We start from the raw sequence: 55,199 nt of genomic DNA, 5'->3' as shown, positions 1-55,199 counted from the left end.
CGGCCCCGACACCCCCATCATCACCACCGACGCCCGCCACCGCGCCGACGCCAAGAGCGGACTCATCACCCTCGTCGAACACGCCCTCATGGCACGACTGCGCTGACACCGTCCGCAGGCCGGTGAGGCAGTACCGCGAAAGGGCCCCGCACTCCGAGGAGTACGGGGCCCTTCGCGTGGGCCAGGGCGCCGTGACGGCGCGAGGCGGGCGCGCGCGAGGCGGGCGGGTCAGCCCTGCCAGCTGTGCGGTGCGCGGAAACCGGGGGTGCGCTCCAGGCGCCGCCAGCCGGCCACCGAGCGGCCGCCGCGCGCGGGCGCGGCCGTGCCGGTGGCGCCGGCGCGTGCGAGCAGTACCGCGGTGATGGCGGCCAGTTCCTCGGGGGCGGCCTCGCCCCGCTCGACGCGGAGCAGGGATGCGTGGGCGGTGTCGGTCACGGGTGTGGTCATCGGTGCGTGTCTCCGTGGGTCGGTCGCGGGCGTCACTGCGGGGGGTTGCCGTGCTTGCGCGACGGCAGGTCCGCGTGCTTCGTGCGCAGCATGGCGAGGCCGTTCACCAGTACCTCGCGGGTCTCCGCGGGGTCGATGACGTCGTCGACGAGGCCGCGCTCGGCCGCGTAGTAGGGGTGCATCAGCTCGGCCTTGTACTCCTTGACCATGCGGGCGCGCATGGCCTCGGGGTCCTCGGCGCCGGTGATCTGGCGGCGGAAGATGACGTTGGCCGCACCCTCGGCGCCCATGACGGCGATCTCGTTGGTGGGCCAGGCGTACGTCAGGTCGGCGCCGATGGACTGCGAGTCCATGACGATGTACGCGCCGCCGTAGGCCTTGCGCAGGATCACCGAGATGCGCGGCACGGTCGCGTTGCAGTACGCGTACAGCAGCTTGGCGCCGTGCCGGATGATGCCGCCGTGCTCCTGGTCGACGCCCGGCAGGAAGCCCGGCACGTCGAGGAGGGTGATGATCGGGATGTTGAAGGCGTCACACATCTGGACGAACCGAGCGGCCTTCTCGGATGCCTCGATGTCCAGCACGCCGGCGAGGGACTGCGGCTGGTTGGCGATGATGCCGACGACCTGCCCGTCCATCCTGGCCAGCACGCAGAGGATGTTGGTCGCCCAGCGCTCGTGGACCTCGAGCGACTCGCCGTCGTCGACGATCTCCTCGATGACCTTGCGCATGTCGTAGGGGCGGTTGCCGTCGACGGGCACCAGGTCGAGCAGCGCGTCGGAGCGCCGGCCGGCCGGGTCGCCGGACTCGGCGGCGGGCGGGTTCTCCCGGTTGTTCTGCGGCAGCAGCGACAGGAGGTAGCGCACCTCCGCGATGCAGGTCTCCTCGTCGTCGTACGCGAAGTGGCACACGCCCGAGGTCTCCGCGTGGACGTCGGCGCCGCCGAGGCCGTTCTGGGTGATGGACTCGCCGGTGACGGCCTTCACCACGTCGGGGCCGGTGATGAACATCTGCGAGGTGTCGCGGACCATGAAGACGAAGTCCGTGAGGGCCGGGCTGTAGGCGGCGCCGCCGGCGCACGGGCCGAGCATCACGCTGATCTGCGGGATGACGCCCGAGGCGCGGGTGTTGCGCTGGAAGATACCGCCGTATCCGGCGAGCGCGGAGACGCCCTCCTGGATGCGGGCCCCTGCGCCGTCGTTGAGGGACACCAGCGGGGCCCCCGCGGTGATGGCCATGTCCATGATCTTGTGGATCTTGGTGGCGTGGGCCTCGCCGAGCGCGCCGCCGAAGATGCGGAAGTCGTGCGCGTAGACGAAGACCGTGCGGCCCTCGACCGTGCCCCAGCCGGTGACGACACCGTCCGTGTACGGCTTCTTCTCCTCCAGGCCGAACCCCGTCGCGCGGTGCCTGCGCAACTGCTCGACCTCACGGAACGAGCCCTCGTCGAGCAGCAGGGCGATGCGCTCGTGAGCGGTCAGCTTGCCCTTGGCGTGCTGCGCCTCTGTCGCGCGGTCGCTCGGGCCGCGGCGGGCCCGCTCCCGCAGAGCGTGCAGTTCCGCGACGCGCCCCCGGGCGTCAGCGGGTTCGCCAGGGATCTCCTCCACTACGGTCATGTACCAACCCTACGAACAGCGCCGCGTCGCGCACGCAGTGGACTCCCACAGTCTCCTCCGCCGTTTCCTGGTGGAGCCGGACAGAACTGCACCACCTACGTCGTGACCGAACAGTGGCGGGCGGCTCGTGGTTGTAGGAACCTTATAGTCGCTTCACGAATTCACTCGTTCGGCCGACATGGTTGAAATCCGAACCATCCCGAGCTAGAGTGACCGCCATAGTGCTTGAACGTTGAACAAGCCAAGGAGCAGTCATGGCAATCTTCGGCCGCAAGTCCGGCACCCCCGACGCCGCCGAGCAGGGCGCCCGGCAAGAGATCGACCCCGCCCTCGCCGCCCTCAGCGGCACGTACGTCGTCGACGGCGCGCACTCCGAGATCGGCTTCAGCGTCCGCCACGCCATGGTCACCAACGTGCGCGGGCACTTCGGCGACTTCGAGGGCAGCCTCGTCATCGACGGGGCCGACCCGGCGAACTCGACCGCGCACGTCGAGGTCGCGATGGCCTCCGTCGACACCTCGGCCGCCGACCGCGACGGCCACCTGCGCAGCGCGGACTTCTTCGACGTCGAGTCGTTCCCCAGGATGACGTTCGAATCGACGCGCGCCGAGGAGACCGGCGGCGACGGATACCGCCTCACGGGTGACCTCACCATCAAGGGCGTCACCAAGCCGCTCACCATCGACCTGGAGTTCAACGGCTCCGCCACCGACCCGTTCGGCAACCAGCGCATCGGCTTCGAGGGCACGGCCGAGCTGCTCCGCTCCGACTGGGGCCTGACCTACAACGCGGCGCTGGAGACCGGTGGCGTGCTCGTGGGCGACAAGATCAAGCTCGTCTTCGACATCTCGGCGATCCTGCAGACCGAGGCCGCCTGATCCGCCGGCCGCACGGACGGACCGGAACCGCCCGCCGCCGAGCACCCGCTCACGGCGGGCGGACGCGTGTCATGGGGCGGAGCGGCGCACCACGAGATCGGTTTGCAGGACGGCAGGCTCGTTCGGCGCGGGCCGCCCGCCGAGATGGGCGAGCAGCATGCGCGCGGCGGTCTGCCCGATCAGCCCCGCCGGCTGCCTGACCGTCGTCAGCGGCGGCTCCGTGTGGCGCGCCATGGGCAGGTCGTCGAAGCCGATCACGGCAACGTCGTCGGGCACGCTTCGCCCGGCCTCGCGCAGGGCCCGCAGCGCGCCCGCGGCGCTGAGGTCGTTGTGCGCGAACACGGAGTCGAAGTCCGCGCCGACGGCGAGGTGGCGCTCCACCGCGGCGCGCCCCGAGCGCTCGGAGAAGTCGCCGACGGCGAGGCGGTGGTCGGGCAGGACCTCCGCGAAGCCGCGCAGCCTGTCCCTTACACAGGGGAAGCGCTCGGGCCCCGTGATGACGAGGGGCCGGGTGCGGCCGCGCGCCAGCAGGTGGCGCGCGGCCGAGGCGGCGCCTTCCCTGTTGGTGGTCACCACCGAGGGGAACGCGGGGTGCCTGCCGCGGTCGTCGATCAGGACGACCGGCAGCCCGCCCCGGTGCATCGCCGCGATGGTCGCGAGGGTGTTCTCGGGCTCGACGACGAGCAGCCCGTCGAAGGCGCGGGCCGAGACCTGGGCGGTGAACCGCTCCACCGACTCCGCGCCACGGTTGCAGGTGTAGAGGAGCAGGCCGTAGCCGGCCGCCTCGACGGTGTCCACGACACCCTGCAGCACCTCGGCGATCCACTCCCAGGTCAGGGAGGGCACCAGCATCCCGACCGTGCGGCTGGCGCCACGTGCGAGGCCCACGGCGCCCGAGCTCGGCACGTAGCCGAGCGCGTCGATGACCGCGCGGACCCGGGCGGCCGTATCACCACCGACTTCACTTCCGGTATTGATGACCCGTGAAACGGTCGTCTTGCTCACGCCGGCCTCGCGCGCGACGTCCGCGATCGTCACACGCATCCGACCTCCCGTTTCGCGCGTCGCCGAGGAACACGGCCGGTAACGCAACCGGTTCCGGAACCGGTACCGGCGCCGCTTCGTGAGTCAACCGCCGACCGGACGTGCCGTCAATACTTCACGCTCACTTTGGTCCGCACCTTTGTTACACAGCAGTACGGGCGCAGGTCAGCCCCGATATGCATTCAGTTCCTGAACGCGCGACCCCTTGACGCCGTGGCGCGGGGGCAGTTCACTCACGCCGCACCCCGAATCGCTCCCCCACCTCAGTGTCGAGAAGGGCAGCCCCACCATGCAGAGATCCTCTGGCGCCGGCCGCAGGCTGGCGAGACTCGTGCTCGCCGGCGCGCTGGCCACCGCGGGCCTCACCGGCATAGCGGCCGGTTCGGCCCAGGCCGCCGGCGAGCAGGTCAACATCACTCTCACCACGACGGACGACTCCGGCGGGCGCCATGTCACCCGCGGGCTGCAGCAGCAGGCCCCCGTCACCTTCCAGTCGGGCACGGGAGGCAGCGGCACCGGCATCACGGTCGACGAGAACACCAAGTACCAGAAATTCACCGGCGCGGGCGCCTCGTTCACCGACACCGCCGCCTGGCTGCTGAACAGCAGTGGCGCGCTGTCACAGGCCACCCGCACGGACGTGATGAACAAGCTGTTCTCCCCCACGAGCGGCATCGGCATCAGCTTCCTGCGCAATCCCATGGGCGCTTCCGACCTGGCACGCAACAGCTACACCTACGACGACGGCGCGGCCGACCCCACCCTGTCGCGCTTCTCGCTCGCGCACGACCAGGCCGACGTGATCCCCCTGACGAAGCAGGCCAAGCAGCTCGACCCCGCCCTGACGGTGATGGCCTCGCCGTGGACCGCGCCACCGTGGATGAAGGACAACGACAGCTACATCCAGGGCTGGCTCCAGTCGCAGTACTACGCCGCGTACGCCCAGTACTTCGTCAAGTACATCCAGGGCTACCAGGCGGCCGGCATCCCCATCGACTACGTCTCGGAGCAGAACGAACCGACGGTCGGCGGCGACTATCCGGGCATGAACTGGAACGGCTCCGGCCTCGCGTACTTCGCCAAGAACGACCTGCTGCCGGCGCTGCAGAACGCCGGGCTCAAGACGAAGGTCCTGGCGCTCGACTGGAACCCGGACTCGTACCAGTCGTACGCCGCCCCGAGCGTCGACGACCCGGCGATCCGCAACCACCCGAACTTCGGCGGCATCGCGTACCACGGCTACACCGGCCACCTCGACGTGCAGACGACGGTGCACGACCAGTACCCGGACGTGCCCGCGTTCGACACCGAGCACTCGGGCGGCGAGTGGATCGGCAACCAGCAGAACGAGGACATGAACAACCTCGTCGACTACTTCCGCAACTGGGGGCAGTCCTGGGTGAAGTGGTCGCTCGCCGTGGACCAGGACCACGGCCCGCACAACGGCGGCTGCTCCAACTGCACCGGCCTCGTGACCGTGCACGACGACGGCAGCGGGAAGGTCGACTACACCGTCGAGTACTACACGATGGGCCAGGTCACGAAGTTCGTGAGGCCGGGCGCCACGCGCATCGCCTCGACCGCGTCGAGCACCCTGCCCAACGTGGCGTTCCAGAACCCCGACGGCTCCAAGGCACTCGTCGCGTACAACGGCTCGGGCTCGGCGCAGCAGATCCGCGTCAACTGGGGCGGCGAGAGCTTCGGTTACTCCGTGCCCGCGAACACGTCGGCGACGTTCACCTGGTCGGGCACCCAGGCGGGTGGGCCCACGGCGAGGGCGGGCTCCTTCCACGGCCTTGACGGCAAGTGCCTGGACGTGACCGGCGCGAACACCGCCAACGGCACCGCCGTCGACCTCTACGGCTGCAACGGCACGGACGCGCAGCGGTGGACCGTCGGCTCCGACGGCACCGTCAAGGCGCTCGGCAAGTGCCTCGACGTGAGCGGCGGCTCGACGGCCGACGGGGCCAAGGTGCAGCTCTACGACTGCAACGGCACGGGCGCGCAGCAGTGGCGGGTCGAGGCCGCGGGCGACATCGTCAACACGGCGGCGAACAAGTGCCTCGACGTCAAGGACAGATCCTCGGCCGACGGCACGCCGACCCAGCTGTGGTCGTGCACGGGAGCGTCCAACCAGAAGTGGACGCTCGAGTGACGGCCTGATCCGCGATCACGGTCCCGGCGGGCGCGGTCCGGCCCCGGCTCCTCGTGGCCGGGACCTGGCCGCGCCGGGGCCCTCAACCGTCCGCCGGTTCGACCCCCGCCCGCAGCAGCCCGTACGTGTACGCGTCCGCCAGCGCGTACCAGGACGCGGCGATCACGTTCTCGCCGACGCCGACCGTCGACCACTCGGCGCCCCCGTCCGACGTGGTGATCAGCACGCGGGTGGTGGACTCGGTGCCGTGCCTGCCCTCCAGGATGCGGACCTTGTAGTCCGTCAGCCGCAACGAGGTCAGCTGCGGGTAGATCCGCTCAAGACCCGCGCGCAGCGCCAGGTCGAGCGCGTTGACCGGGCCGTTGCCCTCGCCGGTCGCGACGATCCGCTCCCCCTTCGCGCACAGCTTCACGGTCGCCTCGTTGGCGTGGCTGCCGTCGGGTCGGTCCTCGACGATGGCCCGCCAGGACTCCGTGCGGAAGTAGCTCGGCGCGCTGCCCTCGACCTCGGCGCGCAGCATCAGCTCGAACGAGGCGTCGGCCGCTTCGTAGCTGTAGCCCTGCAGCTCGCGCTCCTTGACCCGGGCGACGACACGGCCCACCAGGTCGCGGTCCGCGCTCAGGTCGAAGCCGAGCTCCTTGCCCTTGAGCTCGACGGAAGCGCGGCCCGCCATGTCGGAGACGAGCATCCGCATGGTGTTGCCGACGACAGCGGGGTCGATGTGCTGGTACAGGTCGGGGTCGACCTTGATCGCCGAGGCGTGCAGGCCGCCCTTGTGCGCGAAGGCGGACACCCCGACGTAGGGCTGGTGCGTGGACGGCGCGAGGTTGACGACCTCGGCGACGGCGTGCGAGATGCGGGTCATCTCCGCCAGGGCCCCGGCCGGCAGGACGCGCCGGTCGTACTTGAGCTCGAGGGCCGCGACCACGGGGAAGAGGTTGCAGTTCCCGACGCGCTCGCCGTACCCGTTGGCCGTGCACTGCACGTGCGTGGCGCCCCCGTCGACCGCCGCGAGCGTGTTGGCGACGGCGCAGCCGGAGTCGTCCTGCGCGTGCATGCCGAGCCGCGCCCCCGTCTCCCGCTTCACCGCGGAGACCACGTCGAGGACCTGGGCCGGCAGCATCCCGCCGTTGGTGTCGCACAGCACGACGACGTCCGCGCCGGCGTCCGCGGCCGTGCGCACCACCGTCAGCGCGTACTTCGGGTTCGCGCGGTAGCCGTCGAAGAAGTGCTCGCAGTCCACGAACACCCGGCGGCCCTGCTCGCGCAGGTAGGACACCGTGTCCCTGATCATCTCCAGGTTCTCGTCGAGCGTCGTGCGCAGCGCCAGCTCGACGTGGCGGTCGTGCGACTTCGCCACCACGGTCACCACCGGCGCACCCGACTCCACCAACCCCTTGACCTGCGGGTCCTGCGCGGCCTTCGCGCCCGCCCGCCGCGTCGAGCCGAACGCGACGAGCTGTGCGTGGCGGAAGTCGATCTCTCGGCTCGCCCGGGCGAAGAACTCGGTGTCTCGCGGGTTCGCGCCCGGCCAGCCGCCCTCGATGAAGCCCACGCCGAACTCGTCCAGGTACCGGGCGATCGACAGCTTGTCGGCCACCGTCAGATTGATGCCCTCGCGCTGCGCGCCGTCGCGCAGCGTCGTGTCGAAGACATGGAAGGCGTCGTCGGGCTCGGTCGAGGTCGGGTTCGTGGTCACGTTCTCGCTCCTGTCGGGTGGAAACAAAAAGACCCCTCGCGGATGCGAGAGGTCTGCGCGCGGGTCGTGGCACGGGGGGCGCCGCGTACGTCAGGGGTACGGGACGGTCACCGTGGACCGGCGCGCCTGCTGCCGATAATCGTGGCGAACGAGGGCACGGAAGGATTCTGGCACGGCTTCCCGCAGGGGGAAACGGTGTCTCACGATGCGGGCGAGGGAGCCGCGGTCCTTCGGCTCCCTCGCCCGCATGGCGGGGGTCAGGCGACGGGGTGCAGCCAGCCGTGGACGTCCTTGGCGGCGCCCGTCTGGATGTCGAGCAGCGCCTTGCGCAGCCGCATCGTCACGTCGCCGGGTGCCGGGACGGTCCAGTCGCCTCCCTTGGAGCGGACCTGGCCGACGGGCGTGATCACGGCGGCCGTGCCGCAGCCGAAGACCTCGGTCAGCGTCCCGTCGGCGGCCGCGCGGCGCCAGTCCTCGACACTGATGCGCTCCTCGGCCACCTCGTAGCCGAGGTCGGCGGCGATCGTCAGGAGGGAGTCGCGGACGATCCCGGCGAGCAGCGACCCGGAGAAGGCCGGCGTGACCATCCTGTCGCCGTAGACGAAGAACAGGTTGTTGGTGCCCATCTCCTCGACCCACTTGCGCTCGATGCCGTCGAGCCAGACGACCTGGTCGCAGCCGCGCTCCGTGGCCTCGGCCTGCGCGAGCAGGGAGGACGCGTAGTTGCCGCCGGCCTTGGCCTCGCCGGTGCCGCCGGGGGCCGCACGGACGTACTCCTCGGAGATCCACACCGAGACGGGCTTCACGCCGCCCTTGAAGTAGGCGCCGGCCGGCGAGGCGATGACCATGAAGAGGAACTCGTTGGCGGGGTGCACGCCCACGCCGACCTCGGTGGCGAACATGAACGGCCGCAGGTAGAGGCTCTCCTCACCGGCCCCCGGCACCCAGTCGATGTCCTGCTTGACGAGCGCGTCGCAGGCCCCGATGAACAGTTCCTCGGGCAGCTCGGGCATGGCCATGCGGCGGGCGGAGCGCTGGAAGCGGCGGGCGTTGGCCTCGGGCCTGAACGTGGCGACGGAGCCGTCGGCGCTCCGGTAGGCCTTGAGGCCCTCGAAGATGGTCTGCGCGTAGTGCAGCGTCATGTTGGCCGGGTCGAGGGACAGCGGCGCGTACGGCACGAGCTGGGCGTCGTGCCAGCCCCTGCCCTCCGTCCAGCGGATCGTCACCATGTGGTCGGTGAAGTACCGCCCGAAGCCCGGGTTGGCCAGGATGCGCTCGCGGTCCGCCGCGGGAACCAGGTTCGACGAGGGCTTGAGCTCGATCGTGGGCGTGGTCATGAATGTTCGTCCTTCACCGGTTGTGTGTGGCGGGCCGCGTCACGCCCCTGACTGCGTCTACTAGGACGTCCGAGTATCCCCGTCCCGTGGTCCGCGATCGCAGGTCAATTATCCCGCGTGCGGATGGCTGGTCGAGGGCCCGGGGTGCGTGAGTACGGCCACTGGCTTGTGGTGGGCCCGGTGGCGACATGCGGCAGCCGCCGGGCTGCGTGACCCGGCGGCTGCGTTGTGAGGAGTGTCCGTCGGGTCAGCTCGCTACGCGTACCGCGAGCGCGGCGCCGATCTCGGCGGTCATGCGCGCCGCGTCACCGCGCTCGGCCAGGTCGGCGGAGACGGCCTCCTCGATCCTCGCGGCTTCCGCGTCGAGGCCGAGGTGGCGCAGGAGCAGGGCGACCGAGAGCACGGTCGCCGTGGGGTCGGCCTTGCCCTGGCCCGCGATGTCCGGCGCGGAGCCGTGGACCGGCTCGAACATGGACGGGAAGGCGCGGTCCGGGTTGATGTTCGCGGACGCGGCGAGGCCGATTCCGCCGCTGATGGCGGCGGCGAGGTCGGTCAGGATGTCGCCGAAGAGGTTGTCGGTGACGATGACGTCGAAACGCTCGGGCTGCGTGACGAGGAAGATCGTCGCGGCGTCGACGTGCAGGTAGTCCGTGCTGACGTCGGGGTACTCCTGGCCCACGCGGTCGAAGATCTTCTTCCACATGTGCCCGGCGTAGACGAGGACGTTGTTCTTGTGGACCAGCGTCAGCTTCTTGCGCGGACGGGCCTGCGCGCGCTCGTAGGCGTCGCGGACGACGCGCTCCACGCCGTAGGCCGTGTTGAGGCTGACCTCGGTGGCGACCTCGGCGGGTGTGCCGGTGCGCAGCGAGCCGCCGTTGCCCGTGTACGGGCCCTCGGTGCCCTCGCGGACGACGACGAAGTCGATCGCGGGGGTGCCGGCGAGGGGGGTGGTGGTGTTCGGGAAGAGGCGCGAGGGGCGCAGGTTCACGTAGTGGTCGAACGCGAAGCGGAGCTTGAGCAGCAGCCCGCGCTCCAGCACGCCAGACGGCACGGACGGGTCGCCGATCGCGCCGAGCAGGATGGCGTCGTGGCTCTTGAGCGCTTCGAGCTCCTCGTCGGGAAGGGTCTCCCCCGTGCGGTGCCAGCGGCGCGCGCCGAGGTCGTACTCCTTCGTCTCCAGCTTCACGTCCTGCGGGAGAACGGCTTCGAGGACCTTGAGGCCCTGGGCCACGACTTCCCTGCCGATGCCGTCACCGGGGATCACTGCGAGATCGATGCTGCGAGACATGTCCGCACCCTACCTCGCGTCCCATGGACTGACATCGGCCGTCCATTCCGTGGACGGCCGGGGCTTTTGCGCCAGGTCAGTGCCCGGTGGAGCCGCCATTGTCCCTGCGGTCGAGGGCGCGCTGGAGGGCTGCCGCCGCGTTCTTGCGGTCGGCCTCCCCCGCGCGGGGAGTGTGACGGACACGGTTGCGACGGACGATCGTCTCTGCCATGGGGATCGACTCCTTCTGCCAGCTTGAGCCGCGCGCGGCGGGCCGCGGGGCGGCGCATCCGAGAGGGTGCCGTAAGAGGGCGGGGGCGCGGCCCGCAGGGGTCACCTGCCGACAGGCCGACCGGGGCCGCCGATCGCTCGATGGAGCGGCAGTTAGGCGTCTTCCACGCTAAGGGAGCCCGCCCGCCGTGTCTGCATCATTACTCGGACTTCCTACTATCTGAGACGGAGAGCACCCCGGCGGGTGAATTCCCCGTGCGGTCGGCCGACCGCACGCGCGCGACCGCCCCGCGCCGAGGGGAGCGGCGCGGGGCGGTGCGGGTCATCGGGTCGTTCGCGGCCGGTCGCGTGCGCCGGCCCAGGCGGCCTCAGCCCATGTGCGGGTAGCCGTACTCGGTCGGCGGGACCAGCGACTCCTTGATGGCGCGGGTCTGCGTCCAGCGCATCAGGTTCTGCGGGGCGCCCGCCTTGTCGTTCGTACCGGAGGCACGCGCGCCGCCGAACGGCTGCTGGCCGACGACAGCTCCGGTCGACTTGTCGTTGATGTAGAAGTTGCCCGCCGCGTACCGCAACTTCTCCATGGCGGCGGCGGTCGCCGCGCGGTCCTTCGAGATGAAGGAGCCGGTGAGCGCGTACTCGGCGACGGACTCCATCTGGTCGAGCATGGCGTCGTAGCCGGCGTCGTCGTAGACGTGCACGGCGAGGATCGGGCCGAAGTACTCGGCCGTGAAGACCTCGTTGGCCGGGTCGGTGCACTCGATGACCGTCGGCCGGACGAAGTAGCCCACCGAGTCGTCGTAGGTGCCGCCCGCGACGATCGTGCAGGCCGGGTCGGCGGCCGCGCGGTCGATGGCCGCCTTGTTCTTCGCGAAGGCGCGGTCGTCGATCACGGCACCGATGAAGTTCGTGAAGTCGGTGACGTCGCCCATGGCGATGGAGTCGACCTCGGCCGCGAACTCCTCCTTGAACCCGTCGTTCCAGATCGACGCGGGCACGTAGGCGCGCGAGGTGGCCGAGCACTTCTGGCCCTGGTACTCGAAGGCGCCGCGGGTCAGCGCCGTCTTCAGCACGGCACGGTCAGCGCTCGGGTGGGCGACGACGAAGTCCTTGCCGCCGGTCTCGCCGACGATGCGCGGGTAGGTGCGGTACTTCTCGATGTTCTCGCCGACGGTCCTCCACAGGTGGCGGAAGGTCCTCGTCGAGCCGGTGAAGTGGATTCCGGCCAGGTCGCGGTGGTGCAGCGCGACGTCGGAGACGGCGATGCCGTCGCCCGTCACCAGGTTGATGACGCCCTTCGGCAGGCCGGCCTCCTCCAGCAGCTCCATGAGCAGCACGGCGGCGAGCGTCTGCGTCGGCGACGGCTTCCACACGACGACGTTGCCCATCAGCGCGGGCGCGGTCGGCAGGTTGGCCGCGATCGCGGAGAAGTTGAACGGGGTGATCGCGTAGACGAACCCTTCGAGCGGCCGGTGGTCGAGCCTGTTCCACACGCCCTTGGAGTTGGCGGGCGGCTGCTCGGCGAGCAGGTCGCGGGCGTAGCTGACGTTGAAGCGCCAGAAGTCGATGAGCTCGCAGGGCGCGTCGATCTCGGCCTGCTGGGCGGTCTTGCCCTGGCCGAGCATGGTCGCGGCGGCGATCCTCTCGCGCCACGGCCCGGACAGCAGCTCGGCGGCGCGCAGGATGATCGCGGCGCGGTCGTCGAACGACATGGCGCGCCAGCCGGGCGCCGCGGCGAGGGCGGCGTCGACGGCGTCCTGCGCGTCCTCGCGGGTGGCGCCGGCGAACGTGCCGAGCACGGCCTTGTGCCGGTGCGGCTGTACGACGTCGACGCGGTCGCCGCCGCCCATCCGCTTCTCGCCGCCGATGGTCATCGGCAGGTCGCGGGGGTGGTCGGCGAGGGTCTTGAGCTCGGCCTCGAGCCGGGCGCGCTCGGGCGAGCCGGGCGCGTAACCGTGCACCGGCTCGTTGACCGGGGCGGGAACCTTGGTCACGGCGTCCATGGTGCCGTCACTCCTTTTCGGTCGTGGGGTGTCCGTGGTCGGGCGGGGCACGCCGGTCAGCCGCGGCCGGCCAGCGAGCGCAGGAAGAAGGCGAGGTTGGCCGGGCGCTCGGCGAGGCGCCGCATGAAGTAGCCGTACCAGTCGGTGCCGTAGGCGACGTAGACGCGCATGCGGTGGCCCTCGGCCGCCAGCCGGTGCTGCTCGGCGGTGCGGATGCCGTACAGCATCTGGAACTCGTAGTCGGCGAGCTTGCGGCCCGCGCGCTGTGCCAGCTCCTGGCCGATGGCGATGAGCCGCGGGTCGTGGGAGCCGACCATCGGGTAGCCGTCGCCCTCCATGAGGACGCGCAGGCAGCGCACGTACGCCTTGTCGACCTCGGCCTTGTCCTGGTACGCGACGGAGGCGGGCTCCTTGTAGGCGCCCTTCACCAGCCGGACGCGGCTGCCCTCGGCGGCGAGCCTGCGGCAGTCCTCCTCCGTGCGGAACAGGTACGACTGGACGACGGCGCCGGTTCGGGGGAAACGCTCGCGCAGCGCGGAGTGGATGGCGAGCGTCGAGTCGACGGTGGTGTGGTCCTCGGCGTCGAGGGTGACGGTGGTGCCGATGGCGTTCGCGGCCTCGACGATCGCGGTGACGTTCTTCAGCGCGATGTCGTGGCCGCCGTCGAGCGCCTGGCCCATGCAGGACAGCTTCACCGACATCTCGGCGCGCTCACCGAGCTGCAGGGGCCCGAGTACCTCGATGAGCCTGAGGTACGCGTCGCGCGAGCGGGTGGCCTCGGCCGGATCGGTGACGTCCTCGCCCAATACGTCGAGGGTGACTTCGAGGCCCTGGGAGGCCATGGTCTCGATGGCGGGCGCCGTCGCCTCGACCGACTCCCCGGCGATGAAGCGCCGGACGACCGGCTTGGTCAGCGGCGCGGCAGAGATCGTGCGGCGCAGGGCGTCGCTGCGCGACGCGGCGAGGATCACGGGACCCAGCACGGGCACCTCCATGAGAGATCGAGCGGGCCGTGGGACTCGGCGGCCACTTCGCACGTTAGGGAGGACGGCGGTCCGCTGCCATCGACAGCTGTCACGCATCACCGCGCACGATCTCAGACATATGTCTGAAGCGGTGCGAGAATGGCCGGGTGAAGGGCGATTACCAGGAGCTGGTCGACGAGATCTCCGCGCTGGTGGGCGTGCCCGCGACGCTGGAGAACCGCGACTTCCGGCTGATCGCCTTCGGGGCCCACGACAGCGACGACGACCTGGTCATGGACCCCGTCAGGACGCGCTCGATCCTCACCCGCAAGTCGTCGCCCGGCGTGCGCGCCTGGTTCGAGGGGTTCGGCATCACGCGCGCGACGGGCCCCGTGCGCATCCCCGCCTCGCCGGACGCGGGCGTCTTCCGCGGCAGGATCTGCCTGCCGGTACGCCATCGGGGGATGGTGCTCGGCTACGTGTGGCTGCTCGACGACTCGGCGACGGGCCCGGGAGCGTCCCGGCTCGCGGCCGCCATGGACGTGACGCAGAGGATCGGCGACCTGCTCGCGGAGGACGTGAAGGCGGACGCGGACCTCGCCCGCGAACTGCGCGCCGTGCTCACCGCGGAGCACGGCTGGGAGCGCGACATGGCGCTCGCGGCGCTGCGCACCGCGCTCGGGCCGAGCGGGGACGGGCTGCACACGGTGGTGTGCGTCGCGCCCTGGCCGGGCGAGGAGCCGCCGGCCCGCGCAGTGCCGGGGACGGCCGCGCTGTGCACGCTGCCACTCGACGCCCCGTTCCCGGCCGCGGCCCCCGCGACCGCCCCCGGTGTCCCGCGTGCGCGGCCCGGCGGGGCGACGTCCGTGCTGGCCCTGCTCGTGCGGCTGCGCTCTGCGGACGGGATGTCCGCGGTGGCCGCGGCCGCCGGCCGGCTGTGCGGGTCGGCGGGCCCCGGGGCGACGGCCGGCGCGGCCTCGCCGCGGCGCGGGCTCGCGGAGCTACCCGGGGCGTGGCAGGAGGCGGCCGGCGCAGCGCGGGCGGCGCGGGCGAGGCCCGCGCTCGGCCCGGTCGCCGACTGGGCGGACATCGGCGCGTACCGCCTGCTGACGCGCCTGCCGCCGGGGTGCGACCCGGCGGTCGCGCCGCTGCTCGCCCCGGCCCACGCGGACCTGGCGTCGACCGCCGAGAGCTACCTCGACCACGCGGGGCAGGCGGGCCGCACCGCCGCGGCCCTCGGCATCCACCGCCAGACGCTCTACTACCGGCTCTCCCGCATCGAGCACCTCACCGGCCTCGACCTCGCGCGGGGAGAGGACCGCCTGCTGCTGCACATGGCGCTCAAGGCGGCACGGCTGTGACGGCCGGGGCCCGGGGCCCGGGGCGCTGGGGCCCCGCGTGCCGGATGCGGCGTGGCATAGCCTCCTGACCATGAGCATCGACGCGCCAGAGGTATGGCTTCCGTACGGGACCGACGAGATCGAGGGGCTGCCCGACACCCTCACCTACCGCTTCTGGGACGGGGATCAGGACTTCCCCGCCGACCCGGCGGACTGCGCCTTCTACGCCGTCCCCTACATGAAGGGTTCCGAGGTCGCGGTCAGGCCTCTGGCCGCGATGCGGTCGGTGCGGGTCGTGCAGACGCTGTCCGCCGGCGTGGACCACGTCGTGCCCGGGCTCGGCCCGCTCGCCCCCGGTGTACTGCTGTGCAACGCGCGCGGGGTGCACGAGGCGAGCACGGCGGAGCTGGCGCTCGCCCTGACGCTCGCCTCGCTGCGCAACATCCCGAAGTTCGTGAGGGCGCAGGAGCGTGAGGAGTGGCTGCAGGGCTTCTACCCGGCGCTCGCCGACCGGTCGGTGCTGATCGTGGGCTACGGGGCCATAGGCGCGGCCATCGAGGACCGGCTCGCCGCCTTCGAGTGCGCGCGGGTGGTGCGCGTCGCGCGCTCGGCGCGCGAAACCGCGCGCGGCCACGTCCACGCGCTCTCCGATCTGCCCTCACTGCTGCCGGACGCCGACGTGGTCATCCTCGCCACCCCGCTGACGGACGCGACCCGGGGTCTCGCCGGCGCCGACTTCCTCTCCCGTATGCAGCGCGGCGCCCTGCTCGTCAACGTCGCCCGCGGGCCCGTCGTCGACACGAAGGCGCTGCTCGCGGAGGTGGAGAGCGGCCGGATCACCGCGGCGCTCGACGTCACCGACCCCGAGCCGCTGCCCGCGGGCCACCCCCTCTGGCACGCCCCCGGCGTGCTCGTCAGCCCCCATGTCGGAGGCTCCACTTCCGCCTTCGAGCCGCGCGCCAAAAGCCTCCTCTCGGCACAACTGACCCGGTTCGCCGGGGGTGAAAAGCTCCAGAACGTGGTAATGACCACTAAGTGAGCCCGTCACGGAGTGCCTTTCCGTGACCACTCTTCGCAGCGTTCAGGACCCGCGGTGCCGCAACACCCCAGATCGTCACGGAGAGTAGAGGGACTATGTCCCTGAGTGACGACTCTGGTGTATCGTCCCGGTCCGGGGCTGCGTCGCGTGTGGGGCGGCGCGGGGAGCGACCAGTATCCGAGGGGGCGACGGGCGATGCACGGCCGGTGGACCGAAGTAGCGACAGTGATGCGTCCCGGAGTGGGCCGGTGAGCGCCGCGGGGGTCTTCCTCGGCAGACGCCACGCGTCAGGCGCCGGCAACGCCGGTCTGGCCGGGCAGCTCCTGCTGGCCCTCGTCTGTGCCGCCTATGCGACGGGGGCCGCGATGGGCTGGGGATCCCAGGAACTGGCACTGATCATGGGCGACTTCGGCCTGAGCTTCGCGGCTCTCGTCGCCTCGGTCTCGTGCTTCCTCTACGCGCGCGGCCGGGGGCGAAGGTTCCGGCCGGCCTGGCTGCTGTTCTCCCTCTCGTCGTTCATGGCCGCCGGCGGCAACGGCGTATGGGGGTGGTACGAGGTGGTGCTGCACGAGCCCGTGCCCACCCCTTCGCTCGCGGACCTGTTCTTCCTCTGCTTCGCGCCCCCGGCCATCGTCGGCCTCCTCGTCCTCGCCAAACGCCCGGACACCAAGGCCGGCTGGATCTGCCTCGGCCTCGACGCCTGGCTGATCGGCGGATCGCTGCTGACGCTGTCCTGGAGCCTCGCGCTCGCCCACACCGCGCATGTGGACGGCCCGAGCGTCGCCCAGTCGGCGCTCGCCCTCGCCTATCCCCTGCTCGACATCGTGCTGGTCAGCATGGTGCTCGCGCTGCATTTCCGGCACACGGCGAGTCGCACGGCGGTGAACACCGCCATCAGCGCCCTGGCCCTGACCGTGCTGTGCGACGGCCTGTTCACGTCACCGCTGCTGCGTGCCGGCTACCACTCGGGTCAGCTGCTCGACGCCGGCTGGTTCGCCGGATCCCTGCTGCTGGCGTACGCGCCGTGGGGCGTGCGGCACATGCCGGAGCCGGCGCCGCGGGCGCCGCGCGGGCGGGCGCGCAGGCGGCGCGGGATCGCGAGCTCCCTCGCGGCGCTCGCGCCCTACCTCGCCGCGGCCGTGTGCACGCTGGGGATCCTGTACACGGCGGTCGAGGGTCACCAGGTGGACCGGGTCGTCATCCTCACCGGCTGCACGGTGGTGCTCGCCCTCGTCGTCCGGCAGGGCATCATGCTCGTCGACCATGTGGCGCTCACCCAGGAACTGGCCCAGAAGGAGAACCACTTCAGGTCGCTCGTCCAGGGTTCGAGCGACGTGATCATGATCGCCGCCCCGTCCGGCGTCCTGCGGTACGTGAGCCCCGCGGCGTCCGGCGTCTACGGCAGGGGCGCCGAGGAGCTCGAAGGCGAGGAGCTGGCCTCGCTGATCCACCCGGCCGACCTGGGCGGGGTCGTCCACGAGGTGCGCCGCTTCCTCGCCGCGTCGCCCGCGGCGGAGCCGAGCGCGCGCGTCGAGTACCGGTTCAGGTCGGGCAGCGGCGCATGGCTGAACGTGGAGTCGACGGTCAACCGCCACGAGGACGGGCTGATCTTCAACAGCCGGGACGTGACCGAGCGCGTACGCCTCCAGGCGCAGTTGCAGCACAACGCCGAGCACGACCCGCTCACCGACCTGCCCAACAGGGCGCTGTTCACCCAGCGGGTGGGGCAGGCGCTGGCCGGGCGCCGCTCCGGCGACGCGGGCACGGCAGTCCTCTACATCGACCTGGACGGGTTCAAGGGCGTCAACGACCGCCTCGGCCACCAGGTGGGCGACGAACTGCTGATCCGCGCCGCCCGGCGCCTGCAGGCCTCCGTCCGCGCGGGCGACACCGTGGCGCGGCTCGGCGGCGACGAGTTCGCCGCCCTCGTCCTCACGGGCGACGGCGGCGGCGACGGTGTCCCACGCGAGGAGCTGGTCCAGGAGATCGCCGGCAGGCTGCGCCTGACGCTGTCGGAGCCGTACCGCATCGAGGGGCACGACGTACGGGTCGCCGCCTCGATCGGGGTCGCCTTCGCGGAGAGCGGCACGAACCCCGCCGGGCTGATGCGCAACGCCGACCTCGCGATGTACAGCGCCAAGGCGGCGGGCAAGAACCGCGTCGAGCTGTACACGCCGCGGCTGCGGACGGACGCCGTGCGCGGCGCTGAGCTGACGGGCCGGGTGCGCGCGGCGCTGCACGAGGGCGAGTTCACGCTCCTGCACCAGCCGGTGGTGAGCCTCGCCAGCGGCAGGGTCGCGGTCGTCACGGCGCAGCCGCGCTGGCGGGCACCGCACGGCCTGCTGTTCACCCCCGCCGAGTTCCTGCGGATCGCCGACGCCCACGACCACGGCCAGGCGGCGGAGTTCGGCCGCCGGCTCCTCGAGGACGCGGTCGAGAGGGCCACCGAGCGCTCCCGGGTCACGGGTGTGCGCGCCCCGGTCGCGGTCCGGCTGCCGGCGCGGCGCCTGCTGGAGCGGCCGCCGCGGGGCGACAGCGTCGAGGCGCTGCTCGCGCGCCACCGCCTGCCCCCCGGGTCGCTGATGATCGAGCTGGCCGACGTGGACCACGGCGCGGACCTCGACGAGCTCGAGCAGCGCCTGCGCTCCCTGCGCGGGCACGGCGTACGGATCGCACTGGACGCGTTCGGCAGCGGGTTCACGGCCATCCATGCCTTACGCAGGCTGCCCCTCGACGTGCTGAAGCTGGATCGGGGTCTGGTGGAGGGCATCGTGGAGTCCCCGAGGCTGCACAAGATCACCGCCGGGTTGCTGCGGATCGCGCGCGACCTCGGGATGCACTCCGTCGCCGACGGCGTGGACCGCACGGAGCAGATCCCCGCCCTGCGGGCGCTGGGGTGCACCCACGGCCAGGGGGCCGCCTTCTCGGGACCGCTGGACGAGTACCGGCTGCGCCGCGCGCTGAGCCGGGGCGGGTATCCGGTGCCCGACGGAGCCGGCGCGCCGGCCGCCCCAGGCTCCCCGCGGGCCGTGGAGGGACCCGCGCTCGCGGCCGCCGTGTGCGGGCCGTGCACGCCCGTCGCGGCGGGGCACGGCTTCACCGCCCCGTCGTTGCCCGGCATGAGGCCCCGCCCGCTGCCCGCCGAACGGCTGGCTTTCCCCTCGGCCCGCTCGAATGGTGAGACGCCGGTCCCACCCACTTGACAGGTGTGGCGCGGCAGGGGGAGGGTCAGTGCCATGCGCACCCGAATCCTCGTACTTGGACAGCGCGTCGGCTGAAGCAGAGCCCATGACGGCTCCGCGGAACCTCACCGACGCGCTCCCCTCGCTTGCCTTCTGGCACGGGGGGTTTTTTGTTGCACCGGCACACCCCGACACCCTCGCAGAACCCCAGCCCTGAGAAGAGAATGCCGATGACCGAGCAGGCCACCGGGGCCCACCATCCGCAGCCGCGGGCCCGTAGCGGCGGAGCGCCTTCCGCCACCGTCGAACACCTCACGGGTGCGCAGTCCCTCATCCGCTCACTCGAAGAGGTGGGGGCCGACACCGTGTTCGGCATCCCCGGCGGCGCGATCCTCCCCGCGTACGACCCGATGATGGACTCGACCAGGGTCCGCCACGTACTCGTCCGCCACGAGCAGGGCGCGGGTCACGCGGCCGTCGGTTACGCGCAGGCCACCGGCAAGGTCGGGGTGTGCATGGCCACCTCGGGCCCCGGGGCCACCAACCTGGTCACCCCGATCGCCGACGCGCACATGGACTCCGTGGGGATCGTCGCGATCACCGGCCAGGTCGCGTCGAAGGCGATCGGCACGGACGCCTTCCAGGAGGCGGACATCGTCGGCATCACGATGCCGGTCACGAAGCACAACTTCCTGGTCAAGGACGCGAAGGACATCCCGAGGACGATCGCCGAGGCGTTCCACATCGCGGGCACGGGCCGCCCCGGCCCCGTCCTCGTCGACATCGCCAAGGACGCGCTGCAGGCGCGGACCACGTTCTCCTGGCCGCCCGTCATGGACCTGCCCGGCTACCGCCCGGTGACGAAGCCGCACGCGAAGCAGATCCGCGAGGCCGCGAAGCTGATCGGCCAGGCCAAGCGCCCCGTGCTGTACGTGGGCGGCGGCGTGGTGAAGTCCGGCGCGACGGCCGAGCTGCGGGTCCTCGCGGAGCTGACCAAAGCGCCCGTCACGACCACGCTGATGGCGCTCGGCGCGTTCCCCGACAGCCACCCGCTGCACGTGGGCATGCCCGGGATGCACGGCGCGGTCACGGCCGTCACCGCGCTGCAGAAGGCCGACCTGATCGTGGCGCTCGGGGCCAGGTTCGACGACCGCGTCACGGGCAAGCTGGACAGCTTCGCGCCGTACGCGAAGATCGTGCACGCGGACATCGATCCGGCGGAGATCGGCAAGAACCGCGCCGCGGACGTGCCGATCGTCGGCGACGCGCGCGAGGTGCTCGCGGACCTGGTGCAGGCGGTGCAGGCCGAGCACACGGGCGGCACCCTCGGCGACGCGGCGGCGGGCGGCTACCAGGCGTGGTGGAAGGACCTGGACCGCTGGCGGCAGACATACCCGCTCGGCTACGACCAGCCGGAGGACGGTTCGCTCTCCCCGCAGCAGGTCATCCAGCGCATCGGGCAGCTCGCGCCCGAGGACACCGTGTACGCGGCCGGCGTGGGGCAGCACCAGATGTGGGCGGCGCACTTCGTCGACTACGACAGGCCCGCGACGTGGCTCAACTCCGGCGGCGCCGGGACGATGGGGTACGCGGTGCCCGCCGCGATGGGCGCCAAGGTCGGAAGGCCCGGCTCCACCGTGTGGGCCATCGACGGCGACGGCTGCTTCCAGATGACCAATCAGGAGCTGACCACCTGCGCGCTGAACAACATCCCGATCAAGGTCGCCATCATCAACAACGGCGTCCTCGGCATGGTCCACCAGTGGCAGAGCCTCTTCTACAACCAGCGCTACTCCCACACCACCCTGCGGGACGGCAACGACGCGGCGAGCCGGCCGAGCAGCGGCACGCGCGTCCCCGACTTCGTGAAGCTGTCGGAGGCCATGGGGTGCGTCGGGATCCGCTGCGAGTCGCCCGACGAGCTGGACGCCGTGATCGCCAAGGCCAACGCCATCAACGACCGTCCCGTCGTGGTCGACTTCATCGTCCACGAGGACGCGATGGTGTGGCCCATGGTCGCCGCCGGCACGTCGAACGACGAGATCATGGCCGCACTCGGCGTCCGCCCCGACTTCGGCGAAGCCTCCGACAACTGAGCCCCGACCGAGAGACCAGAGAGACTCCCATGTCCACGAAGCACACGCTCTCCGTCCTGGTCGAGGACACACCCGGCATCCTCGCCAGGATCGCCGCCCTGTTCTCCCGCCGGGGCTTCAACATCGACTCGCTCGCGGTCGGTGTCACCGAGCACCCCGACATCTCCCGCATCACGATCGTGGTGAACGTCGAGGAACTGCCGCTCGAACAGGTGACGAAGCAGCTCAACAAGCTGGTCAACGTCCTGAAGATCGTCGAACTCGAGCCCGGCGCCGCGATCCAGCGCGAGCTCGTGCTGGTCAAGGTGCGCGCCGACAACGAGACCCGCAGCCAGATCGTCGAGATCGTCCAGCTGTTCCGCGCCAAGACCGTGGACGTCTCCCCCGACGCCGTCACCATCGAGGCCACCGGTTCGAGCGACAAGCTGGCCGCCATGCTGAGGATGCTCGAACAGTACGGGATCAAGGAGCTCGTGCAGTCCGGCACGATCGCCATAGGGCGAGGCGCGCGGTCCATCACGGACCGCAGCCTGCGCGCTCTCGACCGCAGCGCCTGACCCGCCACCGGCCCACAAGGCCCGGCGGCGGGTGCGGCACGGCCCACCCGGCGGGCGGGGGCGCCGCCCTCCTCCCCGCCCGCATGGCGAGACCCGACGTCCACCGCCGGCGTTCCCGCCGTACGGTGAGACCCATCGCCGGCGACCACCGGCGGCCCCGCGCGATCACCCGCAGCCACCCGCAACCCAACGCACCACAGCCAACAAGGAGAAAACCCCGTGGCCGAGCTGTTCTACGACGACGACGCCGACCTGTCCATCATCCAGAACCGCAAGGTCGCGGTCATCGGCTACGGCAGCCAGGGCCACGCCCACGCGCTGTCGCTGCGCGACTCCGGGGTGGACGTCCGGGTCGGCCTGCACGAGGGATCCAAGTCCCGGGCGAAGGCCGAGGAGCAGGGCCTGCGCGTGGTGACGCCCGCCGAGGCGTCCGCCGAGGCCGACGTCATCATGATCCTGGTCCCCGACCCGATCCAGGCCAAGGTCTACGAGGAGTCCATCAAGGACAACCTCAAGGACGGCGACGCGATCTTCTTCGGGCACGGCCTGAACATCCGCTACGACTTCATCAAGCCGCCGGCCAACGTCGACGTGTGCATGGTCGCGCCCAAGGGCCCCGGCCACCTGGTGCGCCGCCAGTACGAAGAGGGCCGCGGCGTCCCGTGCATCGTGGCGGTCGAGCAGGACCCGTCGGGCAAGGGCCTCGAACTGGCCCTCGCGTACGCGAAGGGCATCGGCGGCACCCGCGCAGGCGTCATCAAGACGACGTTCACCGAGGAGACCGAGACCGACCTGTTCGGTGAGCAGGCCGTGCTGTGCGGTGGCACGTCGGCGCTGGTGAAGGCCGGCTTCGAGACGCTGGTCGAGGCGGGCTACCAGCCGGAGATCGCGTACTTCGAGTGCCTGCACGAGCTGAAGCTGATCGTCGACCTCATGTACGAGGGCGGCCTGGAGAAGATGCGCTGGTCGGTCTCCGAGACCGCCGAGTGGGGCGACTACGTCTCCGGACCGCGCATCATCAACGACCAGACCAAGGCCGAGATGAAGAAGATCCTGGGCGAGATCCAGGACGGCTCGTTCGCCAAGACGTGGATGGACGAGTACCACGGCGGTCTGAAGAAGTACAACGAGTACAAGAAGGCCGACGCGGACAGCCTGCTGGCGACCACGGGCGCCGAGCTGCGCAAGCTCATGAGCTGGGTGGACGACGCCGAGGCGTGAGCCACGCGCGCGGGGCCGCGCTACGCCGCAAAACGGCGGCGCGCGGCCCCGCGCCGAAGACGCAGGCGCCGAGCCGTACATGCCGCTTGCACGTATGAGTGATCCTTCCGCTCGGGTGGGTAGAGCCACCGGGCAACAGCACTAGACTCATCACACACGCGTCGGGCCCACAGCGTCGTGCGTCTTCCACGCGGACGAGGGCGTGCAGCCATGATCCGGGACGGTCATGCCTGCGCCATCACGCCCCCGGCACCCCTCCACCGCCTGCGGCCGCTGGAACGGCCGTCCGCAATGGGACTTGTGAGGACACACGTGACCGCCAAACCCGTCGTACTCATCGCCGAAGAGCTGTCGCCCGCCACCGTCGACGCGCTGGGCCCCGACTTCGAGATCCGGCACTGCAACGGCGCCGACCGCGCCGAACTGCTGTCCGCGATCGCCGACGTCGACGCGATCCTGATCCGCTCGGCCACGAAGGTGGACGCCGAGGCCGTGGCCGCGGCGAACAAGCTGAGGGTCGTCGCCAGGGCCGGCGTCGGACTCGACAACGTGGACGTCGCGGCCGCCACCAAGGCGGGCGTCATGGTCGTCAACGCGCCGACGTCCAACATCGTGACCGCCGCCGAGCTGGCGTGCGGTCTGCTGATCTCCACCGCGCGCAACATCCCGCAGGCCGACGCCGCGCTCAAGAACGGCGAGTGGAAGCGCTCGAAGTACACGGGTGTCGAGCTGAGCGAGAAGACGCTCGGCGTCGTCGGCCTCGGCCGCATCGGCGTGCTGGTGGCGCAGCGCATGGCCGCGTTCGGGATGCGGGTCGTGGCGTACGACCCGTACGTGCAGCCCGCGCGTGCCGCGCAGATGGGTGTCAAGCTCCTCAGCCTCGACGAGCTGCTCGAGGCCTCCGACTTCATCACGGTGCACCTGCCGAAGACCCCGGAGACGATCGGCCTGATCGGCGACGAGGCGCTGCACAAGGTCAAGCCGACGGTGCGCATCGTGAACGCGGCGCGGGGCGGCATCGTCGAGGAGGAGGCGCTGGCGTCGGCCCTCAAGGAGGGCCGGGTCGCGGCGGCCGGCCTCGACGTGTACTCGAAGGAGCCCTGCACGGACTCCCCCCTGTTCCAGTTCGACCAGGTCGTGGCGACGCCGCACCTCGGCGCCTCGACGGGCGAGGCGCAGGAGAAGGCGGGCGTCTCGGTCGCGAAGTCCGTGCGCCTCGCGCTCGCGGGTGAGCTCGTGCCCGACGCGGTCAACGTCCAGGGCGGCGTGATCGCCGAGGACGTGCGCCCGGGGCTGCCGCTCGCGGAGAAGCTCGGCCGGATCTTCACGGCGCTGGCGGGCGAGGTCGCCGTGAGGCTCGATGTCGAGGTGTGCGGCGAGATCACGCAGCACGACGTGAAGGTGCTCGAACTGTCCGCCCTCAAGGGTGTGTTCGAGGACGTCGTCGCGGAGACGGTGAGCTACGTGAACGCGCCGCTGTTCGCGCAGGAGCGTGGCGTCGAGGTGCGGCTGACCACGTCGAGCGAGTCGCCGAACCACCGCAACGTGGTGACGGTGCGCGGCACGCTGGCGGGTGGCGAGGAGGTCGCGGTCTCCGGCACGCTGGCGGGCCCGAAGCACCTGCTGAAGGTCGTCGCCATCGGCGAGTACGACGTGGATGTCGCGCTGGCCGACCACATGGTGGTGCTGCGCTACGAGGACCGTCCCGGCATCGTCGGCACGGTGGGCCGGATCCTCGGCGAGGCCGGGCTCAACATCGCGGGCATGCAGGTGTCGCGCGCCGAGGAGGGCGGCGAGGCGCTGGTCGTGCTCACGGTCGACGACAACGTGCCGCAGCCGGTGCTGACGGAGATCTCGGAGGAGATCGGCGCGGCGTCGGCGCGTTCGGTCAACCTGACGGACTGACCCCGGTGCTGAGGGGCCCGGCGATCGCGCCGGGCCCCTCAGCCGTTCTCGGGCACGCTTCGGTGAGTCCGTTCGGGTCCCTGGTACGCGCGGAGGCTGCGGGCGGACGGGTTCGTGGGCGACAGTAGGAGGGCGTGACCGGCACCAGCGCCGTCACCGTCCGCTGCCGGAAAGGGTGGGCCAGCCGTGCGACGTACCGCAGTGTGGACGGCCGCGACCGCGACCGTGATCCTCCTGGCCGCCGGGTGCGGCGGGCCGGGCGACGGCACCGGTGGGCCTGGCGCGGGCACCGCGCCTCCGAGCCACACGTCGTCGCCCTCCACGGCGCCCTCGGCGTCGCCGAGCGTGCCGCCGGCGAAGGGGTCGGTGAAGGTCCTCTCCACGGTGACCGAGAACCTGAAGTCGCCGTGGGGCCTGGCGGAGCTACCGGATGGCAACCTGCTGGTGTCCTCGCGCGACGAGGGCACGATCACGCACGTGGACGTCAAGAACGGCCGCAAGACCGAAGTGGGCGCGGTGTCCGGGGTGTCGCCCGCCGGCGAGGGCGGGCTGCTCGGCATCGCGCTGTCGCCGTCGTTCTCCTCGGACCACCTGGTCTACGCGTACTTCACCACGCAGTCCGACAACCGCATCGCCCGCATGACCTACGACCCGCGCAAGCCCGCCGGGGAGCAGCTGGGCGCGCCCGACACCATCCTGCGGGGCATCCCCAAGGGGTTCATCCACAACGGCGGGCGGATCGCGTTCGGCCCCGACGGGATGCTCTACGCCGGGACGGGCGAGTCGGGCCACAGCGGGCTTTCGCAGGACAGGAAGTCGCTCGGCGGCAAGATCCTGCGCATGAAGCCGGACGGTTCGCCCGCGCCGGGCAACCCGTTCAAGGGCTCGGTGGTCTACGACCTCGGCCACCGCAACGTGCAGGGCCTCACCTGGGACAGGGCCGGGCGGCTCTGGGCGTCCGAGTTCGGTCAGGACACCTGGGACGAGCTGAACCTGATCGAACCGGGGAAGAACTACGGCTGGCCGAAGATCGAGGGCAAGGGTCACAAGCCGGGGTTCACCGACCCCGTGGAGCAGTGGCACACGGACGAGGCGTCGCCGAGCGGCATCGCGTACGTGGCCGGCTCGGTGTGGATGGCGTCCCTGCGCGGCGAGCGGCTGTGGCGCATCCCTCTGGACGGACGGGAATCCGCTGCGGCCCCCCAGGCGTTCTTGAGTGGGAAATACGGCCGCCTGCGTACGGTGCTCTCGGCCGGAGGCAACAGGATGTGGCTGGTGACCAGCAACACCGATACGCGCGGCAAGCCGAAGCCGGGGGACGACAGGATCCTCCTGCTTGAGGTGCGCTGAGCGGGGAGCGGAAGGCGGGCGGGCCGTGTTCAACATGATCGAGAGCCTCTTCGCACCGGGCCGCAAGCACACGGCCGAGGAGCAGAAACGGCTGGAGCTGACCCGTGTGGACGTGGAGGGCGCGGACCCGGGGCGCGGCCCGATAGACCTGGCGTCCGGCAAGGTCACGATCCGCCGGGTGCAGGCGGAGGAGGACGAGGCCGAGGCCGAGTCGTAGCCGCGACCGGCCGCGCGGCACCACGGCTGTGTGCGGGCGCACGCCCGCGGGCGCGCCGGCCGCGGTGGGCGCTGTCCGGCGCCATGCCGCGCACCGGCACCGCGAGGCCGCGGGCGGGCCCGACAGTCGGGCATCCCCGACGCGACCTGCGGCGGACGCCGGGCCCCGCGCCCGCCCACCGGCGGCCACTGACCCGCACCCCGCCGCGCACCGGCGCCGCGACGGGCGCGCGCGGGCGTCACCGGCGCGACCGCTCCCGCCTGCGGGGGGGCGCGGGCCCGGCACACGTCCACGCGCCGCGCCTGCCGGGGGTCTCCGCGGGCGTGCCGCCGGTTGGACGCCCCCGTCCCACACCGCACGCGGGCGCCGCGGTGCGGTGTGCCGCCCGCGGGCCCTGGCGTACGTCCCGGCGCGGCGGGCGGTCAGGTGAACAGGCCCAGCCGGTGGGCCGTCGCCGCGGCCTCCGTGCGGCCCGCTACGCCGAGTTTCGCGAGGATGTTGGAGACGTGCACGCTCGCCGTCTTCGGCGAGATGTACAGCTCCTCCGCGATCCTGCGGTTGCTCAGCCCGTCGGCGACCAGGCGCAGCACGTCGTGTTCCCGTGGCGTCAGGCCGAGTGAGAGCCCCGGCGAGTCCGGTGCCTGGGCCGCGGCGCTCGGCGCGCCCAGCGTGATGCGCGCCCGGGACGCGAGGAGCGCCACGTCCTCGGCGAGGGGCCGCGCACCGAGTGCCGTCGCCGTGGTGTGCGCCTCGCCGAGCAGCGCCGCGACTTCCTCGCGGTCGGCGTGCGACTCGAGCAGCGCGCCCGCCCACCGCATCCGGGCGCGGGCCAGCTCGTAGGGCCGGCTCAGCTCGGTGAACGCGTGGGTGGTACGAGCCCACAGGCGGGGCGCGGGGTCGCCGCAGGCACGCGCGCGCTCCGCCTCGAGCATCAGGGCATGCGCCTCCCACACGGGGACCGCTGTCGGCATCCGCTTCGCGTGCGCGCCGATCGCTTCGAGGACGGCGGCGCGTCCGTCCTCCGCCTCGGGCCTGCCGCGGTGGTCGGCCTCGATCGCGGCGGCCGCGACGAGCAGGGGCAGTACGTAGCGCTGCGTTCCGAGGCCGAATCCGCCGGCCGAGACCCGTTCGAACTCCGCACGTGCGGCGGCGATGTCGCCGCGCCGCCCGGCGACGGTCATGGCGAGGCGCGCGGGCTGAATGAAGTGCTGCGGCTGCGGGTCGTGGACGCCGAAGGCGGCCCGCGCCCGGTCGGCCTGGCGCCGCGCCTCGTCGAGGTCGCCGCGGGCGAGGGCGAGTTCCGCGCGGTACATCGCGAACGAGCCGCGCACCTTGGGGGTGTCCCCGTCCTCGCCGACGGCGTCGAGCAAGGCCGCCATCTCGTCCCAGCGGCCGAGGGAGAACAGGGACCGCGCCATGTTGGCGCGCGTCCACGCCTCCTGGTGGGCGAGGCCGAGCGAGCGGGTCGCCTCGATCCCCGCCTCGGCGGCGGCCACCGCCTCCTGCGATCGGCCGACGCTCTCCAGCGTGGAGGGCAGGTTGGTGGCGACACGGCCGGTCAGCTCGGCGGCGCCGAGCGCCTTCGCGCGGTCGCGCACCTCGTACATCTCGGCGAGGCCCTCCTCGACGCCACCGGCGTCGGCGACCAGCCAGCCGCGGGTGAGCCGGGCCTGGAGTTCGGTGTACCCGGCGCCGACGAGGCGTGCGTACTCGACGGCTCGGTCGGCCGCGGCGAGCGCCTGGGGCCCCGGCCTGTGCAGCGCGCCCCAGGTCGCGGACCTGCTGTGCACCTCGGCGTGCACGGCGGAAGGCGGCAGGCCGCGCGTCAGTTCCTCCGCCACATCGAGTTCGTGCCGGCCGTCGCCGCGGTCGAGGTCCTGCACGAGGTTCGAGCGCTGGAGCCAGAACCACGCGGAGCGCAGCGCGTCGTGCTCGTCCTCCAGCACGCGCAGGGCCTTCTTCGCGACGGCGAGGGCACGTTCCCTGTCGCCGCTGAGCCTGGCGGCGACGACGATCTCCGCGAGGAGGTCGATGTGGCGCAGGGGGCCGGCGGGCGCGTCCGGGTGCCCGTCCGCGTGGGAGCCGTCGGTGGCGGTGCCGCACGCCGGGTACACGTCGACGCGGTCGATGGGCCGCAGCCCGGCGCGCACCGCGTCGGGCGTCTCGTCCCACAGTTCGAGCGCGCGTTCCAACAGCCGCAGCCGCTCGGCGTGCGCGGAGCGGCGGCGTGCCTCGACGGCGGCGAGGAGCACGGCGGGCAGCGCTTTGGCCCGGTCGTGCGCGCTGTACCAGTGGCTGGCCAGCCGCGTCGTGCGCTCGTCCGCCCGCACGAGGGAGGGGTCGGCCTCAAGGGCCTGCGCGTAGCGCCGGTTGAGGCGGGAGCGCTCGCCGGGCAGCAGGTCGTCGCTGACGGCCTCGCGCACCAGCGAGTGGCGGAAGCGGTAGCCGTCACCGTCCGCGGTGGGCAGCAGGACGTTCGCGCCGACGGCGAGGCGCAGCGCCGCTATGAGATCGTCCTCGGCCAGTTCGGCGACGGCGAGCAGCAGGGGGTACTCGACAGTGGTGCCGCCCTCCGCCGCGAACCTCACCACGCGCTGGGTGTCCTCGGGCAGTCGTTCGACGCGCACGAGCAGCAGGTCGCGCAGCGAGTCGGTCATGCCGCAGGCGCAGCCCTCGTCGTAGGAGCAGGACAGTTCCTCGACGAAGAACGCGTTGCCGTCGGAGCGACGGAAGATCCGGTCGACGAGCACGGCGTCCGGTTCCGCGGCCCGGATGCCGGTGAGCTGGCGATGCACCTCGGCGCGGGTGAAGCGCTCCAGGTCGACGTGGCGCAGTGAGCGCAGCCTGTCGAGTTCGGCGAGGAGCGGCCGCAGGGGGTGGCGGCGGTGGATGTCGTCGGACCGGTAGGTGGCGATGACGAGGAGCCGGCCGCGGCGCAACGCACGGAAGAGGTAGGCAAGCAGGTGGCGGGTGGAGGCGTCGGCCCAGTGCAGGTCCTCGATGACGAGGACGACCGTGCGGTCGGCGGCGACGCGCTCGAGCAGCCGCGCCGTCAGCTCGAACAACCGGGCAGTGCCGTCCTGTTCGAGCGCGTCGGGGCTCGGCGCGCCCAGCTCAGGCAGGATCCGCGAGAGCTCGTTCTCCTGCCCGTCGGCCGCGGCGGCGAGTTCGCCGGGCAGGCGGCGGCGCAGGGAGCGCAGCGCGGTGGAGAAGGGCGCGAAGGGCAGGCCCTCCGCGCCGATCTCGACGCATCCGCCGGTGACGACGACCGCGTCACGCTCGCAGGCCGCGTCGGCGAGTTCCTCCACGAGGCGGGTCTTGCCGACCCCGGCCTCTCCGCCGACGAGCACGGCCTGCGGCTCTCCGGCGGCCGCGTCGGCCAGGGCCTGCCGTAGGGCCGCCATCTCTCGTGCCCTGCCGACGAACACCGGGCTGACGGATCTGCTCTCCACAGGCCCGAGCATCGCACAGGCGTCCGCCTCCGGGGCCCGCACACCGGCCCCGCCACTCATGCCGCGTGGTCGAACAGCTGCTGCAGCGGCCTCACCCGCCGCCCGGTGTCATGGACTCGCTCGCGGGCCGCCGCCTTGCGGGCCTCCTTGGCCTGCCGGGCCAGGCGCCCGGCGGCGGCCTCGCGGAGCAGGTCGGCGTGGTGGGCCTTCTGCACGTCGTACGCGATCATCGGGTTCTCCTGGGTGCTGGTGCGGTCGTCCTGTTGACGCCTCCACCCTCGTCGCCGAGGTACCCCTGCCGCATCGGGCGACTTCCGCATCTTGGCGGCGCCCGGACGCCTTAGGCGCCGGGCGCTGCCCCGCGTACGGCCCTAAGGCCCCGTGCCGGGGGCCTTAGGGCGCCGATCGCGGGGATGGCCGGAAGAGTCGTTGAGAGCAGACGGACACGCTCCGTACACTCCTCCACGGGATGACTGCGGGTATCTGTCCGTGAACACCTGGAAAGGTGGGCGCATGGCTCGTGTGTGGGAGGCCGATCCGGCTGCTTCGTTCCGGCGCCGGCTGGGGAAGTCGCCGCAGGCGCTGGAGGTCACCGAGGACAGGGACGGCTGCCCGGACATCTGGGAACTGGGCAACGGTGACATCGCCGTCATCGGCCGTGATCTGACGGACGCCTACGCCGCGCGCCTACCCGCCGATGCCACGATCGCGGAGGACGAACGTCTGGTCGTCATCCCCGGGCGCACGCTGCGGGCAGCGAAGCAGGACATCGCCGATGCCTGATCCCGGTGACCTGGACCTGGAAGACGCGACGGGCGAGCGGCTGACGACCGAGGCGTACCGGCGCGACTTCCGGCTGCGCGACGGTGAGGTGACCGGCCGGGACAGCTGGAAGCTGGAGCGTCGGCAGCAGTTCGAGGAGGGCCCCTCCCCCAGTTGGGACGCGTTCCGGCGCGGTGACTGGCAGGAGGCGCTGCGGCTGCACGGGGAGAAGCGGGATCGCTGGGAGCGGATCGCGCGCGAGGACAGGGCGCGGGGCAGCGTTTTCCACCGGGTGCGGGTCGTGGAGGAACCACTGACGCCGTACCTCCAGTGGGAGCTGCACGCCCTGCGGGTCCAGGGCGAGAGCGGCTCGCCGGTCCGGGTCGTCGGCGCGGAGAAGGTGCGGCCCCTGGAAGCCGTCCGCTCGCTGCCGGAGGTCGTCACGCTGGGCGGCGGGGTGCTCTACGAGGTGCGGTACACGCAGCAGGGTCTGCTCGACGGGGCGGTGCGCCACACCGAGCCGGGCCTGGTCGCCCGCTGGGAGGAGTGCATCGCAGGGCTGTACGAGGGCGGCGAGGACATCGTCTCCTACGTCGACCGCCGCGTGGCTCCCTTGCCCGCGCCCCGGCTGACGGCGGGATAGACCGATCGACAGTGACGGTGTCGAGCACGGCGGGGGCAGGGGCGGGGGCGGCATCCGGACGCACTCTGAGCTGTCCGGGACCGCCCAGGAAGTGGTGCAGGCCGGCCGGGTAAGCGGAGGCATTCACTTCCACGGCACCGACGGGCTGTCACGGGAGCGTCCCCCGTCCCGCCCGGCTCCCCGCCAGCTACCGGGGAACGTCAGGCATTTCGTCAACCGTACGGACGAGTTGCGACGGCTTGCCGCCCATCTGTCCGGCGACCGGGAACCCTTCGTCGTCCCGGTGTACGTGATCGCGGGGACTGCCGGGTCGGGCAAGACCGCGCTCGCCCTGCGTTGGGCGCACTTGGTGCGTGAGAACTATCCGGACGGACATCTGTACGTCAACCTGCGAGGTTATGACCCCGGTGAACCCGTGGCCGCGGAAAAGGTCCTCCCCCGTTTCCTGATGGCGCTCGGGGTGCCTGCCGCGGCCGTGCCGTCGGACAGCGAGTCCGCCGCCGCCCTGTACCGCTCGGTGCTGGCCGACCGCAGAGTGCTCGTGGTGCTGGACAACGCGGCCACGGTCGCCCAGGTACGCCCCTTGCTGCCGGGCGACGGCAGTTGCCTCGCGATCGTGACCAGCCGTGGGCGGCTGTCGGGACTTGCCGTGCGCGACGGCGCGTACCGTCTGACGCTCGGCACCCTGCCCGAGGCCGAGGCGATCGCTCTGCTCCGTACGGTGACTGATGGGGCCCGGGCGGACGGTGACGACCGTTTGGCCGAGCTCGCCCGGCTGTGTGCCTGCCTGCCCCTCGCCCTGCGCATCGCAGCCGAACGTGCCACGGACCACCCGTACATGCCGATTCAGGAACTGATGGACGAGCTGCGTGACGAGTCGAGGCTGTGGGACGCGTTGAGTACGGGGGACGAGGAGGGCGAGGCCGTGCGCGCGGTGTTCGCGTGGTCCTATCGGGCGCTGTCCCCGGAAGCGGCCCGCCTGTTCCGGGTCCTCGGGCTGCATCCAGGACCCGAGTTCGGCGTCGGCGCGGCAGCCGCCCTCGCCGGTCTCAGCGTGCGAACGGCGCGGCAGCAGCTCGACGTACTGGCGGGCGCGCACCTGCTGATGCCGACGGCACCGGACCGGTTCGAGTTCCACGACCTGTTGCGCGCGTACGCGACCGACCGCGTCCGGCAGGAGGAGCTCCCCGAGGACAGATCCGCCGCGCTCCTCCGTCTCCTGGACTGGTACCTGCACACCGCCGACGCGGCCCAGGCCATGGTCATGCCTGCCGAGGACCGCCTGCCACTCGGCCCACCGAACACGGGCGTCGAACCGCTGTCCTTCGCCGACCACCACCAGGCCGTGGACTGGGCCGAGCGGGAGCGGGCCAACTTCCTGCCCGTGGTGCAGGCCGCGGAGAAGTCCGGCCTCGACCGGTACGCCTGGCAGCTTCCCGCGGTCCTGTGGAACGCCAAGTCGCCGTCCCTGCTCGCCACCGACTGGCTCGCCATGGGACGAATCGGCCTCGGTGCCGCGCGTCGCCTGGAGGATCTGACAGCGGAAGCCGGTCTTCTGGAGAGCCACGGATTCGCCTGGACCAAGACCGGCCGTACGACCGAGGCCCTCGACAGCCACCAGCGGGCGCTGGCGATCCGGCGGCAATTGAGGGACACGGAGGGCGAGGCTGCCTCCCTCAACGCCGTCGGTCTCGTGCACCTGCGCCGCCGCGAGTTGAGCCCTGCGGGAGCACGACTGCGGGAGGCAGCCGACCTTTTCGGCGAACTGGGCGAGACGCACTGGCACGCCGTGGCCACCGCCAACCTCGGCCTGGTGGACTACGAGGCCGGGCGGCTCACGGAGGCTGCGGAGGAGATTTCCCTGGCCCTGGCTGAGCACCGCACGGAGGGTGCCGAACGCAGCATCGGCAACGCCCTGTGGGTGCTCAGTCGCATTCGACTCGATCGCGGTCAGCACCAGCAGGCCCTGCTCGACGCGCAGGAGGCCGTACGGATCGCCCTGGATCTCCGCAGCCACGTTCTGGAGGGCAACTGGCTGCTCGCTCTCGGCGACGCCCAGCGGGCCCTCGGCAGCTACGAAGAGGCCCTCACCTCCTACCACCGATCGGCCACGCTGCACCGCAGGCTCGGCGACCACAGCCGAGAGGCACTCGGCCTGCAGGGCACAGGTGAGACGTATCAGTGTCTTGACCGCACCGAGGAGGCCGCGCACTTCCACCGCACAGCGGCGGCAGCACACCGCGAACTCGGCGACGCGTGGAACGAAGCACTCGCCCTCGACGGCCTCGCCAGGGCTGTGCGGGCGGGGGATCCGGCCATGGCACACGGGTATTGGACGGAATCCTTGCGTCTCCTTTGCCGCTACGACGACCCGCGGGCGCGGGCGACGCGCCGTGACGTCGAGCGGCGGCTCGGTGACGTGGAGACGGGCGGCTGACCCCTTACGTCGGCCCGGCCCAGGGCCGCCTCTGGGACGGCACGTCCGAATCCGGCGCGTCACTCCCGTGCTGGCACGGTGACAACGGCCGCTCCCATGCCCGGGGCCTGCCCGGCGTCGCGCACCAGTACCGGTTCCGCGGCGTGCAGCCGCAGGGCGGGGCCGTCCTCCAGGCCGATGACGACCGCGAGTCCGCCGGACGCGTACCGCTCACTCCGTACGCTGCGGACGGCTTGCCAGCCACCCCACACGCGCACGCACTGACCGGCCCGTACGTTCACCGCCGCGACCTCGGTCTCCGACGGTCCGGGGACGGATCCCGGCGCCACCAACTCGGCCCAGATCGTCTTCCCGACGCCCATGAGCCGGTCCTTCACGCCCCACCGGTAGGCCAGCGAGGACACCAGCAGCAGTCCGCGCCCGCACGTCTCTTCTTCGCCAGGGCTGCGCACCTCAGGGCTGCCCTTGCCGGCGTCGCTCACCTCCAGCCGCAGCAGGCCGCCCCGCTCCCGGCACTCGATGCGTACGCCGACCATCCGGTCGCCCGGGGCCCGCACACGGACGGCGTTGGTCACCAGCTCCGACAGCACCAACTCGGCGTCCGCCACCGTGTCCTGCTTCGCCCGCCACTCGCCGAGCCTGGCGCGCAGGAGCGTCCGCGCACAGGGGACGCTGCTCGGGTGGCGGGCCAGCTTGAAGTTCGCGATGCGGGGTTCATCCATCACAGCTCCCATCGGTTTGCGGGCAGTTCTCGAGCCGCCTGGAAGCCGTGACCTGCCGGCGACCACTTTCGGCGGTGGTTCGATCGCGGTGCGTTATGGAAGCTAAGATGAACCTGATGCGACACAACGTCAAGTCACGTTCCTGTCAATTGACATCACCGTAGATCGAGACTGCCCGCTTGTGTCGGTTACGGATTGGATGTGATCGAGGTGGAGCGCGCGTCTGCCTCGATCACGCGGCGAGAGGTACACATGTCCGGTAGTGCGAACACACTCATGATGTCCCGCGTGACGTTCGGCCGTGCGCTCCGGCGCCTGCGGGCCGAGGCCGATCGGCTCACGCTCGCGGACGTCGCATCGTCACTCGGCTGCGACGTGTCCTTGATCAGCCGAATCGAGAACGGGAAGCGCGTCTGCTCTCAGCAGCACTTCGCCAAGCTGATGGATCTCTACGGGGTCTCGGCTGCCCAGCGCGACGAGCTCGCCGAACTGTTCGCTGCCGCGCGCGATCGCCAACTGCCCTGGTGGGCCCCCTACGGCGAGGTCATCAGCGCGCAGTACGAGCGCTTCCTGGGCTTTGAAGCCGCCGCCTCAACCGTCAACGAGTACCAAGTAGGCATCCTGCCAGGGCTGTTGCAAACTGAGGCATACGCCCAGGCGGTGACCGGCGTGGGCTTCACCTCCCTCGGGCCCGACCAGATCGAAGCGCTGGTCGAGGTTCGCGGCCTCCGGCAGCGTCACCGCCTGCTGGACACGGAGTCCCCGCTGACGTGCCGCTACGTCGTCACGCAGGCAGCCCTGGACTTCCAGGTGGGAGGCAGGCAGACCCACTTGCAGCAGTTGGACCACCTACTGGAGATCTCGACACACGACTCGGTCGAACTCCGCGTCGTCCCGTACGAGAAGGGGGAGCAGGCTGCGCAGATCGCCGCGTTCAGAATTCTTCAGTTCGCGGACGACGACGTGCCCGACGTCGCGTTCGGCGAGTCGGTCGCCGGTAGCCTGACCATGGACGACCCCAGGGATCTGCGACGATTGCACAGGCTGTTCCGCAGCCTCGCCGACGCGGCCTTCTCACCGAGCGAGAGCCGCGATGTCATCGCTCGCACGAGAAACAAGGATGTCTGACTCATGGAGAAGATAGACCTTTACGCGATCGACCCTGCCACCCTGACCTGGCAGAAGAGCAGCTTCACCGCCAACAACGGCGAGTGCTTCGAGCTCGCGCCGCTCCCCCAAGGGGGGGTCGCCGTTCGCGACTCGAAGAACCCCACCGCTCCCCACCTGTGTTTCACCGCCGGCGAGTGGCGGGCCTTCAAGTCCGGCATGGCGGCCGGGGAGTTCGACAACCTATAGCCCGAGGAGGCGGTGCCCTCACGTTCCGACGAGTGCGAGGGAGCCCCACAGCGCCAGGGTGGCCACCAGCAGTGTGGCCGGGACCGTGATGAGGCCGAGCCGCGTGAAGTGGCCCAGCGCGGGCTCCGTGTCGTGTTCGTGCAGGATCCGGCGCCACAGCAGCGTCGCGAGCGAGCCCACGTAGGTCAGGTTCGGGCCCAGGTTGACGCCGATCAGCGCGGCGAGCACCGGGCCGGGGCCCGCGGGGGCGACCACCGGGAGCAGGGCCAGTACAGCGGGCAGGTTGTTGATGGCGTTCGCGAGCACCGCGGCGACGCCCGCCACCGCGAGCAGCGCGCCGAGTGACGAGCCGCCCGGCAGGACGGCGCCGATTCCGGTGCCGAGCCCGTTCTCCACGACGGCCTTGACCACCACGCCGAGTGCCAGGACGAACAGCAGGAACAGCGGCGAGGCCGCGCGGACGAGACCGGTAACGGTCAGCGGTTCGGCCCCTTCGCCGGCTTCCGGCTTCTCGGCCCGGCGCCGCCGCAGCAGTCCGCGTACCGCCAGCACGAGTGCGCCGCCCGCCGCCGCCCAGACCGGCTCCACCCCTACGAGCGAGGTCACCGCGAACCCGGCGAGCGTCAGGCAGAGCACCGTCGTGGCGAAGACGGGCAGCGGCGTGCGCCGCGAAGCGCGCGGCAGGTGGCCGCCGGCCGCCAGGTCCGTGGCGAACCAGCGCCGGAAGACGACGTACTCCGCGGCGATCGAGGCCAGCCAGGGCAGCGCCATCAGGGCCGCGAACCGCGTGAAGGACAGCCCGCTCGCGGACAGCGCGAGGAGGTTGGTCAGGTTGGAGACCGGCAGCAGCAGGGACGCGGAGTTGGCCAGGTGCGCGGAGGCGTACACGTGGGGCCTGGCGCGCGCGCCCACGCGCGCCGTCGTCGCGAAGACGACCGGCGTGAGCAGTACGACCGTCGCGTCCAGGCTGAGGACGGCCGTCGTCAGTGCCGCCACCGCGAACACTCCGCCGAGCAGCCGCCCCGGGTGCCCGCCGCACGCACGGGCCACCATGTCGCCGGCTGCCTCGAACAGGCCGTCGACGGCGCACAGTTCCGCGAGGACCAGCACCGCCGCGAGGAAGGCGACCACCGGCAGCAGCTCCCTGGTCTGCTGCCAGGCCTGGCCGGGTGTCACGGCTCCGATCGCTATCACCACGCCGGCCGCGGGCACCGCGGCCACCGCCTCAGGCAGCCCCTTCGGCCGCAGCACGGCGAACGCCAGCACTGCGAGCAGCAGTGCGACGGAGACGATCTCTTCGACGGCGTCGTTCAGGGTGGGCTCCAAAACCGCGAGGGGCGGCGCACCGCTGCCGGTGCGCCGCCCCCTCCGTGACGTGTGGCGTCAGCCCTCGACGCCGAGCTTCTCCAGGATCAGCTCGCGGGCGCGCGCCGCGTCCGCCTGGCCGCGCGTCGCCTTCATGACCGCGCCGACCAGCGCGCCCACGGCGGCGACCTTGCCGCCCTTGATCTTCTCCACGACGCCCGCGTTGCCCGCGATGGCCTCGTCCACGGCGGCACCGAGGGCGCCGTCGTCCGAGACGACCTTCAGGCCGCGCTTGTCCACCACGGTGTCCGGGTCGCCCTCGCCGGCCAGCACGCCGTCGATGACCTGCCGGGCCAGCTTGTCGTTGAGGTCGCCCGCCGCGACGAGTTCGGCGACCCGTGCGACCTGCGCCGGGGTGATCGGCAGCTCGTCGAGCGCGCGGCCCGTCTCGTTCGCGTTGCGCGCCAGCTCGCCCATCCACCACTTGCGCGCCTGGTCGGCCGGGGCTCCGGCGTCGATGGTGGCGACGATCGGGTCGATGGCGCCCGCGTTGAGGATGGACTGCATGTCGTGCTCGGAGACGCCCCACTCCTCGCGGAGCCGGTTGCGCCGCAGGCGCGGCAGTTCGGGCAGCGAGCCTCGGATCTCCTCGACCCACTCGCGCGCCGGCGCCACCGGCACCAGGTCGGGCTCGGGGAAGTAGCGGTAGTCCTCCGCCTCCTCCTTGATACGGCCCGAGGTCGTGGAGCCGTCCTCCTCGTGGAAGTGGCGGGTCTCCTGGAGGATGGTGCCGCCCGAGGAGAGCACCGCGGCGTGCCGCTGGATCTCGAAGCGCGCGGCGCGCTCGACGCTGCGCAGCGAGTTGACGTTCTTCGTCTCGGAGCGCGTGCCGAACTTCTCCCGGCCCTTCGGGCGCAGGGACAGGTTGACGTCGCAGCGCATCTGGCCCATCTCCATGCGGGCGTCGGAGACGCCGAGCGCCTTGATGAGCTCGCGCAGCTCGGCCACGTAGGCGCGCGCGACCTCGGGGGCGCGCTCGCCGGCGCCCTCGATGGGCTTGGTGACGATCTCGATCAGCGGGATGCCGGCCCGGTTGTAGTCGAGCAGGGAGTGCGAGGCGCCGTGGATGCGGCCCGTCGCGCCGCCGATGTGTGTCGACTTGCCGGTGTCCTCCTCCATGTGCGCGCGCTCGATCTCCACGCGGAAGACCTCGCCGTCCGCCAACTGCACGTCCAGGTGGCCGTTGTACGCGATCGGCTCGTCGTACTGGGAGGTCTGGAAGTTCTTCGGCATGTCCGGGTAGAAGTAGTTCTTCCGGGCGAAGCGGCACCACTCGGCGATCTCGCAGTTCAGCGCGAGGCCGATCCTGACCGCCGACTCCACACCCACCGCGTTGACCACGGGGAGCGCCCCGGGCATGCCGAGGCAGGTGGGGCAGGTCTGCGAGTTGGCCGGGGCGCCGAGCTCGGTCGAGCAGCCGCAGAACATCTTGGTCTTGGTGCCGAGTTCGACGTGGACCTCAAGGCCCATGACGGGATCGTAGGTCGCGAGGGCGTCCTCGTACGACACCAGGTCGATGACGGTCACAGGTACTTCTTCCTCTTCAGTACTACTTCGGTGTCGGTCCCACCGGGTCGGGCCGCCGGCCGGGAACGGTGCGTTCCCGGCCGGCGGCCGGTGCGGCCGGACCGGGGATCAGCCGAACAGGACGTCGTCGTCGCCCAGGCGCTTCAACTCGCGGTACAGGATCGCGAGGCCGGTGACGATGGTCACGGCCGTCACGGCAGCATCCACCAGGCGCAGCGTGTCGTTCTCCGCACGGGCACGCTTGACCTGCTTGGCCACGCTGACCGCGCCGAACGCGGTGGTCGCCATCGACAGGTACGTGCCCTGCTTGGACTTCTTGAAGCCCTTGGCCTTGCTGATCGCCTTGCTCATAGCGACGGTGCCTCCTCGATCAAGTGATGACCCCACTTTTCCACGAAGGCCGCCTCGACAGCGGCACCGACCTGGTACAGCCGCTCGTCCTTCATCGCGGGCGCGATGATCTGCAGCCCGACCGGGAGTCCGTCCTCGGGGGCGAGGCCGCACGGGAGCGACATCGCGGCGTTGCCCGCCAGGTTGGCGGGGATCGTGCACAGGTCCGCCAGGTACATCGCCATCGGGTCGTCGGCGCGCTCGCCGATCGGGAAGGCGGTGGTCGGGGTGGTCGGCGAGACCAGCACGTCGACCCGTTCGAAGGCGCTCTCGAAGTCCCGCTTGATCAGCGTGCGCACCTTCTGCGCCGAGCCGTAGTACGCGTCGTAGTAGCCGGAGGACAGCGCGTACGTGCCGAGCATGATGCGCCGCTTCACCTCGTCGCCGAAGCCGGCCTCGCGGCTGAGCGCGGTGACGTCCTCGGCCGAGTGGCTGCCGTCGTCGCCGACGCGCAGGCCGTAGCGCATGGCGTCGAAGCGCGCGAGGTTCGAGGAGCACTCGGACGGCGCGATCAGGTAGTACGCGGACAGGGCGAGGTCGAAGGACGGGCAGTCCACCTCGACGACCTCGGCGCCCAGCTCCTTCAGCACGGCGACGGCCTCGTCGAACCGCTGGACGACACCGGCCTGGTAGCCCTCGCCGCGGAACTGCTTGACGACGCCGACGCGCATCCCGGCCACCGAGCCGGTGCGCGCCGCCTCGACCACCGGCGGCACGGGGGCGTCGACGGACGTCGAGTCGAGCGGGTCGTGCCCGGCCATGGCCTCGTGCAGCAGGGCCGCGTCGAGGACCGTGCGGGCGCAGGGGCCGCCCTGGTCGAGGGACGAGGAGAACGCCACCATGCCGTAGCGGGAGACGCCTCCGTACGTCGGCTTGACGCCGACCGTGCCGGTGACGGCGGCCGGCTGGCGGATGGAGCCGCCGGTGTCCGTGCCGATGGCGAGCGTCGCCTGGAAGGAGGCGATCGCCGCGGACGAGCCGCCGCCCGAGCCGCCGGGGATGCGGGTGAGGTCCCACGGGTTGCCCGTCGGCCCGTACGCGCTGTTCTCGGTGGAGGAGCCCATCGCGAACTCGTCCATGTTGGTCTTGCCGAGGATCACGATGCCTGCGGCCTTGAGGCGCTTGGTCACCGTGGCGTCGTACGGCGGGATCCAGCCTTCGAGGATCTTGGAGCCGACGGTCGTCGGCACGCCCTCGGTGGTGAAGATGTCCTTCAGCGCGAGGGGCACGCCCGCGAGCGGGCCGAGTTCCTCGCCGGCGGCGCGCTTGGCGTCCACGGCGCGCGCCTGGGCCAGCGCGCCCTCGCGGTCGACGTGCAGGAAGGCGTGCACCTTCTCGTCGACTGCCTCGATGCGGGCGAGGTGCGCCTCGGTGACCTCGACGGCCGTCAGGGCGCCCGAGCGAATCCTCTCGGCGGTCTCGGCGGCGGTGAGCCTGGTGATGGCGGTCGTGTCGGTCATGACTCCTCCCCGAGGATCTGAGGCACCTTGAAACGCTGCTGCTCCTGGGCGGGGGCGCCGGACAGGGCCTGCTCGGGCGTGAGCGAGGGGCGGACCTCGTCCGCCCGCATGACATTGGTCAGCGGCAGCGGGTGCGACGTCGGCGGTACGTCCTGGTCGGCGACCTCCGAGACGCGGGCGACCGCGCCGATGATGTCGTCGAGCTGTCCGGCGAAGTGATCGAGCTCTTCGTCCTTCAGCTCCAGGCGCGCCAGCCGGGCGAGGTGGGCGACCTCCTCGCGCGTGATGCCAGGCATGCAACGATCCTCAGGGTGAGTGGTGGGCTTGCGTACAGGTGGAGACCGCCCAATCCTATGGCGCGCGCACACGTGCCCGCGAAGGCGTTCTTCCGACGCGTGCGCGGGGCGCCGGTTCCGGGCCGCGAATGGCCCGGAACCGGACCATGTGCGGGCCGTGCGCCCGCCCTGCCACGGGTCCCCCGAACGTGGTGACGGCACGCGCCGGTGCGGGGCGCCGCGGGCGCGCCGCGCGCAGTGGCGCGGCAGGCAGCGCGCGGTGCGAGCGGCACTCGCCCGGTGCGGGTGGCCCCGGCGCGGGTGACCCAGCCGGCGCGAGGGGTGCACCTGGTGCGGGCGGGATGCGGCGGTGCGAGGCGGAAGGGACGGCACGGACGGCCGGGGCAGAAGTGACGGTCCAGACGGCACGGCCCGCCGCGAGGCAGCGCGAACGGCACCGGCGTCTGCGGACGGCGCCCGGTAAGCGCCGTGCGCGGCAACGCGAGTGACCCAGACCGGCGCGAGGGGTGCACCTGGTGCGGGGGCGGCAGGCGGCGGTGCGAGGCGGAAGGGGCAGCGCGGACGGCCGGGGCAGACGTGATGCTCGGACGGCGCGGTCCGGCGCGAGGCCTGTGCGGGCGGCGCACGGCGCGTCGGCGAGGCGCTGCCCGCGGCGGCGGGGACGGCGCGGTCCCGCGCGCGGCGGCGCCGACCGAGCGGTCAGGTCGTGGGCGTCACTTCACCGCGTGGCCCGGCTCATCCTGCCGTGCCGGTGCTTCGATGGCCGCCGGACGGTGCCAGCCGCGCTCACCACGTGCCCGCAGCCACGCCGTCGTCTCCTCGGGCGGCATCGCCGCGGCGACCAGCCAGCCCTGGACGGCGTCGCACCCGAGGTCGCGCAGGCGCTCCCATGTCTCGTCGTCCTCGACGCCCTCCGCGATGACCACGAGCCCGAGCGAGTGGGCCAGGTCGACGGTGCAGCGGACGATCTCGCCGTCTTCCGTGTCGACGGCGGACTTGGCGACGAACGAGCGGTCGATCTTGAGCTCGCTGACCGGCAGCCTGCGCAGGTGGACCAGGGACGAGTAGCCCGTGCCGAAATCGTCGAGGGACATCTTCACGCCGTGCGCGGTGAGTCCCGCGAGGGTGTCGGCGGCACGCTGCGGGTCCTCGAGCAGCACGTGCTCCGTGATCTCGAGCTGGAGCGCCTCCGGCGGCACGCCGTGGCGCGCGAGGCGCGCGGCGACGGCGCCCGCGAACCCGGGGGTGTGGACGTCGCGCGGCGAGACGTTGACCGCGACCGGCACCATCAGGCCGTGCGCCCGCCACCGCGCGACCTGCGCGAGCGCCGTCTCCAGTACGTACTCCGTCAGATGCGGCATGAGGCCGGACGATTCGGCGATGGCGATGAACTCGTCGGGCGGGACGCGCCCGCGGTCCGGGTGCACCCAGCGCACCAGCGCCTCCAGGCCCGCCACGTGCCCGTCGAAGCGGACCTTGGGCTGGTAGTGCAGTTCGACCTCGCCGGCGTCGAGCGCGCGTCTGAGGTCGCCGAGCAGGCCGAGTCTGTCCGGCGTGTTCGAGTCGCGCTTCGACTCGTAGACCTCGACGCCCGTACGGTCGCGCTTCGCCTGGTACATCGCCACGTCGGCCCGGCGCAGCAGCCCCTCGGCGTCCAGGGCGTGCTCGGGGAAGACGGCGACACCCGCGCTGGCCTCCAGTACGAGCGTGAGACCGTCGAGGTCGAGCGGTGAGGAGAGCTCGGCAACCAGGTGGCGGGCGACCCGCTGGGCGCTGGTCGTGGAGTCGCACGTCGGCAGCAGCACCGCGAACTCGTCGCCGCCGAGCCGCGCCGCCTCGGCCCCGCGCGGCAGCGCCACCCGGAGCCGGTCGGCTATCTGGAGCAGCAGGCGGTCCCCGGCGAGGTGGCCGAGCGTGTCGTTGACGGAGCGGAACCGGTCGAGGTCGATGAGGACGAGCGCCGAGCGCGCGTCCACGGAGCCCGCGTGCTCGAGCGCCGTCCATGTGCGCTCCAGGAGCCACTGGCGGTTCGGCAGCCCGGTCAGCGGGTCCCTCAGCTGCTCCTCGGCGCGTGCCCTGGCGATCCACAGCGTCGAGTCGAGGGCTATCAGCGGGATGGCGAACAGCGGCAGCAGCACCGGCCGGGATGCCGCGACCACGCAGATCAGCGGGGCGATGCCGAGCAGAGCGGCCGCGACGAGGCCCTGGCGCACGAGGGACGCGCGGTCGAGCGCGGGCCTGGCGCTGCCCTGCGGCGCGAACACGGAGGACAGCAGCAGCCGGGACACCGCCAGGTAGACCGCGGCGGCGAGCACGATGCCGGGCACGCTGGCGACGTCCCAGTCCAGCGGCTGCCAGGGCCGGGCGACGCTCGGCACGTCGCCGAACGCGGCGAGGACGAGGGCCGCGGCGCCGATGCCGAGCACGTCGCACGCGCCGTGCAGGGCGCTGCCCCGCCAGCTGTGCCTGCGTGCGACGCCGACGACGACCACGACCGCCAGGCTGACGAGCCCCGCGGGCACCCAGCCGTACAGGAGCAGGACGGCGAGGGTGAGGGCGGCGCCCGAGCCCGTGCCGCCGAACCAGCGGTCCCTGCCCAGCGCGACGAGGTGCCCGACGATGGCGCCTGTGAGGACGGCGAGCGCCCAGCCCGCCGTGGAGCCCGGGAACAGCGCGTGGCCCTCGCCCGCCCCGACGACGAGGCCGGTCAGCAGCACGGCCGCGGCCAGCGCGACAACGATGCCGGGGAACCTGGCCACCACGTCGACGAAGCCCGCGAGCCCGGCGCGGGCGCGCGCGGGTGGGACAAGGGCGGCGCTCTCCGTCGGTTTCATTCCCGTCCCTCTCACAGCCGGCTGAGCCGATGCCACGCGATGGCACGTTGTCATGCCATCACGACTCGTCCGACTCCACGCAGCCGTGCACGACAGGCGCACCCCCCAACAGTAGGCCGCCGAACGCCCGGGTGGGCAGCGCTCGGAGGCTGTTGCCCGAATGCGACCTCGCAGTCCCTATCGGGCCGTTATGCGCCGAACGGGTGAGCTTTGCCCCGCCCTTGCGCGTCGCGCTCCGCCTGCCTCAGCCCCCGGCGCCGTCCTCGCCGTCGCCGCTGTCCGACGGCTCGTCAGGCACGACGGCGGCCTCCCGCGCCGCGTCAGGGCCCTGTTCGAGCAGGACCGTCAGCCCCGCCTCGTCCAGGACGGGCACCTTGAGCTGGACGGCCTTGTCGTGCTTGGACCCGGGATTCTCCCCGACGATCACGAACGCCGTCTTCTTGGAGACCGAGCCCGTGACCTTCGCGCCGCGCGCCTGGAGGGCCTCCTTGGCCGCGTCACGCGTCCAGCGCTCCAGCGTGCCCGTGACGACGACCGTGAGCCCTTCGAGGGGCCGCGGACCCTCGTCCTCGCCCGTGGACTCCTCCTCCATGCGCACGCCCGCCGCGCGCCATTTGCGCAGGATCTCGCGGTGCCAGTCCTCCTCGAACCACGCCTTGAGCGAAGCGGCGATCGTCGGGCCCACACCCTCGACGGCGGCCAGCTCCTCCTCCGTCGCGCCCTCGATGCGCTCGACCGAGCGGAACTCCCTGGCGAGCGCCTCGGCCGCGACCGGGCCGACATGGCGGATCGACAGCCCGGCCAGGATGCGCGCCAGCGGCCGCGCCTTGGCCTCGGAGATGTGTTCGAGCATCGCCACCGCGTTCTTCCGCGGGCTGCCCTCCTGGTTGGCGAAGACGGTGACGACCTTCTCCTCGCCCGACTCCGGGTCACGCTTGGGCAGCCCGCTGTCCTGGTCGAGGACGTACGCCTTGATGGGCAGCAGCTGTTCCATCGTCAGGTCGAAGAGGTCGCCCTCGTCCCGCAGGGGCGGCTCCGCCGGCTCCAGCGGCCTGGTGAGCGCGGCTGCGGCCACATAGCCGAAGTTCTCGATGTCCAGGCACTTGCGGCCGGCCAGGTAGAACAGGCGCTCGCGCAACTGGGCGGGGCACGCGCGGGCGTTGGGGCAGCGGAGGTCGACGTCCGCTTCCTTCATGGGCTTCAGGGGCGTGCCGCACTCGGGGCACTCCTTCGGCATGACGAACGGGCGCGCGTCGTCCGGGCGCAGGTCGGCGACCGGGCCGAGGATCTCGGGGATGACGTCTCCCGCCTTGCGCAGCACGACCGTGTCCCCGATGAGGACGCCCTTCGCCTTCACCACGTCCTGGTTGTGCAGCGTGGCGAACTCGACCTCGGAACCGGCGACCGTGACCGGCTCGACCACCGCGTACGGCGTGACGCGGCCCGTGCGCCCCACACCCACGCGGATGTCCACCAGCTTGGTGTTGACCTCCTCGGGCGCGTACTTCCACGCGATGGCCCACCTGGGCGCCCGCGACGTCGACCCGAGCCGCCCCTGGAGGGGGATCTCGTCGAGCTTGACGACGACGCCGTCGATCTCGTGCGCCACCGAGTGCCGGTGCTCGCCGTAGTACGCGATGAACTCCCGTACGCCGTCGAGCGAGTCGACCACGCGGTTGTGCTCCCCCGTGGGCAGCCCCCACTCGCCCAGCAGCCCGTAGGCCTCGGAGAGGCGGCCGATCTCCAGGCCCTCCCGCGCGCCGATACCGTGCACCACCATGTGCAGCGGGAGCGTCGCCGTGACCTTCGGGTCCTTCTGGCGCAGCGAGCCCGACGCCGAGTTGCGCGGATTGGCGTACGGCTTCTCCCCCGCCTCCACGCGCCGCGCGTTGAGCTCCTGGAAGGCCTCCATCGGGAAGTAGACCTCGCCCCTGATCTCCACCAGGGCGGGCACCCTCTCGCCGGCGAGGCGGTGCGGGATCTCCTCGATCGTGCGGATGTTGGGCGTGATGTCCTCGCCCGTGCGGCCCGTGCCGCGCGTGGCGGCGCGCGTCAGCACGCCGTGCTCGTACGTCAGGTTGACGGCGAGGCCGTCGACCTTCAGCTCGCACAGGAAGTGGTAGCCGGTGGTGGCGACCTCCTTGGCGACGCGGTCGGCCCAGGCCGCCAGCTCCTCGTCGTCGAACGCGTTGTCCAGGGAGAGCATGCGCTCCCTGTGCGTGACCTCCGCGAGGTCGGTCTCGTACTGGACGGAGACCTTCTGCGTGGGCGAGTCGGGCGTGCGCAGCTCGGCGTGCTCGTCCTCCAGCGCCTCAAGGGCGCGCAGCATCTCGTCGAACTCCCGGTCGGTGATGACCGGCTGATCCTTCACGTAGTAGCGGAAGCGGTGCTCCTCGATCTCCTCGGAGAGCCGCTTGTGCCGCTCGCGCGCCGCCGCGGGCACCGAGTCGGGCCGTCCGGTCCCCGCGGGCCGTGCGTGGTGTTCGCCTGCCACCGTCTTGTCCTCCCGTGCCGTCACTCAGGGTTGTCCGCGAGAGATCTCGCCGCCCGGACGACATGCGCGAGCGCGTTACGGGCATAGGCGGGCGAAGCGCCCGCGAGCCCGCACGTGGGGGTGCACACCACGGACTCCGCCAGAAGTCCCGGATCCAGCCCCAGCCTGCGCCACATCGACCTGACACCCATGACGCTACCGGCAGGGTCCGACAACGGGGTGTCCGTGCCGGGCACGATTCCCGCGAGAAGCTTCGTGCCGCCCTCGACGGCCTCTCCGATCGCCTCGTCGTGACGCTCGGTGAGCAGCGAGAAGTCGAACGAGACGGCCGCCGCACCAGCGGCGCGCAGCAGCGCGAACGGCACGTCCGGGGCGCACGAGTGGACGACCGTGCCCGCGGCGCCCGACGCGCCGAGCACCTGCCGCAGCGCGTCCGCGACGGCCTGCCGGTCCACGGCGGGGTACGTGCGGTAGCCGCTGGCCGTCCTGACCTGCCCGCGCAGGACGGCGGTCAGCGACGGCTCGTCCAACTGCAGCACGACGGCCGCGCCCGGGACACGCCGGCGCACCTCGGCGACGTGCGCCGCGAGCCCCTCGGCCAGGGACTCGGCCAGGTACCTGCGGGCACCCGCGTCGCCGAGCGCCGCCTCGCCGCCGCGCAGTTCGAGCCCGGCCGCCAGCGTCCACGGCCCCACTGCCTGAACCTTCAGCGGCCCCTCGTACCCCTGCGTGAACTCCTCCAGCCCGTCCAGGTCCTCCCCGAGCAGCGACCTGGCGCGCCGCGTGTCGCGGCCCGGCCGGTCGCTGACGCGCCAGCCGCTGGGCTCGACGTGCGCGTACACCTCGACCAGCAGGCCCGCGGTGCGGCCGATCATGTCCGCTCCTGGGCCGCGTGCGGGCAGCTCCGCGAGGAAGGGGAAGCCTTCCGTGGTGGCGGTGATGCCCCTCGCCGTGTCGCGCGCGTCGCCTCCCGGCATCGACCCGACGCCGGTGGCCGGGCCCCAGCGCGCCGCGGCGGGCTCGGCGCTCGGCGCGGCGCTCACCGGCCCGGCCGCACGGTCATGTCGTCGATGCGCGCGTCGCGCGGCAGGTCGAGCGCGGACAGGATCGCCGTGGCGACGGACTCGGGGTCGATCAGCAGAGCGGCGTCGTACGCCTTGCCCTCCTGCCGGTGCACCTTCTCCTGCATGGGGCTCGCCGTGCGCCCGGGGTAGACCGTCGTCACGCGCACGCCGTTCGCGCTCTCCTCCGCACGCAGGGCGTCCGCCAGCGCCTTGAGGCCGTGCTTGGACGCGGCGTACGCGCCCCACTCGGCGTTCGCGGACAGCCCGGCGCCCGAGTTGACGAAGATCGCCTGCCCCTTGGCGGCGCGCAGCTGCGGCAGCAGCAGCCGGGTCAGCTCGGCGGGCGCAAGCAGGTTCACGTCGAGCTGTGCGCGCCACGTCTTGACGGACAGCTCGGCGACGGGCCCGAGGTCGACGACGCCCGCGATGTGCAGGACGGAGTCGAGGCGGTCGGGCAGCGTCTGGTGGGACAGCGCCCAGGAGAGCCGGTCGGGGGCCGCGAGATCGCCCACGAGGGTGCGGGCGCCGGGCAGACCCGCCGCGATCTCCTTGGCGCGGCCGGCGTCACGGGCGAGGAGCAGCAGGTCGTCGCCGCGCTCGTGCAGGCGGCGCGCAACGGCGGCGCCGATGCCGGAGCCGGCGCCGGTGATCAGGTGTGTTGCCATGCGGTCATCGTCGCATCACGCGCCTGACCGCGGCACACGAGCACCACGAGCACCACTCAGCGCACGCCCATGGACTCCTCGAGGAACGCGAGGGCGGCGACGCCGTCCTCCGCGAAGAACACCAGGTCGCTGAGGGGGACGGGGAGGAAGCCCTCCTCCTCCATGCGCAGGAACTGCTGCTTGAGCCCGTCGTAGAACCCGGCGGTGTTCAGCAGTACCACCGGCTTCACGTGCTTGCCGTGCTTCTTCAGCTCCAGGATCTCGGTCGCCTCGTCGAGCGTGCCGGTGCCGCCGACCATCACCACGACGGCGTCGGACTTCGCGAGCAGCAGCGCCTTGCGCTCGGCGAGGTCGCTCGCCACGACCATCTCGTGCGCCTCGGCGCGCGCGGCGGCCGAGAGGAAGTCGACGGAGACGCCGACGAGCCGGCCGCCGGTCTCTGCGACGCCGTCCGCGACCACCTTCATCAGCCCGACGTCGGAGCCGCCCCACACGAGGGTGTGGCCGCCCCGGCCGATCAGCTCGGCGAATTCGCGGGCGGGGCGCGTGTAGCGCTCGTCGAGCTCGGCGGCGGAGAGGAAGACGCAGATGTTCATGGGGCCACGTTAATCAGCGGCCGATCCGGTGCGGCGGGCGGGGAAGAGGAACGGCCCGCGCGACGCTGTACAGGGAAGGAAGGCACGACTTTCACGCGCGCGCATCGCGAAGGGACGCCACGACCATGGCCGCTGGACACACGATCACCGTCGAACCGAGCACGCAGCACGTACGGGTGGAGCGCGACGGGCAGGTGCTCGCCGACAGCCACAACCCGCTTGCCCTGCACGAGACGGGCTGTCCCGTGCGCTACTACCTGGCGCCCGAGGACGTCAGGGTGGAGTTGCTGACGCCGTCGGACACGACGACGCACTGCCCGTTCAAGGGCGACGCCTCCTACTGGTCGCTGCCGGACGCGGCGGACCTGGTCTGGGCGTACGAGGAGCCGAAGGAGGCGGTGGAGGCGATCAAGGGCCACTTCTGCTTCTACGACACGGAGATCGTCGCCGGCTGACGGGCCGCCGCCCGCACCGTCTGGGACAGGAGGACCGCGATCGTCATCGGGCCCACGCCGCCGGGCACCGGCGTGATCAGGCTCGCGCGCCGCCGGGCCGTCTCGAAGTCGACGTCCCCGACGTTGCCCGCGTTGTAGCCGGCGTCGATGACGACGGCGCCCGGCTTGATCGCGTCCCCGCCGATGAAGCGCGGCCTGCCGACCGCCGCGACCAGGACGTCCGCCTCCCGCACCCGCGCCGCGAGGTCCCGCGTGCGGGAGTGGCAGTAGGTGACGGTGGCGTCCCGGCCGAGCAGGAGCATGCCGGCCGGCTTGCCGAGGATGGCGCTGCGGCCCACGACGACGGCGTGCCTGCCCGCGAGGTCGACGTCGTATGCGTCGAGCAGGCGGATGATGCCGCCCGGTGTGCAGGAGACGAAGCCGGGCAGGCCGAAGGCCATCGCGGCGAAGGCGTGCGTGGTGACGCCGTCGACGTCCTTGCCGGGCGCGATGGCCTCGAAGGCGGCGCGCTCGTCGATGTGGCGGCCCATCGGGTGCTGGAGCAGGATGCCGTGGACCGACGGGTCCTCGGACAGGCCGGTGACGGTGTCGACCAGCTCCGCGGTGGTGACGGAGGCGGGCAGCGCAACGTGGCGCGACTCGATGCCCGCGCGGGCGCAGCGCTCGCGCTTCATGCGGACGTACGTGACGGACGCCGGGTCGTCGCCGACGAGGACGGTGGCGAGACAGGGCGCCGCGCCGGTGCGTGACGTGATGTCCGCGGCGGTGGCGGCGGCCTCGTCGACGATGCGGCGGGCGAGTGCCCTGCCGTCCATGAGGCGGGCGGTGCGGGAGGTGGGGTCGGTGTCTGACTGCGTCATGCGGGCTCCTCCTGGGTCCACGAACGCGGAAGTCGCCCAGGCGCACGGCAGTGGCAGCGGGTGCCGGGCCGCTCCCCGGTGGTGGCCCACCTCAGCGCCAGTCACGGCCCGGCACCGATGGTACGCGTCCGGCGGGGCACGGAGCGCCTATTCGGCCCCCTGCGCCCACTCCATGGTGAGCTCCCGCTGGAACGTCTCGTAGCCCGCCCGCGCGAACGCGGCCGCCATCGGGGCGTTCGCCACGTCCGTAGAGGCCCTGACACGGCGTGCGCCCGAGGCGGCCAGCACGCGGGTGCCCTCGGCGAGCACGTCGTCCGCGTAACCACGCCCGCGGTGGGCCGGGAGGACGCCGAGGTAGGCGATGATCGGCCCGTAGGCGTTGCGCGCCGGGACGACGAAGCCCACGGGCTCCCCGGTGGGGAGCGTCGCCACGCGCCACCACTGCCGCGGGCTGCGGTAGCGCGCCAGTTCCCCGTCGTACTGCTCGCGCGCGCACCGCTCCGCGGACATCGCGGCGAGGTCCCGCCTGCTGTGCGCGTCCAAGGTGCCGTCCAGGACGGACGTCATCAGCTCCACCAGCTCTGCCCGGCAGGCGACTTCGCGGAAGCGCAGGCGCGCCGACGCGGCGGGCACCTCGGCGGCCGGGACCCACTCCAGGCGCAGCCGCTCCACCAGCGGCCGCGCGCCGGTCCTTGCCAGGGCCTCGGTCCGTACGGCGACGGCGCGCGCCTCCTCGCGGTCCTCGTGCCAGCCGGGCGTGAGGTACCTGCCGTAGTCCGGGCGCGGCCGGCCGTCGGGGAACAGCTGCGCCATCGCCGCCTCCAGGAGCGCGGCGCCGATGCCAGGACCGGTGCCGGCGCCGTTGTCAGCACCGGTGTCCGCGTCGATGTCGAAGACGTCGAGCAGCATCGGGCCGTCCCCACGCTGCCGCGCCCACCACCCGGCGCGCGCCACGACGCGGCCGTCGTGCAGCGCCATCCACAGCCATGACGTGTGCCGGCGTCCCGCGTCGAGGTCGCCCGCGAGCTCCTCGTCGAGCACGTAGGGCAGGGACGTGAAGAGCGGCAGTTCACTCTCGTCGGCCAGCGGCCTGAGCATGACCCCGGCCGGGATCAACGAGGCGGAGGGGACGGACGGGACGGGTGGTGCGGTGTGTTCGGTCATGTCTCCTCAGCGCTGACGTCGGAACAGCCTGTTTATCCGCCGTTGTCCACTTTCTCAACCGGTTTGCGTACGAACCCTTCCCCACCTAAAGGCCTAATGGTAATACTGTCGGCACATCCCACCCGATCCCCGTGAGGACCCGACGATGCTGTTCCACACCTTCAACGACGCTCTGCGCGTCACCACCTGTGCCGTGGCCGGAGCGGTCGCGGTGACCGTGCTCACCGGTTGCCACCCCAAAGGCAGCAGTTCGTCCGCTTCGGGCGGTGGAGGCAGCTCCTTCTACTCGGGCAAGACGCTCACGATCGAGGTCCCCTACGGGCCGGGCGGCGGCTACGACCAGTGGGCGCGCGTCATAGCGCCGTACATGCAGAAGTACACCGGGGCCGGCAGCGTGAAGATCGTCAACACCCCGGGCGGCGGCGGTCTTGTGGGCACCCAGGCGATCTACCACGCGCCCGCGGACGGGCTGACCATCGGCGACACGAACGCCGGCGGCGACGTCTTCGACCAGATCGACCACGCCTCCGGGTTCAACCTGGACATGAGGAAGGTCAACTGGATCGGCCGTCCCGACGACGATCCCCACATCATCGCCACCCATACCTCGGGGCCCTACAAGACCTTCGACAAGCTCGTGGGCAGCAAGAGCAAGGTCTCGGCCCTGGCGACGGGCAAGGGCAGCTCCGACTACAACGCCGCGGTCATCATCTACAACGCCTTCAAGGTGCCGTTCAAGATGGTTGCCGCGTTCTCGGGCAGCAGCGCCGAGAAGGCGGCCTTCACGAGCGGCGAAGGCACATCCGCCTCCCTCTCCTCCTCGGACATCGCCTCGATCCCGAACTCCGCCACCAGCGTGGTGGTGGTCTCGGCCACACCGTTCAGCAAGCTGCCGAAGGTGCCCACCGTGATCCAGGAGGCCAAGAAGCACGGAGTCTCGGGAAACACCCTGCAGGCCCTGAACGCCCTCACCGATGTCATGGACCTCGGTCACTCGTTCTTCGCGCCTCCCGGCGTCCCCTCCGCCCGGCTCAAGGCGCTGCGCACAGCGTTCAAGAAGTCGATGGACGACACCGCCTTCCAGAAGGCCGCCAAGAAGGCCGGCCTCTACCAGGGCTACGAGTCGAGCAGCGACCTGTCGGCAGCTGTCAGCAAGGCGCTCAGCAAGGGCTCGCTCTTCGACGGCCTGCTGAAGACGAGCTGATTCCGGCTCAGGACCGAACTGGGAAGCGGAAGGATACGACGTGATTCACGGCCTGCTGTCAGGGCTGTCCGGCCTGCTGGACCCCTACACCCTGCTCCTGCTCCTCCTGGGAACGCTGGTGGGCACCCTGGTCGGCGCCATCCCGGGACTCGGCGGCGCCGTCCTGCTGACGCTGCTGCTGCCGTTCATCTACGGCATGCCGATCGTGCCCGCGCTGGCCCTGCTGCTCGCCGCGCACACCGGCATCTACTTCAGCGGCTCGGTCACCGCCATCCTGTTCAACACGCCGGGTGCCCCGGAATCGGCGGCGACGACGTTCGACGGGTACGCGATGACGCGAAGAGGCCAGCCCGCGCGGGCGCTCGGCATCTCCGCCACCGCGACGACCATCGGCGGCTGGGTGGGCGTACTGCTGCTCGCCGTGCTCATCCCGTTCATGAGCAAGCTGGCCACGCTCTTCCACGCGTCCGAATACCTCGCGCTGGCCATACTCGCCATCGTGCTGATCGGCCAGATGCGGGCCGCGTCCGTCACCAAGGGCCTGCTGTCCGGGGCCATCGGCCTCATGGTGTCGTTCACGGGATTCGACCCGATCACCGGCGTACAGCGGTTCACGGGCGGCCTGCAGTCCCTGTACGACGGGGTCAACATCACCGCCGCGGCCCTCGGGCTCTTCGCGCTCTCCGAGATGATCCGCATCTACGGCACGGGCCGCCGCTCACTGTCGGAATCCGGCGGCGGAGCCATCCGCAAGGGCGGCAACCCGGGGAACCGGGTGGTTCTCGGTATACGGGACGTACTCGAACACCCGTGGCTGACGATCCGCTCGGCGATCCTGGGGACGGCCCTCGGGATCGTCCCCGGCATCGGCGGCATCGCCGCCAACTTCATCTCCTACGGGCAGGCGATGAAGACGTCCAAGCACCCGGAGCGGTTCGGCCAGGGCACCCCCGAGGGCATCATCGCCCCCGAGTCCTCGTCGATCTCGAAGGAGGCGGGGGCGCTGCTGCCCACCGTCGCGCTGGGCGTGCCCGGCGGTGTCGGGATGGCCGTCCTGCTCAGCGGTTTCACCATCCTGGGGATCGTCCCGGGGCCCACGATGCTCAAGGACCACGTCGACGCCGTGTGGGCGATGGCGCTCGTGATCGGCATCGGATCCCTGCTCGCCAGCCTTACCGGCCTGGGCCTTGCCCCGTTCCTTGCGCGCCTGGCCAGGGTGCCGGGACGGATGCTGGTGCCGTTCGTCGTCTCGCTCGGGTTCCTCGGCGTTTTCGCGGCGTCGGACGAGGCGGCGCAGGTGACCGTCATGGTGGCCTTCGGCGTGGCGGGCTACCTCATGACCCGCTTCGGCTACAGCCTGCCCGCGGCGATGATCGGCTTCATCCTGGGCAAGGTCGTCGAGAACAACCTGTACCTCGTCTCCCAGTTGCAGGGCTGGGGCTCCCTGCACCGCCCGATCACCGACATCCTCCTGGCCATCACCCTGTTGAGCCTGTTCGGTCCGCTGCTGCGCCGTGGCCTGCGCAAGGTGTCACCGCGCCGGCCCGGCCGGGCCGCGCCGGCCGGCTCCGCACCCCCTGCGGTGGACGTGGACGACGACGAAGCGGGGGCCGAGCCGGTATCCCGCACTTCAGGAGCAGGAGACAAGCGATGAGCGACACGGCCACGAACGGCACGGCTGCGGACAGCGCGGGCACGCGCGGTGCGCGCCGCCTTCACCTCGGCGAACTCCTCATCGATCTCGCGATCGTGGCGGGCTCGCTCGTGTATCTGCACGCGGCGAGCAAGTATCCGCCGCAGGGAAGGCAGGTGCCCGACGTCGTCGGGTACATCGCCCTGGGCCTGGGTGCGCTGCACCTGCTCGGTCATGTGGTTCCCGCGCTGTGGGGAGTGACCCACGGCAACCCCGGGCGGCGGCAGGAGCCGCATGCCGTTGCCCACGCGGCGCCGGGAGCGGACGAGGCGCGGCCCGCCGCGGATGACGGTGAGGCGACCCCCGCTCCCCCGCCGATGGCGCAGGGCGACTCACGCCAGATACTGATCGCCATCGCGTGGATCGCGGGACTGCTGGCAGGCACGTACGTGCTCGGCTACGCGGTGGCCATCCCGCTGTTCTTCTTCGTCTACTTCGCGGCGATGCGGACGTGGCGCGTCGCGATCATCAGCGCGGTCGTCATGGGGATGCTCACGGAGGGCGTGTTCGCCCTCGCGCTGTCGGTGCCGCTGCCGACCGGGCTGCTTTGGTGATGTCGATGGACGACTGACGGAGCCGAACCGCCGGCGACCCGGTCAGCCGGCGGTGGCGGCCAGGTCCCGGCGGCGCGTCGTGGCGATCGTCGCCGAACCCACCACGCGGGTGCCGTCGTAGAGCACGATCGCCTGGCCGGGGGCGACGCCGCGCACCGGCTCGGGGAACTCGACCCGCAGCGTCCCGTCGGCCAGTTCCGCCGTCGCCTGCGTCTCGCCGCCGTGCGCCCGCAGCTGCGCCGTGTACGTGCCGGGGCCCGCGGGCGCCGCGCCGCACCAGCGGGGCCTGACGGCGGTGAGCGCGGTGACGTCGAGCGCGGCGGCGGGCCCCACGGTGACGGTGTTGTCGACCGGGGAGATGTCGAGGACGTAGCGGGGCTTGCCGTCCGCCGCCGGGTGGCCGATGCGCAGCCCCTTGCGCTGGCCGATCGTGAACCCGTAGGCGCCGTCGTGCGTGCCGACCCTCGCGCCCGACTCGTCGACGATGTCGCCCTCGGCTCGGCCGAGGCGCTGCGCCAGGAAGCCCTGGGTGTCGCCGTCGGCGATGAAGCAGATGTCGTGGCTGTCGGGCTTCCTCGCCACGGCGAGTCCGCGCCGCTCCGCCTCGGCCCTGATCTCGTCCTTGGTGGTGAGCGTGTCGCCGAGCGGGAACATCGCGTG

Annotated in this window: 45 protein-coding genes, 1 pseudogene and 1 riboswitch (1 of these 47 only partly in view); of the genes and pseudogenes, 21 read left to right on the top strand and 25 right to left on the bottom strand. The window is 71.9% G+C overall.

The features are described from left to right. Positions 1 to 106, top strand: a pseudogene (locus IH48_RS0106495) (ATP-binding protein); the annotation flags it as partial. Positions 107 to 228: 122 nt separating this feature from the next. Here the strand turns inward: IH48_RS0106495 and IH48_RS0106490 are convergent. Together IH48_RS0106490 and IH48_RS0106485 are read right to left on the bottom strand one after the other, a co-directional pair. Next, positions 229 to 447 (bottom strand): acyl-CoA carboxylase subunit epsilon, encoded by a 219-nt coding sequence (locus IH48_RS0106490; protein ID WP_037841068.1) that lies wholly within the window; start codon positions 445 to 447, stop codon positions 229 to 231. 32 nt (positions 448 to 479) lie between these two features. Continuing rightward, positions 480 to 2,063: an acyl-CoA carboxylase subunit beta gene (locus IH48_RS0106485; RefSeq protein WP_030900307.1), complete on the bottom strand. Its 1,584-nt coding sequence runs from the start codon at positions 2,061 to 2,063 to the stop codon at positions 480 to 482. A 254-nt stretch (positions 2,064 to 2,317) separates the two neighbouring features. On the opposite strand from IH48_RS0106485, the gene IH48_RS0106480 reads away from it, so the two are divergent. After that, the gene (locus tag IH48_RS0106480) at positions 2,318 to 2,941 is read left to right on the top strand and encodes a YceI family protein (RefSeq protein WP_030900306.1); all 624 of its coding nucleotides are present in this window, start codon (positions 2,318 to 2,320) and stop codon (positions 2,939 to 2,941) included. Positions 2,942 to 3,010: 69 nt separating this feature from the next. Here the strand turns inward: IH48_RS0106480 and IH48_RS0106475 are convergent, their stop codons facing one another. After that, a complete protein-coding gene (locus IH48_RS0106475) occupies positions 3,011 to 3,985 on the bottom strand; it encodes a LacI family DNA-binding transcriptional regulator (protein WP_030900304.1) in 975 nt (324 codons plus the stop codon). A gap of 289 nt (positions 3,986 to 4,274) precedes the next feature. Between IH48_RS0106475 and IH48_RS0106470 the strand changes: the two genes are divergently transcribed. Next, entirely contained in the window at positions 4,275 to 6,140 is a 1,866-nt protein-coding gene (locus IH48_RS0106470) for a lectin (protein ID WP_030900302.1), read from the top strand. 82 nt (positions 6,141 to 6,222) lie between these two features. Here IH48_RS0106470 and cimA read toward each other — a convergent pair whose 3' ends face one another. The 6 genes from cimA to IH48_RS0106440 all read right to left on the bottom strand — a co-directional run bounded on the left by cimA (position 6,223) and on the right by IH48_RS0106440 (position 13,657). Continuing rightward, a complete protein-coding gene (gene cimA, locus IH48_RS0106465; RefSeq protein WP_030900300.1) occupies positions 6,223 to 7,839 on the bottom strand; it encodes a citramalate synthase in 1,617 nt (538 codons plus the stop codon). A gap of 257 nt (positions 7,840 to 8,096) precedes the next feature. Then, a complete protein-coding gene (locus IH48_RS0106460) occupies positions 8,097 to 9,176 on the bottom strand; it encodes a branched-chain amino acid aminotransferase (protein WP_030900299.1) in 1,080 nt (359 codons plus the stop codon). A 247-nt stretch (positions 9,177 to 9,423) separates the two neighbouring features. Next, entirely contained in the window at positions 9,424 to 10,464 is a 1,041-nt protein-coding gene (locus IH48_RS0106455) for a 3-isopropylmalate dehydrogenase (protein WP_030900297.1), read from the bottom strand. A gap of 76 nt (positions 10,465 to 10,540) precedes the next feature. Continuing rightward, entirely contained in the window at positions 10,541 to 10,675 is a 135-nt protein-coding gene (locus IH48_RS37345) for a hypothetical protein (RefSeq protein WP_267885303.1), read from the bottom strand. Between the two features lie 367 nt (positions 10,676 to 11,042). Continuing rightward, positions 11,043 to 12,674 carry an L-glutamate gamma-semialdehyde dehydrogenase gene (gene pruA, locus IH48_RS0106445; RefSeq protein WP_030900295.1) on the bottom strand — a complete coding sequence of 544 codons (1,632 nt, stop codon included), beginning with the start codon at positions 12,672 to 12,674 and terminating at the stop codon, positions 11,043 to 11,045. A 56-nt stretch (positions 12,675 to 12,730) separates the two neighbouring features. After that, the gene (locus IH48_RS0106440) at positions 12,731 to 13,657 is read right to left on the bottom strand and encodes a proline dehydrogenase family protein (protein WP_030900294.1); all 927 of its coding nucleotides are present in this window, start codon (positions 13,655 to 13,657) and stop codon (positions 12,731 to 12,733) included. Positions 13,658 to 13,806: 149 nt separating this feature from the next. Here IH48_RS0106440 and IH48_RS0106435 point away from each other — a divergent pair, with 149 nt between their 5' ends. From IH48_RS0106435 to IH48_RS0106395, 9 genes are all read left to right on the top strand, one after another. Beyond that, positions 13,807 to 15,000 carry a PucR family transcriptional regulator gene (locus tag IH48_RS0106435; RefSeq protein ID WP_030900293.1) on the top strand — a complete coding sequence of 398 codons (1,194 nt, stop codon included), beginning with the start codon at positions 13,807 to 13,809 and terminating at the stop codon, positions 14,998 to 15,000. 70 nt (positions 15,001 to 15,070) lie between these two features. Next, entirely contained in the window at positions 15,071 to 16,018 is a 948-nt protein-coding gene (locus IH48_RS0106430) for a 2-hydroxyacid dehydrogenase (protein WP_030900292.1), read from the top strand. Between the two features lie 248 nt (positions 16,019 to 16,266). Then, positions 16,267 to 19,221: a putative bifunctional diguanylate cyclase/phosphodiesterase gene (locus IH48_RS0106425; protein WP_051839265.1), complete on the top strand. Its 2,955-nt coding sequence runs from the start codon at positions 16,267 to 16,269 to the stop codon at positions 19,219 to 19,221. Between the two features lie 209 nt (positions 19,222 to 19,430). Beyond that, positions 19,431 to 21,296, top strand: a complete 1,866-nt coding sequence (locus IH48_RS0106420) for an acetolactate synthase large subunit (RefSeq protein ID WP_030900287.1) — start codon at positions 19,431 to 19,433, stop codon at positions 21,294 to 21,296. A gap of 29 nt (positions 21,297 to 21,325) precedes the next feature. After that, positions 21,326 to 21,853, top strand: coding sequence for an acetolactate synthase small subunit (gene ilvN, locus IH48_RS0106415; protein WP_030900284.1), 528 nt, complete (start codon positions 21,326 to 21,328; stop codon positions 21,851 to 21,853). Between the two features lie 219 nt (positions 21,854 to 22,072). Beyond that, positions 22,073 to 23,074: a ketol-acid reductoisomerase gene (gene ilvC, locus IH48_RS0106410; RefSeq protein WP_030900281.1), complete on the top strand. Its 1,002-nt coding sequence runs from the start codon at positions 22,073 to 22,075 to the stop codon at positions 23,072 to 23,074. A gap of 312 nt (positions 23,075 to 23,386) precedes the next feature. Continuing rightward, on the top strand, positions 23,387 to 24,979 hold the full coding sequence (serA, locus tag IH48_RS0106405; RefSeq protein WP_030900278.1) for a phosphoglycerate dehydrogenase: 1,593 nt from the start codon (positions 23,387 to 23,389) through the stop codon (positions 24,977 to 24,979). A gap of 186 nt (positions 24,980 to 25,165) precedes the next feature. Then, positions 25,166 to 26,329 (top strand): PQQ-dependent sugar dehydrogenase, encoded by a 1,164-nt coding sequence (locus IH48_RS0106400; RefSeq protein WP_078849517.1) that lies wholly within the window; start codon positions 25,166 to 25,168, stop codon positions 26,327 to 26,329. Positions 26,330 to 26,354: 25 nt separating this feature from the next. Next, positions 26,355 to 26,546, top strand: coding sequence for a DUF6191 domain-containing protein (locus IH48_RS0106395; protein WP_030900274.1), 192 nt, complete (start codon positions 26,355 to 26,357; stop codon positions 26,544 to 26,546). Between the two features lie 422 nt (positions 26,547 to 26,968). Here the strand turns inward: IH48_RS0106395 and IH48_RS0106390 are convergent, their stop codons facing one another. Together IH48_RS0106390 and IH48_RS36165 are read right to left on the bottom strand one after the other, a co-directional pair. Beyond that, on the bottom strand, positions 26,969 to 30,058 hold the full coding sequence (locus tag IH48_RS0106390; protein ID WP_420705450.1) for a helix-turn-helix transcriptional regulator: 3,090 nt from the start codon (positions 30,056 to 30,058) through the stop codon (positions 26,969 to 26,971). After that, entirely contained in the window at positions 30,055 to 30,228 is a 174-nt protein-coding gene (locus tag IH48_RS36165; RefSeq protein ID WP_158710257.1) for a hypothetical protein, read from the bottom strand. Before IH48_RS36165 ends, IH48_RS0106390 begins: the two co-directional genes overlap by 4 nt. A gap of 283 nt (positions 30,229 to 30,511) precedes the next feature. On the opposite strand from IH48_RS36165, the gene IH48_RS0106380 reads away from it, so the two are divergent. The 3 genes from IH48_RS0106380 (at position 30,512) to IH48_RS0106370 (ending at position 33,840) form a co-directional block, all read left to right on the top strand. After that, positions 30,512 to 30,781 (top strand): hypothetical protein, encoded by a 270-nt coding sequence (locus IH48_RS0106380; protein WP_030900269.1) that lies wholly within the window; start codon positions 30,512 to 30,514, stop codon positions 30,779 to 30,781. After that, positions 30,774 to 31,403, top strand: a complete 630-nt coding sequence (locus IH48_RS0106375) for a DUF6879 family protein (protein WP_051839263.1) — start codon at positions 30,774 to 30,776, stop codon at positions 31,401 to 31,403. Before IH48_RS0106380 ends, IH48_RS0106375 begins: the two co-directional genes overlap by 8 nt. A 229-nt stretch (positions 31,404 to 31,632) precedes the next feature. Next, positions 31,633 to 33,840 (top strand): ATP-binding protein, encoded by a 2,208-nt coding sequence (locus IH48_RS0106370; RefSeq protein WP_234434146.1) that lies wholly within the window; start codon positions 31,633 to 31,635, stop codon positions 33,838 to 33,840. Positions 33,841 to 33,899: 59 nt separating this feature from the next. Here IH48_RS0106370 and IH48_RS34290 read toward each other — a convergent pair whose 3' ends face one another. Next, entirely contained in the window at positions 33,900 to 34,562 is a 663-nt protein-coding gene (locus tag IH48_RS34290) for an ATP-binding protein (RefSeq protein WP_051839262.1), read from the bottom strand. A 201-nt stretch (positions 34,563 to 34,763) separates the two neighbouring features. Here IH48_RS34290 and IH48_RS0106360 point away from each other — a divergent pair, with 201 nt between their 5' ends. Together IH48_RS0106360 and IH48_RS0106355 are read left to right on the top strand one after the other, a co-directional pair. Further along, positions 34,764 to 35,690, top strand: a complete 927-nt coding sequence (locus tag IH48_RS0106360; RefSeq protein ID WP_051839260.1) for a helix-turn-helix domain-containing protein — start codon at positions 34,764 to 34,766, stop codon at positions 35,688 to 35,690. A 3-nt stretch (positions 35,691 to 35,693) separates the two neighbouring features. Further along, positions 35,694 to 35,918 carry a DUF397 domain-containing protein gene (locus IH48_RS0106355; RefSeq protein ID WP_030900257.1) on the top strand — a complete coding sequence of 75 codons (225 nt, stop codon included), beginning with the start codon at positions 35,694 to 35,696 and terminating at the stop codon, positions 35,916 to 35,918. A gap of 18 nt (positions 35,919 to 35,936) precedes the next feature. On the opposite strand, the gene IH48_RS0106350 is transcribed toward IH48_RS0106355, so the two are convergent. The 10 genes from IH48_RS0106350 to IH48_RS0106305 all read right to left on the bottom strand — a co-directional run bounded on the left by IH48_RS0106350 (position 35,937) and on the right by IH48_RS0106305 (position 48,609). Further along, the gene (locus IH48_RS0106350) at positions 35,937 to 37,244 is read right to left on the bottom strand and encodes an SLC13 family permease (protein WP_030900255.1); all 1,308 of its coding nucleotides are present in this window, start codon (positions 37,242 to 37,244) and stop codon (positions 35,937 to 35,939) included. A gap of 57 nt (positions 37,245 to 37,301) precedes the next feature. After that, complete coding sequence (gene gatB, locus IH48_RS0106345) at positions 37,302 to 38,810, bottom strand: Asp-tRNA(Asn)/Glu-tRNA(Gln) amidotransferase subunit GatB (RefSeq protein WP_030900252.1); 1,509 nt, start codon at positions 38,808 to 38,810, stop codon at positions 37,302 to 37,304. A gap of 108 nt (positions 38,811 to 38,918) precedes the next feature. Beyond that, positions 38,919 to 39,161 carry a hypothetical protein gene (locus tag IH48_RS0106340; protein ID WP_030900249.1) on the bottom strand — a complete coding sequence of 81 codons (243 nt, stop codon included), beginning with the start codon at positions 39,159 to 39,161 and terminating at the stop codon, positions 38,919 to 38,921. Next, a complete protein-coding gene (gatA, locus tag IH48_RS0106335) occupies positions 39,158 to 40,660 on the bottom strand; it encodes an Asp-tRNA(Asn)/Glu-tRNA(Gln) amidotransferase subunit GatA (RefSeq protein WP_030900245.1) in 1,503 nt (500 codons plus the stop codon). The genes IH48_RS0106340 and gatA overlap by 4 nt, the downstream gene beginning before the upstream one ends. After that, positions 40,657 to 40,956 carry an Asp-tRNA(Asn)/Glu-tRNA(Gln) amidotransferase subunit GatC gene (gene gatC / locus IH48_RS0106330; protein ID WP_030900242.1) on the bottom strand — a complete coding sequence of 100 codons (300 nt, stop codon included), beginning with the start codon at positions 40,954 to 40,956 and terminating at the stop codon, positions 40,657 to 40,659. Before gatC ends, gatA begins: the two co-directional genes overlap by 4 nt. A gap of 713 nt (positions 40,957 to 41,669) precedes the next feature. Next, positions 41,670 to 43,790, bottom strand: coding sequence for a putative bifunctional diguanylate cyclase/phosphodiesterase (locus IH48_RS0106325; protein WP_030900240.1), 2,121 nt, complete (start codon positions 43,788 to 43,790; stop codon positions 41,670 to 41,672). A 244-nt stretch (positions 43,791 to 44,034) separates the two neighbouring features. Continuing rightward, positions 44,035 to 46,284, bottom strand: coding sequence for an NAD-dependent DNA ligase LigA (ligA, locus tag IH48_RS0106320; RefSeq protein WP_051839288.1), 2,250 nt, complete (start codon positions 46,282 to 46,284; stop codon positions 44,035 to 44,037). Positions 46,285 to 46,304: 20 nt separating this feature from the next. Continuing rightward, positions 46,305 to 47,327, bottom strand: a complete 1,023-nt coding sequence (locus IH48_RS0106315; protein ID WP_030900233.1) for a methionine synthase — start codon at positions 47,325 to 47,327, stop codon at positions 46,305 to 46,307. Next, positions 47,324 to 48,013, bottom strand: coding sequence for an SDR family oxidoreductase (locus IH48_RS0106310; RefSeq protein ID WP_030900230.1), 690 nt, complete (start codon positions 48,011 to 48,013; stop codon positions 47,324 to 47,326). Before IH48_RS0106310 ends, IH48_RS0106315 begins: the two co-directional genes overlap by 4 nt. A gap of 56 nt (positions 48,014 to 48,069) precedes the next feature. Continuing rightward, entirely contained in the window at positions 48,070 to 48,609 is a 540-nt protein-coding gene (locus IH48_RS0106305; RefSeq protein WP_030900228.1) for a TIGR00730 family Rossman fold protein, read from the bottom strand. A gap of 125 nt (positions 48,610 to 48,734) precedes the next feature. Between IH48_RS0106305 and IH48_RS0106300 the strand changes: the two genes are divergently transcribed. After that, positions 48,735 to 49,064, top strand: a complete 330-nt coding sequence (locus tag IH48_RS0106300) for a DUF427 domain-containing protein (protein WP_030900226.1) — start codon at positions 48,735 to 48,737, stop codon at positions 49,062 to 49,064. Here the strand turns inward: IH48_RS0106300 and IH48_RS0106295 are convergent. Both IH48_RS0106295 and IH48_RS0106290 read right to left on the bottom strand, forming a co-directional pair. After that, positions 49,037 to 49,924, bottom strand: a complete 888-nt coding sequence (locus tag IH48_RS0106295; protein ID WP_030900223.1) for a bifunctional 5,10-methylenetetrahydrofolate dehydrogenase/5,10-methenyltetrahydrofolate cyclohydrolase — start codon at positions 49,922 to 49,924, stop codon at positions 49,037 to 49,039. The genes IH48_RS0106300 and IH48_RS0106295 overlap by 28 nt on opposite strands. A 27-nt stretch (positions 49,925 to 49,951) precedes the next feature. Continuing rightward, positions 49,952 to 50,039, bottom strand: a riboswitch (ZMP/ZTP riboswitch). A gap of 32 nt (positions 50,040 to 50,071) precedes the next feature. Then, positions 50,072 to 51,088, bottom strand: coding sequence for a GNAT family N-acetyltransferase (locus tag IH48_RS0106290; RefSeq protein WP_051839258.1), 1,017 nt, complete (start codon positions 51,086 to 51,088; stop codon positions 50,072 to 50,074). A gap of 145 nt (positions 51,089 to 51,233) precedes the next feature. Here IH48_RS0106290 and IH48_RS0106285 point away from each other — a divergent pair, with 145 nt between their 5' ends. The 3 genes from IH48_RS0106285 to IH48_RS0106275 are packed head-to-tail and all read left to right on the top strand — an operon-like array spanning position 51,234 to position 54,539. Next, the gene (locus tag IH48_RS0106285; protein ID WP_030900218.1) at positions 51,234 to 52,292 is read left to right on the top strand and encodes a Bug family tripartite tricarboxylate transporter substrate binding protein; all 1,059 of its coding nucleotides are present in this window, start codon (positions 51,234 to 51,236) and stop codon (positions 52,290 to 52,292) included. A 40-nt stretch (positions 52,293 to 52,332) separates the two neighbouring features. Beyond that, positions 52,333 to 53,946, top strand: a complete 1,614-nt coding sequence (locus tag IH48_RS0106280) for a tripartite tricarboxylate transporter permease (protein ID WP_030900215.1) — start codon at positions 52,333 to 52,335, stop codon at positions 53,944 to 53,946. Beyond that, a complete protein-coding gene (locus IH48_RS0106275; protein ID WP_030900211.1) occupies positions 53,943 to 54,539 on the top strand; it encodes a tripartite tricarboxylate transporter TctB family protein in 597 nt (198 codons plus the stop codon). Before IH48_RS0106280 ends, IH48_RS0106275 begins: the two co-directional genes overlap by 4 nt. A 42-nt stretch (positions 54,540 to 54,581) precedes the next feature. Here IH48_RS0106275 and mnmA read toward each other — a convergent pair whose 3' ends face one another. Beyond that, positions 54,582 to 55,199, bottom strand: the 3' portion of a protein-coding gene (mnmA, locus tag IH48_RS0106270; protein WP_030900207.1) for a tRNA 2-thiouridine(34) synthase MnmA. 516 nt of this gene lie beyond the right edge of the window; 618 of the gene's 1,134 nt are visible here — the last part of the coding sequence; the start codon falls outside the window, past its right edge; its stop codon occupies positions 54,582 to 54,584.

The organism is Streptomyces sp. NRRL F-5126, assembly GCF_000721265.1.
In the GTDB taxonomy this organism is placed as follows: domain Bacteria; phylum Actinomycetota; class Actinomycetes; order Streptomycetales; family Streptomycetaceae; genus Streptomyces.
Note: the sequence above shows the minus strand (reverse complement) of the source record. Positions and strands in the feature narration are given on the sequence as shown.

What these genes read in the sequence shown, in the direction of transcription:
- IH48_RS0106490 (WP_037841068.1), bottom strand. Translation starts at nt 447, where the DNA reads ATGACCACACCCGTGACCGACACCGCCCACGCATCCCTGCTCCGCGTC.
- IH48_RS0106485 (WP_030900307.1), bottom strand. Translation starts at nt 2,063, where the DNA reads ATGACCGTAGTGGAGGAGATCCCTGGCGAACCCGCTGACGCCCGGGGG.
- IH48_RS0106480 (WP_030900306.1), top strand. Translation starts at nt 2,318, where the DNA reads ATGGCAATCTTCGGCCGCAAGTCCGGCACCCCCGACGCCGCCGAGCAG.
- IH48_RS0106475 (WP_030900304.1), bottom strand. Translation starts at nt 3,985, where the DNA reads ATGCGTGTGACGATCGCGGACGTCGCGCGCGAGGCCGGCGTGAGCAAG.
- IH48_RS0106470 (WP_030900302.1), top strand. Translation starts at nt 4,275, where the DNA reads ATGCAGAGATCCTCTGGCGCCGGCCGCAGGCTGGCGAGACTCGTGCTC.
- IH48_RS0106460 (WP_030900299.1), bottom strand. Translation starts at nt 9,176, where the DNA reads ATGACCACGCCCACGATCGAGCTCAAGCCCTCGTCGAACCTGGTTCCC.
- IH48_RS0106455 (WP_030900297.1), bottom strand. Translation starts at nt 10,464, where the DNA reads ATGTCTCGCAGCATCGATCTCGCAGTGATCCCCGGTGACGGCATCGGC.
- IH48_RS37345 (WP_267885303.1), bottom strand. Translation starts at nt 10,675, where the DNA reads ATGGCAGAGACGATCGTCCGTCGCAACCGTGTCCGTCACACTCCCCGC.
- pruA (WP_030900295.1), bottom strand. Translation starts at nt 12,674, where the DNA reads ATGGACGCCGTGACCAAGGTTCCCGCCCCGGTCAACGAGCCGGTGCAC.
- IH48_RS0106430 (WP_030900292.1), top strand. Translation starts at nt 15,071, where the DNA reads ATGAGCATCGACGCGCCAGAGGTATGGCTTCCGTACGGGACCGACGAG.
- IH48_RS0106420 (WP_030900287.1), top strand. Translation starts at nt 19,431, where the DNA reads ATGACCGAGCAGGCCACCGGGGCCCACCATCCGCAGCCGCGGGCCCGT.
- ilvN (WP_030900284.1), top strand. Translation starts at nt 21,326, where the DNA reads ATGTCCACGAAGCACACGCTCTCCGTCCTGGTCGAGGACACACCCGGC.
- IH48_RS0106390 (WP_420705450.1), bottom strand. Translation starts at nt 30,058, where the DNA reads ATGAGTGGCGGGGCCGGTGTGCGGGCCCCGGAGGCGGACGCCTGTGCG.
- IH48_RS36165 (WP_158710257.1), bottom strand. Translation starts at nt 30,228, where the DNA reads ATGATCGCGTACGACGTGCAGAAGGCCCACCACGCCGACCTGCTCCGC.
- IH48_RS0106380 (WP_030900269.1), top strand. Translation starts at nt 30,512, where the DNA reads ATGGCTCGTGTGTGGGAGGCCGATCCGGCTGCTTCGTTCCGGCGCCGG.
- IH48_RS0106375 (WP_051839263.1), top strand. Translation starts at nt 30,774, where the DNA reads ATGCCTGATCCCGGTGACCTGGACCTGGAAGACGCGACGGGCGAGCGG.
- IH48_RS34290 (WP_051839262.1), bottom strand. Translation starts at nt 34,562, where the DNA reads ATGGATGAACCCCGCATCGCGAACTTCAAGCTGGCCCGCCACCCGAGC.
- IH48_RS0106355 (WP_030900257.1), top strand. Translation starts at nt 35,694, where the DNA reads ATGGAGAAGATAGACCTTTACGCGATCGACCCTGCCACCCTGACCTGG.
- IH48_RS0106340 (WP_030900249.1), bottom strand. Translation starts at nt 39,161, where the DNA reads ATGAGCAAGGCGATCAGCAAGGCCAAGGGCTTCAAGAAGTCCAAGCAG.
- gatA (WP_030900245.1), bottom strand. Translation starts at nt 40,660, where the DNA reads ATGACCGACACGACCGCCATCACCAGGCTCACCGCCGCCGAGACCGCC.
- gatC (WP_030900242.1), bottom strand. Translation starts at nt 40,956, where the DNA reads ATGCCTGGCATCACGCGCGAGGAGGTCGCCCACCTCGCCCGGCTGGCG.
- IH48_RS0106325 (WP_030900240.1), bottom strand. Translation starts at nt 43,790, where the DNA reads ATGAAACCGACGGAGAGCGCCGCCCTTGTCCCACCCGCGCGCGCCCGC.
- IH48_RS0106310 (WP_030900230.1), bottom strand. Translation starts at nt 48,013, where the DNA reads ATGGCAACACACCTGATCACCGGCGCCGGCTCCGGCATCGGCGCCGCC.
- IH48_RS0106305 (WP_030900228.1), bottom strand. Translation starts at nt 48,609, where the DNA reads ATGAACATCTGCGTCTTCCTCTCCGCCGCCGAGCTCGACGAGCGCTAC.
- IH48_RS0106300 (WP_030900226.1), top strand. Translation starts at nt 48,735, where the DNA reads ATGGCCGCTGGACACACGATCACCGTCGAACCGAGCACGCAGCACGTA.
- IH48_RS0106295 (WP_030900223.1), bottom strand. Translation starts at nt 49,924, where the DNA reads ATGACGCAGTCAGACACCGACCCCACCTCCCGCACCGCCCGCCTCATG.
- IH48_RS0106290 (WP_051839258.1), bottom strand. Translation starts at nt 51,088, where the DNA reads ATGACCGAACACACCGCACCACCCGTCCCGTCCGTCCCCTCCGCCTCG.
- IH48_RS0106285 (WP_030900218.1), top strand. Translation starts at nt 51,234, where the DNA reads ATGCTGTTCCACACCTTCAACGACGCTCTGCGCGTCACCACCTGTGCC.
- IH48_RS0106275 (WP_030900211.1), top strand. Translation starts at nt 53,943, where the DNA reads ATGAGCGACACGGCCACGAACGGCACGGCTGCGGACAGCGCGGGCACG.